Here is a 41,965-nt window from a genome sequence, read left to right on the forward strand (position 1 = left end):
AAACTGAGAAGAATGCGGGAAAACGTGAAACAATTTATCCTGCCTGAGAAAAGAAAACGGCCCAAAGAAAGGACCGTTCGTATCTCAAAAACCCAGTATCCCGTTCACTCAAAGCATCTTAAGTGAACGGTGTTAGCCTTCGGGCGGTTTTTTTATGCCTTGAATTCGTATTTTGCCTGGCGGCACTTCGTTTGCGCAGGCCTACGAGTTGTTGTAGGCCCAGTGAACGAAGCGCCACTGGGCAAAAAAAAAGCCCGCGCCGGGGTGAGTGGCGCGGGCAGAGAGAGCCTGCCCAGTTTCATGACAGGTTCTAAAAGGTTGAGGCTTATTTATTCAACTGGAACAGGGACATTCCCTGCATATCGGTGAATGCTTTATAGGAAGCCTGAAGGGCCGCCTGCTGCATGGTGTAGTTGGAGATGGTTTCGTTCCAGTCCACGTTCACCAGATCACTCATCTGTTGAGTCTGGCTGAGTTTGCGGTCATCGCCCAGCGCATCCAGCTTATCGAGCTCATTCAACTGCGTACCCACTTCAGCACGTACTGTCAGTACGTTGTTGAGGGAGTTACGCAGACCACGGTTGGTTTTATCAATCGCCGCCTGCGCCGTCGCCTGTGCCGCATCATCGCCAGCAACTGGAATATTCAACTGCTTAATGGCGCTATCCAGCATGGCGAAAATGTTAGTTTCTGAGGTCGTCCCATCAGGCTCTTTCACCGCATTGCTGGTGATCGAGTCAAAAATCTTATCACCGGTATGGCCAATAACCATGGTGCGCGAAGAATCCACCTGCTGCTCCACATTAGTGGAACCGCCGACATATTTCCCCGTATCATCAAAAGGCGCAGTATCTGTGTTATAGCCCGCAAACATATAGCGCCCGTTGCCGTCCTGACTGTTCGCCAGGTTCAGCAACTGGTCGCGGATACCCTGAAGATCCGTCGCCAGTGAAGCGCGGTCATCGTCGCTCAGCGTGCCATTGCCCGCATAGACGATTTTTTCCTGTGCAGACTGAATCGCCGTCGTCACCTGCGACAGCGTGTTCTCTTCCTGAGAGATACGCTGCGTCGCAAAGCTGCGTGCGGAAGCAAACTGGGCGGTTTGCGCCTGGGCCTGTGAAAGCACAACGGCCTGAGAAGCGGCAATCGGATCATCAGAAGGACGGTTCACGCGCAGCCCGGTGGACATCTGCTCGCCGTATTTCATCCAGGTGGACTGAGAGTCAGTGATACCACGCATGTTCTGCTGGTACATCATTAAGGTGGTCACACGCATCGTTCACTTCTCCTTAGCGAATGTTGATGATGGCATCGAACAGAGTACTGGCGGTCTGCAAAACCTGAGCATTCGCCAGATAATATTGCTGGAACAGCTGCAGGTTGCCGTATTCCTCATCGAGGCTAACGCCAGAAATGGACTGCTGCTGTTTCGTCAGCTGCGTGACCACATTGCCCTGCGTGGTGCTGCTGGTTTCGAGGTTCGCGGTTTTGTTCCCCACGTCGCTCACCAGCGCCGCATACGCATCGTTGAAGGATTTATTGCCGCCGACCAGCTTGCTGTTTTGCAGATCCAGCATCGCCTGACCGTTACGGTTATCACTTTCGCCGCTGTTGCCATCCGGCAGCCCCATCGCAATGGTGCTCGGGTCGGAGATCGCCACGCTCATGTTGACGATAGCGTTCGCCACTGGCTTCACGGTGAAGCTGTCATTTTTGGCGGCAGCGCCGCTGATGCTGACATTGAGTCCGTCAAAGCTAAGACTGCCATCACTTTCAACGGTAGGCGTGACGCTGGTGTTATCCGACAGACGCGTTACCTGCCAGTTACTCCCGTCAAAGCTGACTTTATAGTCGGTTGCCTGAACTTTGGTGCTGTTGGCAGGATCGACGGTTGCCGTCAGCTGCGCTGTGCCGGTATTACGGGTATTGCTCAGGACTGCCGGCGAGCCAATCGTAAAGAAGTCACCGCCTTTCTGAGTGTCACCATTGGCGTCAATGTACGTCCCCTGCGCGTTTTGCGCGTTGAACGCGTTAGCAAACGACAGCGCCATCTGGTTCAGGCTGTTGCGGGTCTGGTCGAGATCCTGAGAACGGAACGTAATCAGACCGCCCAGCGAACCGGTGGTCAGCTGTTTTTCCGGAATTTCGATGTTCCCGGCAACGTTATCTACATAAGCAACCGTGGTACGAGAAGGATCGGCGCTGCTTGGCACCGCCGCCAGCTTGTGCGACGTACTGCCCTGGACCAGGCTATAGCCGTTGGCCATGGTGATGTTATACGTGCCGCCGTCCTGGACGTTCACTTCCACGCCGACCAGTTGGTTTAACTGGCTGACGAGCTGATCGCGCTGGTCGAGCAAATCGTTTGGCGATGCGCCCGCGCCCACACCGGTGAGCTTGGAAATCTTGTCGTTAAGGGAGGCAATCTGCTGCGAGTAGTTGTTAATCTGGTCGACGCTGGAAGCAATCGCGCCGTTAACCTGCTTGTCCTGGTCACGCAGATACTGGTCGGTGGTTTTGAACTGATTGACCAGCCCCTGCGCTTTGCCGATCACCGTCTGGCGAGCCGCCGGATCTTCAGCGTTACTGACCAGCGTTTGCAGGCTGGTGAAAAAGTCCTGCAAGGTCGCTGAAATGGAATTGGTGGTGTCAGACAGCATATCGTCGATTTTCGACATCTGCTGATAGCGCGTGGTCAGGCCGCTGCTCTGGTTTTGCGCGGCGTTCAGCTGGTTGCTGATAAAGGCGTTATATTCACGCTGTACGCCGGTCACCGTCACGCCGTTGCCGACCCAGCCGCCCATCCCCAGCGTACTGTTTGTCGCCGACAGGACCGTGGTCTGGCGGGTATAGCCCGCCACGTTATAACTGGCAATGTTGTTACTGACCGTATTCAGCGCCGCCTGTGCTGCGCCAAGGCCGCTCATTGCACTATTAAATAAACTGGACATGGAGGTTCCTTTATTCTTTTGAGACACGGGTCCTGACGAAGATTATCGGCACGGTTCAGGTGAACTTGAGCGGTTTCAGAACAGATTTTCAATATCGCTGCTGTACGCCTTACTGACCTTCTCACTCATTCCTTTTAGCTGCTGGATCATGCTGGTGAGCTTGCGCGCATAGTTTGGGTCCGTCGCGTAACCGGCGTTCTGCAACGCCTGTGCGCCCTGCTCTGGCGTCGCCGCTTTGGTGACGGCGGCATAGCGAGGGTTGCGGGTTAACAGGCCAACGTAATCCGAGAGCGCATCCAGATAAGAGCTGTAGACGCGGAAGCGGGCCTTCACCTTTTTCATCTCACCGTTTTCATATTCGGTGGTGGTGATTTCGGTGACTTTGCCCTTCCAGTCTGAAGAGGCCTTCACGCCAAAGAGGTTGAAGCTTGGCTCGCCGTTTTCACGACGGATTTGCCGTTGTCCCCAGCCTGATTCCAGCGCCGCCTGGGCAAGGATCAGGTGATGAGGAATACCGCTTTGTTCGCTGGCGAGTTTCGCCGGCAGCGATAGCTGCGCGAGGAAGTCCTGGCTGTCGCCCGACAAATCCGCAGCGTCGGTTGCCGTAGGTGCTTTCGGCATCGCTTTGCGCACCATTTGCGTCAGCGCCGAGTTCTGATAGCTGGTCACCGTTTCGAGGTCAAACTTCAGCGGCACCTGCGCAGGCTGGTCTTTCACTTCCCCTTGCGCCGCCGCCATCTGTTTCACCATCTCATCAGCCAGCCCCAGCCCTTTGCCTGCCGTCAGCTGCTGGGCAATTTGCTGATCGTACATACTGGTGTAAAGCCGTGTCTGGTCACTGCTGAACAGGCCGTCTTTCGGCAGCGCATCACGCATGCTTTTCAGCATCATTTGCACGAACATGCCTTCCACCTGACGGGCCACGGGCTTGAGATTCGCCCGTGGATCCTGTCCGGCTTTCATTTTCAGTTCGTTGAGCGACTGCGCGTCCCAGGCCGCGCTCGCCATCAGCTTGCTGTCGCCCAGCATCAGATGATTTCCACTTTGGCACGCAGACAACCTGCGGTCTGCATGGATTGCAGAATCGACATCAGTTCCAGCGGCGATGCCCCCAGCGCATTAAGCGCCCGCACAACGTTGTTCAGATTGGCACTCGAACGCACGCTCTGAATCGCGCCACCGCTCTGACGCAGGTCGATTTGCGTCTGCGGTGTCACCACCGTCGAGCCGCCAGCAAACGGCGTATCCGGTTGGCTGACCTGAGCAGAACGGTTCACCGTGACAGACAAGTTGCCTTGCGCCACCGCACAGTTATCCAGCGTGACTTCGCGGTTCATCACCACCGATCCGGTACGCGAGTTGATGATCACTTTCGCATCCTGAGGGGTGACGTTCACTTCCAGATTCTGAATATCCGCCAGCATGCGCACCTGATTACTGTTGCCGCTCGAACCCTGGATCTGCACGGTACGGGCATCCAGCGCGGTCGCCATCCCAAACCCGCCGCGGCGGTTGATGGTATCGGCAATCTGCTGCGCCATGCCGAAGTCGTCTTCGTTAAGTTGAAGGTTGATGGTGTTACCCGCGCCAAACTGGCTTGGCAGTTCGCGCTCGATGGTTGCCCCCCCGGTAATGCGACCGCCGTTCAGCTGGTTAACCTGCACGCTGCTGCCACCCGCAGAGGCACCGGCACCGCCAACAAGAATATTGCCCTGCGCAAGCGCATAAATCTGGCTATCCACCCCTTTTAAAGGCGTCATCAGCAGCGTACCGCCACGCAGGCTTTTGGCGTTCCCCATGGAGGACACCACCACATCGATGGTTTGTCCCTGACGACCAAACGCCGGAAGCTGTGCGGTGACCATCACCGCCGCCACGTTTTTCAACTGCATGTTGGTGCCAGCCGGAACCGTGATCCCAAGCTGCGACAGCATGTTGTTCAGACTTTGGGTGGTGAACGGCGTTTGCGTCGTCTGGTCACCGGTGCCGTCAAGCCCCACCACCAGCCCGTAGCCGATCAGCGAGTTTTGACGTACGCCCTGTACGCTGGTGAGGTCACGAATGCGATCGGCCTGGGCGAATCCCGCCACCAGAACCAGAGCAATGCCAACCAGGGTTTTAAACATAAGCCACCTCGTTACATCGGCGAGAGATTAAGGAAGAAACGCTGCAGCCAGCCCATGTTCTGCGCTTCATTGATATAGCCGTTACCCACGTATTCGATACGCGCGTCCGCCACCTGGGTGGACGGTACGGTGTTACTGCCGCTGATCGTGCGAGGGTTAACCACGCCCGAGAAGCGAATAAATTCTGTGCCCTGGTTGATGGCGATTTGTTTTTCACCCACCACGTGCAGGTTGCCGTTAGCCAGAACCTGATCCACGGTCACCGTCAGCGTGCCGCTGAAGGTGTTGCTGGCGTTAGCGCCGCCTTTTCCGTTAAAGGAGTTGCCGCCGGAAGCTTCCACATCGGCACGTGCATTGCCAAACAGGCCTTGCAGATAACGCGGCACGGTGTCGAAGCCGAAATTCGTTTTGCCGTCGCGGCTGGCATTCGCGGAAGAGCTCTTCGACGCGCTGACGTTTTCCTGCAGCTGGATGGTCAGAGTATCGCCAATATTGCGCGGACGACGGTCCTCAAACAGCGGTTGATAGCCGTAATTAATCGGCTGGGCGCTCTGAAAAATAGACCCATTGACCACCGGCACGGGGCCTGGCACAGGCTGTGCCGTGGTCGCCCCTTCCACCAACGGTTTAGAAGGGATCCATGCGCAACCTGCCTGCGTCAGAGCAAGAAGCACGAAGAACGGATAACGAAGCGCTGAGGATTTGTGCATGGCCTTTATCTTCTGAATCAAAAAAATCCGGTGCGGGAAATCCGCACCGGAGACAACTTACAGCTGAGTGAGTTTCTGCAGCATCTGGTCGGTGGTTGAGACCGCCTTGCTGTTGATCTCATACGCGCGCTGAACCTGAATCATGTTGACCAGCTCTTCCGCCACGTTGACGTTCGAGGTTTCCACATAACCCTGATACAGCAGACCCGCGCCGTTCAGGCCTGGCGTGGTGTCGTTTGGCGCACCGGAGGCCTGGGTTTCGGTGTAGAGATTCTCACCGATACTCTCCAGCCCGGCATCGTTCATAAAGGTGGTCAGGTTGAGCTGCCCCACCTGCACCGGGTTGGTTTGCCCCTGCTGGGTCACGCTCACCACGCCGTCACGCCCGATGGTAATACTCAGGGTGTTTGAAGGAATGGTGATCGCAGGCTGAACCTGATAGCCACCCGCCGTTACCAGTTGACCGTTCTGATCCACCTGGAAAGAGCCGTCGCGGGTATAAGCGGAGGTGCCATCCGGCAGCAGAACCTGGAAGAAACCTTCCCCTTTAATCGCCACATCTTTGCTGTTGTCGGTCTGCGACAGGTTGCCCTGAGTGTGAATACGCTCAGTGGCGACCGGACGAACACCGGTACCAATTTGCAGGCCGGAAGGCAGCGTGGTTTGTTCAGAAGACTGGGCACCTGGCTGGCGCACGGTCTGGTAAAGCAGATCTTCAAACACGGCACGTTGACGCTTAAACCCATTGGTACTGACGTTCGCCAGGTTGTTGGCGATAACGTCCATGTTGGTTTGCTGCGCGTCGAGACCGGTTTTGGCGATCCATAATGAACTGATCATAATTTTTCCTGTGTCTAGCTCATCGATAACAGCTGATTGGCTTTCGAAGCGTTATCGTCAACGCTGCTGATGACCTTCATCTGCATTTCAAAACGGCGTGAGCTGGCAATCATTTCGGCCATCGCCGCCACGGGTTTGACGTTACTGCCCTCTAACACGCCGGACTGCAGACGCACGCTCGGATCAGATTGCAAGGTCTGCCCACGAGTCGCCTGAGCCGCTGCGGTCAGGCGGAACATGCCGTCATCGCCGCGAATCACTTCGGTGTTCGCCGCTTTCACCATTTTGAGTTTGCCGACGGGCGCAATGGTGTTGGCCGGGTCACCCGGGTTGAGCGCTGAAATGGTGCCGTCCGCTGCAATGGTGACTTCTGAGCCTTCTGGCACCACCACAGGGCCGCCGCCATCGCCCAGCACCGGATTGCCCTGAATGGTCAACTGCCCCGTTGAGCTCACCTGAATGCTACCGTTGCGGGTATAGCCTTCCGTGCCGTCGGCGGCCTGAACGGCCAGCCAGCCGTCCTGCTGCAACGCCACGTCCAGAGGGCGGGCGGTGTAGTCGAGCTGACCAGGTGTCATGTCGGCGCCAGGCGTCGAGCCCGCCACCAGCGTACGAGTCTGGTAAGTCTCTCCGTTGACCGGCACCGCTCGCAGCGCGGTCAGTTGCGCGCGAAAGCCCGGCGTAGAGGTGTTGGCGAGGTTGCTGGCGGTGACCGCCTGCAGTTCCATCGTCTGACTTGCCGCGCCCATCGCGGTATAGATTGCGTGATCCATGAAGCCGTCCCGTCAGGCGCTTAGCGCAGGTTAACCAGGGTGTTGAGGATCTGATCCTGGGTTTTGATGGTCTGCGCGTTCGACTGGTAGTTACGCTGCGCGACAATCATGTTCACCAGTTCTTTACTCAGGTCGACGTTAGACGCTTCCAGCGCGCCGTTGGTCAGGGTGCCGAAGTTCCCGGTACCCGCGGTTCCCAGCAGCGCCACACCAGAAGACTGGGTGGCTGACCAGACGTTATCGCCTTCCGACTGCAGGCCTTCGTTGTTGGCAAAGTTCGCCATCACGATCTGACCGAGCAGTTGAGTCTGTTCGTTGGAATAGTTGCCGACTACGGTGCCGTCATCGTTAATCTGGTAGCTCACCAGGTTGCCCGGTTTGTAGCCGTTCTGGTTAGTCGCAACGATATCGTTGGAGCCGGTGTTCTGCTGCATGGAGTTGGCGAGGCTGAAGGTGAATTTTCCGCTGGCGGAACCGTTGAGGCCCGTCAACGGGATATCAAATTCGGGTTTGTCGCCTGTTGCAGGAGGTGTCAGAACACCTGCGGTATCGTAAGTCCCGACGCCGGTCAGAGTGCCGTTGTTGTCGAAGTTCATCTGAGCAGCTTTTACTGCCTTCGCACCCGCAACGCTCGAATCCTGGGTATAGATATCCCAGGTGTTATCCGCCGTTTTAACGTAATAGAGGTTTACGTCGTGGGAGTTACCCTGCGAGTCATAGACCGTGACGGTCCCTTTCTTGTTGTAGGTGTCAGAGTTGGTGTAATCAAACGGCGAGGTGGCGGGCTTCGCGTCGGTGGAGTTCAGGTTAATCTGCATCGATGCGGTAGAGGTGGCTTTCGCCGCCATCAACGTATTGGGAATGCTCAGACCAACCGGGTTTGCACCCTGCTGAATGGTTGGCGGCGTGCCGGTAGCCGGATAGCCGGTCAGCTGCAGGCCCTGCATGTTCACCAGGTTGCGGTTTTCATCCAGCTTGAACTGGCCGTTACGGCTGTAATAGACGGAACCGTTGCTGTCCGTCAGACGGAAAAAGCCGTTCTGGCTGATGGCAACGTCCAGCGCGCGTCCGGTGCTGGTGGTGGTGCCGTCGGTAAAGTCCTGGGTTATCCCGGCAACTTTAACGCCCAGCCCGACTTTAGAGCCAGCGAACATATCGGCAAACGAGGCCGTCCCGGATTTAAAGCCGTAGGTGGCGGAGTTGGCGATGTTGTTGCCGATCACGTCGAGGTTGGTGGAGGCCGCGTTCAGGCCGCTGACCGCTTGAGAAAAGGCCATGTCTTTACTCCTGCTAAGGGTTAAATAATCTGACGAACTTCGTCGAGCGTGGTGGTGCCATACGTGCCGAGATCCAGCAGATTACCGCTGCTTCCCTTCGTAATCCCTTGCACAAGCGCGAACTGGAGCGGCTGAGCCACCAGTTGGGTACCGTTTGTGCTGGCGGCAATCGAGACGCTGTATGCGCCATCCGGAACCGTCGTGCCATCAGCGGCAGTCCCGTCCCAGGTAAAGGTGTGTACGCCTGCGGTCTGAGCGCCTAAGTCGAGCGTTCGGATCACTTTGCCGCTGCTGTCGGTGATGGTCGCCGTGGCTTTATCGGCAGCCTGGGTCAATTCAACACCAAACGGCGTGGTGCTGGCGGAACCATCAGAATTGGCACCGGCCAGAACCACAGAGCCCGGGATCATCACGCCGTGACCAATCAGGTTTGAGGCCTGCAGCGACTGGCTGTTATCAATCTGACCGGAGATGGAGCCCAGCGTGGTATTGAGTTTTTCAATCCCGCTGACGGTGCTGATTTGCGCCAGCTGCGAGGTCAGCTGGCTGTTGTCCATCGGGTTAGTCGGGTCCTGGTTTTGCAACTGGGCTACCAGCAGCGTCAGGAAGCTGCTTTGCAGGTCGGACGCGCTGCTGCTGGTTAAGTCACCGCTGGTGGCTTTGGTGGTGCTGACGCCGGTGTTAGTCGGGTCGTTGACATTGACGGCAATAGACATCGGTTTCTCCGTTACTGGCCGAGGGTCAGTGTTTTGAGCATCATGCTCTTGACGGTATTGAGGACTTCAACGTTGGCCTGGTAGCTGCGGGACGCTGACAGGGTGTTGACCATCTCCTCGACCACATCGACGTTAGGCATCTTCACGTAGCCTTTGGCGTCAGCCAGCGGGTTGCCCGGCTGAAAGACCATCTTGAAAGGCGCCTGGCTTTCCTGCACGTCAGCCACTTTTACGCCGCCGGTTGCCGCCCCTGTCGGAGCATCCACCTGAAAGACCACCTGTTTGGCGCGATAGGGCTGACCGTCTGGCCCGGTCACGCTGTCGGCGTTGGCGAGGTTACTGGCCGCGACGTTCAGGCGTTTGGACTGGGCCGTCAGCGCGGAGCCCGCCACATCAAAAATATTCAGTAAAGCCATGGCTTAGTTCCCCTGTAGCACGGTCATCATGCTTCTGATTTGCCCGCCCAGTACGGTCAGGCCGGTCTGGTATTGCAGGCTGTTGTCGGCGAATTGCGTGCGCTCCCGATCCATATCGACGGTGTTACCGTCCATGGAAGGCTGGTCGGGGACCCGATACATCAGGTCAACAGAGGGGGCAGACATCGCCTGGGCCGGAATGTGGCGCTCGGAGGTCAGCGTCAACGACACGCTGCTGGTTTGCGCGCGCCCGCGATCCATCACTTTTTTGAGTTCTGAAGCAAAATCGACATCACGCGCCTGATACCCTGGGGTGTCGGCGTTAGCGATGTTAGAGGCCAGTATTTCCTGACGCTGAGCGCGCAGGTTTAACGCTTCCTGTTGAAAACGTAGCGCGGCATCGAGTTTATCGAGCATGTCTCCTCCGCTGAGGGCAAAGTTCATTCAGCGTTCAGATTAATCCCAATCTCAGGGCGCCATCGCCGGAATAAACACAAAATGCATCGCTATTTGTTGCGTTGATGTTCTGGCGGTAAAGGTAAAATTCTGGCATTCCCGACAGACTGGAGTTGGCAATGCGAAACCTGAAACGCACGCTCGCGATGATGCTGGCGCTCCTGAGCCCGACAGCGATGGCGCAGGATATGACCCCGCAGCTCACTGACTTTTTTACCCAGCGCCTCGCCGGTTTTAGCGACAGTGTGGTCGTGACGGTGCGAAGCGCAGGCAACCTTATGCCGCAGTGCGAACAACCGGCACTGAGCGTGATGGGCAATGCTCGTCTGTGGGGAAACCAGACCGTGCTGGCTCAGTGTGGAACTGATAAACGTTATATTCAGGTGATGGTTGCCGCGACGGGCAACTACGTTGTGGCGGCCCAGCCCATTGCGCGCGGCACCACGCTGACGCCGGGCAGCGTGACGCTCAAACGGGGTCGTTTAGATCAACTGCCGCCGCGCACAATGCTGGATATCAACCAGGCGCAGGATGCTGTCATGTTGCGCGATCTTGCGCCGGGGCAACCGGTTCAGTTGTCGATGTTACGCCAGTCCTGGCGTGTTAAAGCCGGGCAAAAAGTGCAGGTTATCGCCAGCGGTGACGGCTTTAGTGTGAACGGTGAAGGCCAGGCGTTAAACAATGCCGCCGTGGCGCAAAACGCCCGGGTGAGGATGCCTTCAGGCCAGGTGGTGAGCGGTCAGGTTGATTCGGATGGGAATATTCTGATTAACCTATAATGTTTTTAAAGATTCCGTGATACCTGCCGATAAATAATCAACAACTGATGATGGCAGGCAGTCGCGCCACGAAACCTCGATGAGGACAGGACAATGAGCATTGATCGTACATCGCCCCTGAAGCCCGTTAACGCCGTTCAGCCGCGTGAGCCGAATGAAGCCCAGGCGCAGAAAACCCGTCTGGATAAATCGTCCACCGCCAACAGCACCAATGTGACGTTGAGCGAAGCGCAATCCAGCCTGATGCAGCCTCGCACCAGCGACATCAATATGGAACGTGTGGAAACCCTGAAAAACGCCATCCGTAACGGCGACCTGAAAATGGATACCGGCAAAATCGCCGACGCCCTGATTGCGGATACCCAGAGCTGGCTGCAGAGTAAATAAAAGCATGAGTCGTCTGTCAGAAATACTGGATCACATGACAGTCATCCTGAACTCGCTCAAAGAAGTGATGGATGCCGAGCAACAACAGCTTTCCGCGGGCAGCGTGAACGGCAGCACTTTGCAGCGTATCACCGAAGAAAAAAGCTCGTTGCTGGCGACCCTGGATTATCTGGAAAAACAGCGTCGGCTTGAACAGGAAGCGATGCGCTGCGCTAACGATGACGTTGCCGAGCGCTGGCAAAATATTACCGAAAAAACCCAGCATCTGCGTGACCTTAACCAGCACAATGGCTGGTTGCTGGAAGGTCAGCTTGAGCGAAATCAGCAAGCCATCGAGGTGCTGAAACCCCATCAGGAACCCGGGCTGTATGGCAAAAACGGTCAAACATCCAGTACGCCTCGCGGCGGGAAGAAGTTCTCCGTTTAATCCACAATATTAAAAGCAGCAGGTCGCCGGGCGCTGGCATTCAGCCCTTGGTCCTGCCGTTTTGCTTTACCCCTTCCCTGCTTGTTTTAGCCAGGTCTTTACGGCCGGGTTGCTTTGTTCTTTTCGGGCGATCATCAGCAAATTGGCCGTAAGCTCCGGTGCATCAAGGTGACGGTAGGTCAGCCCTGGAACGTGTACTTGCTCCAACGGTTCAGGCACCAATGCCACGCCTAATCCCGCGGCCGCTATCGCCAGCACATTCAGGCTGCTGCCCGTACGGTGTGTAACGTTTAATCGGCTCCCAAGTAACTGGCTTAGCTTCACCGTCAGATGCTCTTCCTCATCATGCGCGTCGTAAAGCACCAACGGCTGGTCTGCCAGACTGTCGAGCGTAAGGGTCTTTTCAAGCGTCAGAGGATGATTATCCGCAACGGCAATCAGCATGTTCCATTCACCCAGGCGCTGCACTTCAAGGTTCGCGCAGTTCAGCGCGCTGTGATCCGGGGAATAGCCGATATCCAGCAGGCCGTCGAGAATATCTTCCACCTGCTGCTGCGGCCCTCGTTCCTGAAGCACAATCTCAACGTCGGGAAAGTGTTGATGAAACGCCCGAAGATCCTGCATCAGCCTGCCGCTAAAAATGGCATTCCCTGCATAGCCGATACGGATACTGCCCGTTTCACCACGCAGCGCTCGCTCCGCGCTATGGCGTGCAAATTCGGCCTGGTCCAGCGTTCTCTGAGCTTCAACCTGAAGCACTTTCCCCGCCGGGGTCAGTTCAACCCGGCGACTGCTGCGATGGAATAGCGCCCCGCCAAGCTCTTCTTCAAGCGCGCGTATTTGCATACTGAGCGCAGGCTGGACGATATTTAACGTTTCTGCCGCGCGACCAAAGTGCTTCTCTTTCGCCACGGCCAGAAAGTAACGGAGCTGGCGGAGATCCATATTTCATCCATCATTATTAATGATTAATTGGTCAATATTGAATATTGGATGTTATCAATGGGAAGCGCAATACTCAGGCCCATCAAAACGACATTGCGAGTTAACCGGAGCCAAAAATATGAACAACAAAGTTGAAGACCGTCTGCAAATCAGTGACCTGATGACAGGGTGGATCCACCGTGATTTGGGTGAGTGGGACGCGATGCGTTCGCTTTTTCACGCTGACGCTACGATTGAAATCACCTGGTTTGAAGGGCTGGCAAGCGACTTCATCGATGCGTCTGCAAGGATGGGCGAATCGGATTTGAAAACCAAGCACATGATTGGCGCGCCGGTGATCGCTTTTAACGGTGACAAGGCGATTGTCGAAACCAACGCCATGATCATTGGCGAAAACATCGAACTGAACCTTGGCTGCTGCGTCCACAACCGCTTCTATGATCGTGTAGAAAAACGCAACGGCAGCTGGAAGATTACCCATCGCCAGAGCGTGTATGACATGGGCAGCTTCAGCTTCCCGCTTGGTCTGGTTGACATCGATATGGCCGTTTGCCAGAAGTACCCGCGCGAATATGCGGCACTGGCTTATGTGCTGGAGAAAAGCGGCTTTCCGGTAAATCGCGTGTTTGCGACGCGTGGCAGTGAGTTAGAAAGGAAAATGAAAGCGGAAGGTCTGGCGTGGCTGGCTCAGTGAGTTGAGCCTTAATGCCGGGCGGCGGCTTCGCCTGACCCGGCAAGTTCTGTAGGCCGGGCAAACAACGTGCCGCCCGGCAATACATCAGGCGGTACGGCGTGCAAATTCCTTCACACGGAAACCTAACAGCATCAGCGTGGCGAAGTAAGCCACAATCCCCGCTACGACGACCGCCATTAAACGCATCAGGCGGAACGGCATTGTGCCCTGCGACCATTCAGGCATGATGTGCATCATTCCGAGCAGCACCGCCGACATCACCAATACCGCCGCAATCATACGTGCAAGGAATTTGCCCCAGCCCGGCTGCGGGGTGAAAATTTTCTGCTTACGCAACTGCCAGTAAAGCAGGCTCGCATTAAGACAAGCCGCCAGACCAATCGAGAGCGACAGCCCGGCATGTTTCAGCGGGCCGATAAACGCCAGGTTCATCAACTGCGTCATGATAAGCGTGATGATGGCGATTTTGACTGGCGTTTTGATGTCCTGACGCGAATAGAAGCCCGGAGCCAGCACCTTCACCACAATCAGCCCCATCAGGCCCACGGAATAGGCTACCAGCGCACGCTGCGTCATCGCGGCATCGAACGCGGTGAATTTACCGTACTGGAACAGCGAAACCGTCAGCGGTTTTGCCAGAATCCCCAATGCCACTGCACTTGGCAAAGCCAGCAGGAAGCACAGACGCAGACCCCAGTCCATCAGGCGGCAATATTCATCGTGGTTGCCGCTGGCGAAACTTTTGGACAGCGACGGCAGCAGAATGGTCCCTAGCGCCACGCCCAATACGCCGGAAGGAAACTCCATCAGGCGGTCTGCGTAATACATCCACGAGACAGAGCCCGACACCAGAAACGACGCGAAAATGGTGTTGATGATAAGGGAAATCTGGCTAACGGAAACCCCGAGGATCGCCGGACCCATCTGTTTCACTACGCGAAGAGAACCCGCATCTTTCAGGTTGATGCGCGGCAGCACCAGCATGCCGATTTTTTTCAGGTGCGGCAGTTGGTAAAACAGCTGTAGCACGCCGCCTACGGTCACCGCCCACGCCAGCGCCAGCACCGGAGGATTGAAGTAAGGCGCGGCAAACAGCGCAAAACCAATCATGCTGATGTTGAGGAACGTTGGCGCAAACGCGGGCACCGAGAAGCGATTCCAGGTGTTGAGAATGGCCCCCACCAGCGAAGCCAGTGAGATAAGCAAAATATAAGGGAACGTGATCCGCAGCAGCTGGCTGGTCAGCGCAAATTTATCGGCGGTATCCGCAAAGCCGGGGGCTGTAATGGTAATCACCCAGGGCGCTGCCAGCATCCCAACAATCGTGACGACAGCCAGTGCCAGCGTTAACAGACCCGAGACGTAGGAGACAAAAACACGCGTTGCGTCTTCGCCCTGTTTACTTTTGTATTCTGCCAGAATAGGCACGAACGCCTGAGAGAATGCGCCTTCCGCAAAAATACGGCGCAGCAGGTTTGGCAATTTAAAGGCTACGAAAAAGGCGTCGGTTGCCATCCCTGCCCCAAAAACCCTCGCCACAATGGCATCGCGCGCAAATCCGAGCACGCGGGAAAACATGGTCATCGAGCTGACGGCAGCCAGCGATTTTAATAGATTCATTAACGTGAGATTCCACACTCGGGAACAAAAACGCCTGTCAGCAAACAGGCGTTGGAAAGTGGCGATAGTCTACCTGGATTAGCGGTAAATACTACTGGCAGATGTTACAGGGCCTTACTCGCTCATGGCCTCCTGCCACAGTTTTTCGACCACACGCTGGGCGGCAATCGCCTGTTCTCCTGCGGTTTCCGGAACTGTCTGATTTTCCACGCATTCAATGAAATGGCGGGCGCAGCCTGCAAAGCCACGCTGTTCGAGCGTGCTCTGCCAGCCCGGTACCGGGCGTTCGACCACGCCTGCGCCCCGCTCTTCACGCCAGTCGCGCATATCGGTGATATCAATCAGTGCACCATCGGTCACAGCCTGTACCCATTCACGCTGGCTGCCAGCCCGACGATGCATGCTGGTGGTGATTTGCATCTGCGGCAGGCTGAAATGGTGCTCGGCATAGAGCATTTCCCCCTGCTCCGTCGTCTGCAATGTTCCACTGCTTAACTGGGGTTTCCCGCCCGCCAGCCATAACGCCGTATCAACCACGTGGAGATAGTCATCAAGCAACGTGAAACGCAGATCGTGTGGCCCGACGCTGTTGGCGCGGTGTTTATCCATCCGCAGCGAAGCGCCATCAGAGAGATGCGTTTTCAGCTCGCGATAAAGCGGCGCGAAGCGGCGGTTAAAGCCGACCATCAGGGTGAGCTTTTTCTTTTCGGCCAGTTCCAGCAGGCGAATGGCGTCGCTGAGTTTATCCGCCAGGGGCTTATCCACGCAGACGTGAACACCGGCATTCAATAGTTCACTGACGACGCTGTAATGCGTGGCGGTGGCGCTGTGCACGAATACCGCATCGCACTGGGAAGCCAGATGCTGCAGGGAATCAGCCAGCGGGACACGATAGGTTTCGCAGATGCGTAGCGCTTTTTCACGCCCGGGTGACCAGGCTGCCTGTAGCGTCCAGTCATTGGCAGCGCTCAGCACCGGCAGCCACGCTTTCTGCGCGATGCCGCCGAGCCCTACGACGCCGATTCGAAGTTTCGCGGTCACGTTCAGTCTCCTAAATGAGCCAGCAATGAATCCAGGCGTTGTTTGAGATCGGCCACTTCTGCTTCAAGGGCTTCCACTCGCTCGGACAGATCGTTGGTGACGGGTAAAGCGCTTGCAGTCGAGATGGCTGACATGTCCACCTCGCCGCTGAACAGATGCATATAGCGCTGCTCACGTTTGCCCGGCTCACGCGGCAGGCGCACCACGAACGGGCCATCTTCGCGAGCAGCCAGATGCTCAAGCGCATTTTCCACTTCCGCTGTGTCACCAAACTCATGCATACGCTGAGCTCTGGTCCGCAGTTCACCCGGCGTTTGCGGGCCTCGCAGCAACAGCGTGGTGATCAGCGCCACTTCTCCAGCCGTCAGCTTCAAATCGCCAAATTCTGAATTGCAAAAACGCTGTTCGTATTTGGTGACGCGATTGCCAAAACCACTGACGGTTCGCAGATAATGGCGCTTCACCAGCTGATCCAGCTGGTCCTGTACTTCGCTCTCAGAGAGTGACATTACCGGTTCACGGTTGGTTTTCTGGTTGCAGGCCAGAGTCACGGCATTGACCGATAAAGGGTACTGTTCCGGCGTCGTCACCTGCTTTTCCAGCAGACAGCCAATCACTCGCGCTTCATGCGCCGTTAACTGATACTTCATGATTTCTCCTTAGCGACCTGCCGTCCACTCGCGGGTGGTCAGCGCCGTCAGAACGTGGTCACGCCACTGCCCGTCAATCAGCAGATAATCTTTGGCATAACCTTCTTTTTCAAAGCCGAGCTTCGCCAGCAGAGCGCCACTGCGCTGATTGTGCGGCATGTAGTTGGCCATAATGCGGTGAATATGCTGGGTGCGCTGCATATAGCGGATCGCCGAGGTCAGCGCTTCATACATCAGCCCCTGCCCCTGCCACTTCTGACCGATGGAGTAGCCCAGATAGCACGCATGGAACGAGCCACGGACAACGTTCGAGAAATTAGCCACGCCAATAATCTCTTTCTCTTCCGGGTCGAGAAGGGCGAAGTAAAACGCGGAGCCCTGTTTGTGAAATTCGCCGATCATCGATAAACGCGCCTGCCAGCCTGAAGGGTAGCAATGGCTATCGTCACGGACGGGTTCCCAGGGTTTTAAGAACGCTTTATTTTCGGCGTAATAGTCAGCCAGCCGCCAGGCATCACGGTCATGAACCAGACGCACCACCAGCCGGTCTGTTGTTAAGCGCACTTTCGGCACGTTACTGCGGTAGCCAAACATCTTACCCCACTCCTTAACATCGCAATGATCTTCACTATACCTGTCCGCTGGCACCTTGTGAAAACAGCACCCTACGATTTTCTGCGTCACTTCTGCTTTTCGATAAATTAACTCTATCAAAAATGTCTTTTGATAAAAAAATATTGTCGCAACTGGCCGCCAGAATCCCGCATTTGTCACGCCAGAATGGAAGCCTCACCGTTTTGTTTCCCTGGAGGGGAAATGCCGTCCCGCATCTCGCAGGCGCGAAGCCTGGGTAAATATTTCCTGCTAGTCGACAACATGCTGGTTGTGCTCGGCTTTTTTGTCGTGTTCCCGCTGATCTCCATCCGATTTGTCGATCAAATGGGCTGGGCCGCGCTGATGGTTGGCATCGCGCCAGGCTTACGCCAGTTTGTACAGCAGGGCCTTGGGATTTTTGGTGGCACGATAGCCGACCGTTTCGGCGCCAAACCCATGATTGTCACCGGCATGCTTATGCGAGCTGCGGATTTTGCCACCATGGCGGTGGCGCATGAACCGTGGATGCTTTGGCTTTCCTGCATTCTTTCCGGGATAAGCGTTTTGTTACCTATGTGCTGACGCTCACCGGCTATTACATGCTGGCGGTGCAGGTGATGTTGATGCTGCCGATCATGGTTAACGATATCGCCGGTTCAGCGGCGGCAGGGCTACGCCGGAGGCGGCTGGTTGTTTGATGCAGGTAAAGCGATGTCGCAGCCGGAACTTCCGTGGGCAATGCTGGGTGCCATTGGCATCATAACTTTCCTTGCGCTGTGGTGGCAGTTTAGCCAGAAAAGAGCCGCAGCCGGCATGGTACCGCGAGTATAATGTCAACCATGGTAACAATTCAGCGCATTCTGCTGGTGTGCATTGTACTGACAGGGCATGCTGCTTTGTGTCAGGATGAGACAAAGGCAATATATTGAGGACTTCCATGAAGAAGATGTTGTTTGTGGCTGTGATGATGGCCAGTGCCGTGCTGTCTGGCTGTAACAAGCTGACGCAATACTCCGTGAGTGAACAGGAAATTAATCAGGCGCTGCAAAAGCACAATAATTTCTCAAAAGATATTGGCCTGCCTGGCGTGGCGGATGCGCATATTGTGCTCAGCAATCTCTCCAGCGCTATCGGACGCGAAGAACCCAATAAAATCACGCTAAACGGTGTGGCAAATCTGGACATGACTTCGCTGTTTGGCAACCAGAAAGCGACCATTGACCTGAAACTGAAAGCATTGCCGGTCTTCAACAAAGAGAAAGGCGCCATCTTCCTGCAGGAAATGGAAGTGGTTGATGCCAAAGTTCAGCCAGAAAAAATGCAATCCGTGGTGCAGACCATGATGCCTTATCTGAACCAGTCTCTGCGGAGTTACTTCAACAAACAGCCTGCCTACGTGCTGCGTGACGATGCCAGCGAAGGTGAAGCGATGGCGAAGAAATTAGCCAAAGGCATTGAAGTGAAACCAGGCGAAATCGTGATCCCCTTTACCGATTGATGACGGATTCATTCAGTAAGGGCGCTTCGGCGCCCTTTTTTTTCGCGCTGACCTTTTTCAAACAAAAGAGTGCAAAGGAAAACGTTTCCGCTTATCCTTAGTGCCCGGCAAAAATAGCCCTTATTAACCAGCCGGAGTCCACCATGACAGCACAATCCAATCGCCTGAAAATCCGCCGCCCCGACGACTGGCATATCCATCTGCGTGATGGCGATATGCTCAAAACCGTCGTGCCTTATACCAGTGAAGTGTATGGACGTGCGATTGTGATGCCAAACCTGGTGCCACCGGTCACCACCGTCGATGCCGCCATCAGCTATCGCCAGCGCATTCTGGATGCGGTGCCTGCTGGTCATGATTTTACGCCGCTGATGACCTGCTACCTGACCGATACCCTCGACCCGAACGAGCTTGAGCGTGGATTCAAAGAAGGCGTCTTCACCGCCGCGAAGCTTTATCCAGCGAATGCCACCACCAACTCCAGCCACGGCGTGACCAGCATTGATGCCATCATGCCGGTGCTTGAGCGCATGGAGAAACTTGGCATGCCGCTGCTGGTTCACGGGGAAGTCACTCACGCTGACATCGATATTTTTGACCGCGAAGCGCGTTTTATTGAATCCGTGATGGAGCCAATGCGTCAGCGCTTGCCGGGCCTCAAAGTCGTGTTCGAGCACATCACTACCAAAGATGCCGCGGAATATGTGCGTGATGGTAACGAGCTGATTGCCGCCACCATTACGCCTCAGCACCTGATGTTCAACCGCAACCACATGCTGGTGGGGGGCGTGCGCCCTCACCTTTATTGCCTGCCGATCCTTAAGCGCAACATCCACCAGCAAGCGCTGCGTGAACTGGTTGCCAGTGGCTTTACGCGTGCTTTCCTCGGTACCGACTCAGCCCCTCACGCACGCCATCGTAAAGAAGCCAGCTGCGGCTGCGCGGGTTGTTTTAACGCCCCAACAGCACTTGCCAGTTACGCGACTGTGTTTGAAGAGATGAATGCGTTGCAGCATTTCGAAGCGTTCTGCTCACTCAACGGCCCACAGTTCTATGGCCTGCCAGTGAATGAAAGCTTTATCGAACTGGAGCGCAAAGAGAGTCAGGTTGTCGACAGTATCGCACTCACAGACGACACGCTGATCCCATTCCTGGCGGGTGAAACCGTTAACTGGAGCGTAGTACGCTAAAAAAGTGTCAGTCCCCTGTTGTAAGTTGCCAAAACTAACTGTATAAATATCCAGTATACTCAACAGGGGGCAAACCATGCGTATTGAAGTGACCATTGCCAAAACAACCGTTTTACCTGCTGGCGCTATTGATGCGCTGACCAGCGAGCTTTCCCGCCGTATTCTCAGCCAGTTTCCCGACCGTGACGGTCAGGTCAGCGTGCGCTATGCCGCCGCCAACAACCTTTCCGTTATCGGCGCGCCGAAAGAAGATAAAGACCGCATCAGCGAAATTCTCCAGGAAACCTGGGAAAGCGCAGATGACTGGTTCATCACTGATTAAAAAACGCTCCATCATTATGTTAATGTTTGCCGGGTCGCCCCGGCTTTTTTTTATTTTTTTTGTGCCTTTTTTAACCCTTTTCTTATTGCATCGTTAATCTTTTAAAAAATAACGAACTAACTGCCGTTTTATTGTTCAAAAAAACGAACTACGCAGAAAAAAATCTTGCTGTTCAGTTAAAAATTCGAATATTTTCATAGTTGTTGATATAATTAATTTGCTTCAGAAAACATGCATTGAACCTCGAACCGTTGTCTTTAAACACGCTAATAAGGGGTTATGATGGAAAAGAATAATGAAGTCATCCAGACCCACCCACTCGTTGGATGGGACATCAGCACCGTAGACAGCTACGATGCGCTGATGCTGCGCCTGCACTACCAGAACCCCACAGAGCCAAGTCACAACGAAGCAGAAATCGGCCAGACGTTATGGTTAACGACCGATGTCGCCCGCCAGTTTATTTCCATTTTAGAAGCGGGTATCGCAAAAATAGAATCGGGCGAATTCCAGGAAAACGAGTATCGCAGGCATTAGTGCATAATGCTGAAAATTCAAGCAACAGGCACCCTATGGGTGCCTTAATTATTTGTGCCCTTGTCACGCTGAATCAGATTAATTACTCTGCTAATAAAGAAAAGAGCTGAGAGAAACGTATGAGTTACGACTTAATTATTATCGGCAGTGGCTCTGTCGGTGCCGCTGCAGGTTACTACGCTGCTCGCGCAGGATTGTCCGTCCTGATGACGGATGCTCATCTTCCCCCACACGCTGACGGCAGCCACCATGGAGATACGCGCCTGATTCGTCACGCCTATGGTGAAGGTGAAAAATACGTGCCGATGGTGCTGCGCGCTCAAGCGCTCTGGGACGAACTGGCGAAAATCAGCGGCGAAGAGATTTTTGAGCAAACCGGCGTGGTCAATCTTGGCCCTGCCCATTCGCCTTTTCTCAGTAATGTGGCGCAAAGCGCTCAGCAGTTTGGTCTGAATGTTGAAAAGCTGGATGCGCAGGCTGTCATGAAGCGCTGGCCTGAGATTCGTGTTCCGGACGATTACATCGCGCTATTTGAGCCCGCTTCCGGCGTGCTCAAAAGTGAACTTGCCGTGAAGGCATGGATTGAGTTAGCCCGTGAATCCGGTTGTGCGCAGCTTTTCAATTGCCCGGTCACTGCTATCGAACACCATGCCGATGGCGTCACTGTAAAAACAGCCGAAGGCGAATATCAGGGCAAACGCCTGCTGGTTAGCGCAGGAACCTGGGTCACAAAACTTCTGCCAGACTTGCCCATCCAGCCCGTGCGGAAAGTATTTGCCTGGTTCCAGGCCGACGGTCGCTACAGCCGCAAAAATAACTTCCCGGCTTTCACCGGCGAGCTGCCAAATGGCGATCAATACTATGGTTTCCCGGCGGAAGATAACGAGCTGAAGATTGGCAAGCACAACGGTGGTCAGGTGATTAGCTCGCCTGAGGAACGCAAACCGTTTGGCACCGTGGCAACGGATGGCTCAGAAGCGTTTAATTTCCTGCGTAATGTCCTGCCGGGTATTGGTGGCTGTCTGCACGGTGCGGCCTGTACCTACGACAACTCCCCGGATGAAGATTTCATTATCGACACGCTTCCCGGACAGGAAAATACGCTGCTGATTACCGGCCTGAGCGGTCATGGGTTTAAGTTCGCCTCAGTATTAGGTGAAATCGCGGCAGAGTTTGCCCAAGGGAAACCTTCTGCGTTTGATCTGTCGCCCTTCCGTCTGTCGCGCTTCAACGTATAACAGAGACAAAAAGCCCGGCACAGGCCGGGCTCCAATCACGAGACTTTCATGCGACGCGTTTATGACTTTCTGCTGAACAACATCCGCGAACACTTCGTGGTCTGGCTGGTACTTTGGCTGCTGTTAGCCGCCATTGACCTCATCTACCTTTACTTCTTTTGAGGCTGGCTTCGGGTCGGGAATGCCTAAACGTGTGTTGAGATGGCCACGAGATTTATTGAAAATCTTATTGCCGTTTTCACGCCCGGCCCGACGACGACGCTGCTCTTCTTCCGGCAACTGGCTCTCTTCCTGACACAGCTCGCTGCAACAGCCCTGGAATTTTTCCGCACAGGACGGGCACTGGATAAACAGCAGGTGACAGCCGTCATTCAGGCAGTTGGTGTGCGTGTCGCACAGCACGCCACACTGGTGACAATGGGCAATCACGTCTTCGGAAATACGCTCGCCCATACGCTCATCGAAGACAAAGTTTTTACCGATAAAGCGAACTGGCAGCCCCTGCTCACGAGCACGGCGGGCATATTCGATAATCCCGCCTTCGATGTGCCACACCTTGTTGAAGCCTTTGTGCTTCATAAAAGCACTGGCTTTCTCACAGCGAATACCGCCGGTACAGTACATCACGATTTTTTTATCGCGGTACTCTTCCATCATTTCGACCGCTTTGGGTAACTGGTCGCGGAAAGTATCAGCCGGAATTTCCAGCGCGTTTTCGAAATGCCCGACTTCGTATTCGTAATGGTTGCGCATGTCGATAAACACGGCATCCGGATCGTCGAGCATGGCGTTGACTTCTGCCGCTTTCAGATACTCGCCCACGTCACTGGCATCAAATGTCGGATCATCGATACCGTCCGCCACGATGCGATCACGCACTTTCATGCGCAGCACCCAGAACGATTTACCATCGTCATCTAAGGCAATATTGAGACGCAGATTATTGAGCGCTGGATCAAAGCCGTACAGCAGCTCACGAAAAGCTTCAACTTTGCTTTCCGGCACGCTGATTTGGGCGTTGACGCCTTCGTGGGCAAGATAGACACGCCCGAACACGCTTAGCTTAGAAAACGCCTGATACAGTGCGTCACGGGTGGCTTTAGGGTCGGCAATGGTGAAGTACTTATAGAATGAGATCGTCGTGCGCGGCTCGGTTTCGGCCATCAGCTGCGCTTTCAGTTCCTCATTCGAGATGCGGTTGTGTAACACTGGCATGGTGTTGGTTCCTGCATTCATCAATGAAAAATTCGCGGTGCGCATCATATAGCATGTGCTGCGAATTTACATCCCCACATTTTGCGCTACATTTCTCTCACTTGATACCGCTACACTGATCAACATTTGCCGCAATAAGCACCGTTCCGTCGGCCTGAATTTGGGCGAGGGATGAAAAAGTGCGATAATAGAACCAGTTGTCAGAAAGAACAGGAAAGAGATGACGCATTTACCTAAATTCACCTCCGCATTACTCCATCCACGTTATTGGTTAACCTGGCTTGGCGTTGGCGTGTTATGGCTGGTGGTTCAACTTCCCTACCCTCTCCTTTACCGTCTTGGCACCTCTGTAGGTCGTCTTTCTCTGCGTTTTATGAAGCGGCGCGCCAGCATCGCTTACCGTAATCTGGAACTTTGCTTTCCAGATATGAGTGCAGAAGAACGCCATCAGTGGGTCGTTAAAAACTTCGAGTCCGTTGGCATGGGGCTGATGGAAACCGGCATGGCGTGGTTCTGGTCTGACAAACGTATGGCCAAATGGAGCGATGCAAGCGGCGTCGATCAAATCCGTCTGGTGCAGGAACAACACCGCGGCATTCTGCTGATTGGCATCCACTTTCTGACCCTGGAAATTGGCGCCCGCATGTTCGGCCTGCACGCCTCTCCTGGCATTGGCGTTTATCGTCCCAATGACAATCCGGTGATTGACCTGATACAGACGTGGGGCCGCATGCGTTCCAATAAAGACATGCTCGACCGTAAAGATCTGAAAGGCATGATCCGCGCCCTGAAAAACGGGGAAGTGATCTGGTATGCCCCAGATCATGATTATGGCCCACAGGGCAGCGTCTTCGTGCCGCTTTTTGCCGTTGACCAGGCTGCGACCACCTCTGGCACGTACACTCTTGCACGTATGTCGAAGGCCTGCATCGTGCCTTTCGTGCCGCGTCGCAAACCGGATGGCAAAGGTTATGAGCTGGTGATCCTTGATGCCGAATGCTCTCCACCGCTTAAAGATGCCGAAAGCACCGCGACGTGGATGAACAAGGTGGTTGAGAAATGCATTCTGATGGCGCCAGAGCAATACATGTGGCTGCATCGCCGTTTCAAGACTCGCCCGGAAGGCGTGCCCTCCCGCTACAAGTTTTAAGCTCCTGTCTAAGCCCCTTTCGGGGCTTTTTTTCTCTTCTGTTTGCTTACCGTTGATTGCACTCATGGTTTAGCGAGCGCATAATTAGCCTGCTTATTACTTCTTTTTTGAATTGCTTGCGTCATTACGCGGACCCCTATGCTCTCCTCAGATGCCCCCATAAGCTGGAAACGGAATCTTACTATTGCCTGGATTGGCTGTTTCTTAACTGGCGCAGCCTTTAGCCTGGTGATGCCTTTCCTGCCGCTGTATGTCGAACAGCTTGGGGTAACGGGGCACAGCGCGCTCAATATGTGGTCCGGGCTGGTTTTCAGCATCACCTTTCTGTTTTCCGCTATTGCCTCCCCTTTCTGGGGTGGACTGGCTGATCGCAAAGGGCGCAAAATCATGCTGCTGCGCTCTGCTCTTGGCATGGGCATTGTGATGGTACTGATGGGCTTCGCGCAGAACATTTGGCAATTTTTGATTCTGCGCGCGCTGCTGGGGCTGCTCGGCGGTTTTATTCCCAATGCCAATGCGCTTATTGCGACTCAAATACCACGCCATAAAAGCGGCTGGGTGCTGGGCACACTGTCGACAGGCGGCGTGAGCGGTGCCCTGCTTGGCCCGCTTGCAGGTGGATTGCTGGCGGACAACTACGGCTTACGTCCTGTCTTTTTCATGACCGCCAGCGTGCTGTTTTTGTGCTTTGTGCTGACGCTTCTGTTTATCCGTGAGCAGTTTGTCCCCGTCGCGCGGAAGGAAATGCTCCACGCCCGCGACGTCCTCACCTCCCTGAAAAGCCCTAAGCTCGTCCTGAGCCTGTTTGTCACCACGATGATTATTCAGGTTGCTACCGGGTCTATTGCCCCGATTCTGACGCTGTATGTTCGCGAACTTGCCGGCAACGTCAGCAACATCGCGTTTATCAGCGGGATGATTGCGTCTGTCCCCGGTGTTGCGGCACTACTGAGTGCGCCCCGGCTGGGTAAGCTTGGTGATAAAATCGGCCCTGAAAAGATCCTGATTGCCGCCCTGATCGTTTCGGTCTTGCTGCTTATCCCTATGTCGTTCGTGCAAACCCCGTGGCAGCTTGGCATTCTGCGTTTTCTCCTCGGTGCGGCAGATGGTGCACTCTTACCCGCCGTGCAGACACTACTGGTGTACAACTCAACCAACCAGATTGCCGGGCGTATTTTCAGCTATAACCAGTCGTTTCGTGATATCGGCAATGTCACCGGCCCGTTGATTGGCGCTTCCGTTTCAGCCAGTTACGGCTTCCGTTACGTCTTTCTGGTGACCGCAGCTGTGGTGCTGTTCAATGCCATTTATACCGGGTTAAGCATGCGACGGGCTACTCAGCGTGACATTGCAGCCGCTGAGAGCAACAAGGAAGACCCGACCGTCGCCAGTTAATCCATCTGGATGATTTTTGGTTCAACTTTCTTGCTAAACGCAAACTTCGTCTATTCTTTTCCTGAAAACCACGTCAAACCGCAGGGAGAATGAGATGACCATGTATGCCACGCTCGATGAAGCTATTGATGCGGCTCGCGAAGAGTTCATCGCCAACACCCCGGATGCCGGTGAGAAAGACGCCAGCGTTCAGCAATTCAACCTCCAGAAATACGTGCTACAGGATGGCGATATCATGTGGCAGGCCGAGTTCTTTGCTGACGAAGGAGATGAAGGCGAATGTCTTCCCATGCTCAGCGGGGAAGCGGCGCAAAGCGTCTTTGACGGTGATTTCGATGAGATTGAATTAACTCAGGAGTGGATTGAGGAAAATACGCTGCATGAATGGGATGAGGGTGAGTATCAGCTGGAGCCGCCGCTGGACACCGAAGAGGGTCAGACGGCTGCCGATGAGTGGGATGAGCGCTGATTACTCGTAAGGGCCGTGGTGTGCATCTATTGGTAACAGCAGCGTATCGAAGACCAGTGAAAAAGGCAGGTCGAGGATAGTGATATAGCGCCACGCGCTGTCTCGCACATCCCACTGCACACCGGGATAATACTGATTGCCATGCCCCTGCCCGGGAATAGTACGGCTGATGATGCTGCCACACCCACTCAGTAAATACGCCATCAGGCACACTGCAATCACTCTCATCACACACCTCATCGTAAAAAAATACCGGCCAACTGACCGGTATTTTAATTTTAAGGACAAACCCGCAGGATTATTTCGTTTTCAACGCCAGCGGATTAAGCGCTATCTCAGAGTAATGGTTTACCCAGGAAGAGTAACGCTCCGGCGACGACCACACGCGGTAGTGCATGCGAGCCATGGTCACCGGGTCGCTCAGCAACACCAGACGACGGTCACGGGTGAGCTTGTCTGGCGTTTCGTTCAGCGCCTGTTCAACGTGGCGATCGCGGGCAATCTCCAGCACCTTACTTTTACGGTGACGGGCTGTTGCCATCGCAGTGGCCAGGGCATTAAACGACGGATTGAAGACCGCGTGCATAAAACCATCATCCAGCGAACGGGCGCGGTTCAGCTCGACAAACCGGTCGGTATCCTTCAGAACCTGCGGCGGAGAATATTCCTCTGGAATGAGGAACAGCTTCCAGCGCTTGGTGCGCAGACCCACGGTTGAACGGCTGGAAATCACCGACACAAACGGAGAAAGGATCAGCGAGAATACGATAGGCGCCAGCCAGAAGAGGAAACGCAGATCCAGCCACGCCATACCCGCCGCCCACACCAGGCCTAACAGCAGCTGAGAGCCATGACGCATGAACGCTTCGCCCCACGGAGTGGAGTCATCATCACGCTGCGGTGAGTTCCAGACCACTTCCCAGCCGAGGAACGCACTGACCACAAACACGGTGTGGAACAGCATACGAACCGGCGCCAGCAGCACGGAGAACAGCACTTCCAGCAGCAGAGAAGCGGTCACACGGAAGAAGCCGCCAAACTCTTTCGAGCCTTTGCACCAGATCAGAATGATACTGAGCAGCTTAGGCAGGAACAGCAGCACCATGGTCGAGGCAAACAGCGCAATGGCCAGTTCCGGACGCCACTGCGGCCAGACCGGGAACAGCTGACGCGGTTGCAGGAAGTATTGCGGTTCTGTCAGCGCGTGCACGACCTGAAGCGCGGTAGAAAGCGCAAGGAACATAAACCATAGCGGCGCAGAAAGATAAGACATGACGCCCGTCAGGAACACCGCACGGTGAACCGGGTGCATGCCTTTCACCAGGAACAGGCGGAAGTTCATCAGGTTTCCGTGGCACCAGCGACGGTCACGCTTCAGCTCATCCAGCAGGTTCGGTGGCAGTTCTTCATAGGAGCCAGGAAGGTCATAGGCAATCCACACGCCCCACCCTGCCCGGCGCATTAACGCGGCTTCTACGAAGTCGTGAGAAAGGATAGATCCAGCAAATGACCCTTCGCCCGGCAGCGGCGCAAGCGCACAGTGTTCGATGAACGGCTTCACACGGATTATCGCATTGTGACCCCAGTAGTGGGATTCCCCCAACTGCCAGAAGTGCAAGCCCGCGGTAAACAGCGGCCCGTAAACACGTGTCGCAAACTGCTGGCAGCGTGCATACAGCGTGTCCATGCCAGATGCTTTTGGTGAAGACTGGATGATACCGGCGTTCGGGTTGGCTTCCATCAGACGCACCAGACCACACAGGCAGTCGCCGGTCATGACGGAGTCCGCATCCAGAACGACCATATAGCTGTACTGGTTGCCCCAGCGACGGCAGAAGTCATCGATGTTGCCGCTTTTACGCTTCACACGACGACGGCGGCGACGGTAGAAAATCTGCCCTTCGCCCTGCACTTCCGCAATCAGCTCCATCCAGGCTTTCTGTTCACGCATGCAGATATCAGGATCGTAACTGTCACTCAGCACATAGACATCGAAATGCTTATGGTTGCCGGTGGCTTTTACGGATTCCCACGTCGCACGCAGACCCGCAAATACGCGGTCCACGTCTTCGTTACAGATAGGCATGATGAGCGCTGTGCGATGCTCAGGATTCAGCGCTTCGTCACCGACGGTGGAGGCTGAAATACTGTATTTATCGCGGCCAATCAGCAGTTGCAGGAAGCCCATTAAGGCTGTCCAGAACCCCGCAGAAACCCAACAGAACAGGATGGCGAACAGGATGAGGATGCCGGTTTGCAGCACATACGGCAGAAGCTGCATAAAGGAAACCCACAGATCCTGACCACGCATGTCCAGCGGGTTCACCAACGCCCAGCCCTGGTAAGGCAGGATGGTTTTCATGTACCAGGTGGCGACAACCGTCTGCGCCAGCGTCAGCACCAGCAGAATGTAGCGCCGGATCGTTCCGACGGTACGCCATTTGGCTTCATGCTCACGCTCTTCCTGAGTCAGACGTGACAGGTAGCGAGGCTGAACCTCACGCCCCAGCATTCTGTCCCAGAAGCGCCCAATCGGGTTGGTGCGCCACGGGTCCGGAAACATGGAGGAACGCGTGGCTTTCGGCATGGCTTCCAGCTGCGCGCGACCTTCATCGTCTTTAATTAACTGACCGTCGGCCAGTGAATCGGGCCAGGCTTGTTTCAGACGGCTTTCCACCGAAGCCAGCGGTGAATCATCTTCACGCGCGATGGCCGTATGTTCGGTGTCCAGCGCCTGATGCAGAGCACGAAAATCCGTGGTCGGCAATGCCGCTTTCTCAGTCTCTGAGAGCGGCATGGCATCGATGTAGTCGTTTATCTTATTCATTGGCAGGTAGCTGATAACTCCAGGTTTCACTCAGCGTCTGATCGCCATTGACCAGCGCAGCACGCATGTCTGTCGTTTTCTTCGCGTCTTTCACTTTCACGCGCAGCGTCAGACGCCAGCCTTTGCTCACCGGGTTATAACGAACATTGCTGTCCACGATTTCCCCGTTGTCGCCAATGCTGGTCTGAGCGGTAACTGGCGTCTCCTGCGGCAGCTTTTTCATGTCTGCGCCAGTGAAGTCGACAACAAACGCCGTGGTGCCGTCCGGCTGACGGATCAGGTTCGACTGCTTGACATCACCCGTTGAACGACGAGTCTGCATGACGTAGGCGTTATCCGGCGCATGCAGCTTGTCTTCGTCACGGCTGAAGGTGATGGTGTACTTGAAGTTCATCTCTTTACCGGCTTCCGGCAGCTGATCCGGAGTCCAGTACGCCACGATGTTATCGTTGGTTTCGTCGTTGGTTGGAATTTCAACTAACTCAACCTTCCCTTTACCCCAGTCGCCTTTCGGGGTGATCCACGCGCTTGGGCGCTGATCGTAACGATCGTCGAGGTCTTCATAACGCGAGAACTGGCGACCGCGTTGCAGCAGGCCAAAGCCCTGAGGATTTTCGGTCGCATAGCTGCTGACAGCCAGGTGTTTCGGGTTGTTCAGCGGACGCCAGATCCACTCACCATTGCCGGCATGAATCGACAGACCGTTGGAGTCGTGCAGTTCAGGACGGAAGTTGGTGGTTGGAGACGGTTGGTTCGGCCCGAACAGGAACATGCTGGTCAGTGGTGCAACGCCCAGTTTGCCCACTTTATCGCGCAGGTAAACTTTAGACTGCACGTCCACCACGGTATCGCGGCCCGGCATAATCACGAAACGGTATGCCCCGGTCGCACGCGGCGAATCCAGCAGCGCATAAATCGTCAGGCGTTTATCGGTTGGCTTTGGACGCTCAACCCAGAACTCGCGAAAACGCGGGAACTCTTCGCCAGACGGCAGCGCGGTATCAATCGCAAGACCACGGGCAGACAGACCATAAACCTGGCCCTGGCCGAGTACACGGAAATAGCTGGCTCCGAGCATGCTGACGATTTCGTCGTTTTTATCTTTGCTGTTGATCGGATACAGCACTTTGAAGCCGGCAAAGCCTAAATCCTTCACGGTGTCTTTATCGTGCTGGACGCTGCCAAAATTGAAGTAATCCGGGCTGTATTTGATTTTCTTCACGGACGTGGCGGTCACTTCGTTGATGGCGACCGGCGTGTCGAAATACATCCCCTGATGGTAGAATTCGAGCTTGAACGGAGTCTTAACGTTGCTCCAGTAAGCTTTGTCGTGGTTGAACTGAATTTGCTGATAGTCCGCGTATTTCATGTCGCGGAAAACAGAGGGCAGGTTACTTTTTGGTGCTTCGTAGCCCTTACCGGCAAGCGACTGAGCCTGCTTTGCTACATCGTCAATGCTAAAAGCCCATGCAGATGAAGTACACAGGGACAACATTACGGCTGCGCCTAACCAACGCAGTTTCATCATCTGTGGTTTATTTTTCATAATTAGTAAGCACTTCCCCCTTTGTGTGCTTAAATCGATCCGATCCATTTTACTGGAAACTCAAGCAATCCGACAACATAATCCCCATTTTGTTCGGCTCAGTAGCCTGTTGCGTAAACAACTCGTTACCACTGATTGCACTTTGCGTGCTTATCCTGGAGACAGGTTCCCGGACTTCGTGTAGGGTTGCTTCGAATGTAACCTTTGTCGCATTTTGCGATAAGACGAATAGTCTGAGAATTCCTTGAATTTATGAATAAAGTACCCGCACAACGTGAATATTTCCTCGACTCCATTCGCGCCTGGCTGATGCTGTTGGGGATCCCTTTTCACATTTCGCTTATCTATTCCAGTCATACCTGGCATGTCAACAGCGCGGAGCCTTCCTGGTGGCTGACGCTGTTTAACGATTTTATTCACTCCTTCCGCATGCAGGTGTTTTTCGTTATTTCTGGCTATTTTTCCTACATGCTTTTTTTGCGTTACCCGATGAAGAAGTGGTGGAAGGTTCGCGTTGAGCGTGTGGGCATTCCCATGCTGACAGCCATTCCTCTGCTCACGGTGCCGCAATTTTTGATGCTGCAGCATGTGAAAGGCAAAACCGAAACCTGGCACTCGCTCTCTTTCTACGATAAGTACAATACGCTGGCCTGGGAGCTCATTTCCCATCTGTGGTTCCTGCTGGTGCTGGTTGTGCTGACGACGGTCGGTCTGGCGCTGTTTCGCTGGATCAAGAAGCGCCAGCAGGCCTCAATTATCGCGTTCTTCGATAACGTGAACATGGGCAAACTGACCGTGCTGTTTTTGGCGCTCGGTGTTAGCTATGCCATGATTCGCCGCACCTTGTTTATTGTCTATCCGCCGATCCTTAGCGATGGCCTGTTCAATTTCGTGGTGATGCAAACGCTGTTCTACCTGCCCTTCTTTATTCTGGGCGCGCAGGCCTTTGTGAACCCTCGCCTGAAAGACTTGTTTACTACCCCGTCGCCGTGGTGCATGGCAGGCGCGGTGCTGGGCTTTATCGCTTACCGTCTGAATCAGCAATATGGCTCTGGCGATGCCTGGATGTATGAAACGGAATACGTGATCACCATGGTGCTTGGCCTGTGGATGGTCAATGTGGTGTTTGCCTTCGGCCACAAAATGCTGAATTTCAAATCCAGCCGCGTGACCTATTTTGTCAACGCCTCGTTGTTTATCTATCTGGTACACCACCCGCTGACGCTGCTTTATGGCGCGTGGATCACACCTGCAATCCATTCCAACACGCTGGGCTTTATCACCGGCCTGGTGTTTGTGGTCGGCATTGCCGTTGTGCTGTATGAACTGCATCTTCGCGTGCCGCTCTTACGCTTCCTTTTCTCCGGTAAACCCCAACATCCGGAACCAAAAGCACAGCCTTCTGCATAATTAACACGGCCGGGTTGCGCAGGCAGCCCGGTTACAGCAACCACTCGACCGGCAGCAAATAAGCAAGTTGAACCAGAAGACGTCGCCAGAGCTTCACGTCCGGTTCTTTCTTCAGCACTTTCTCGCCACCTTCTTCCCGGTCAATCCAGCGAATTTTTCCCCAACGTGATAAGCGCAACTGCCACGCGGCGTTTCGCTGGCTGCGCAAAAAACGGTGATGGATGCGCTGGGCAAGGTGTTCACTGTCGATAACCAGCCCCATCTCGGTATTCAGCAATGCCGAGCGCGGATCAAAATTGAACGAGCCAATAAACACTTTCTGGCCGTCAATACTGAACGTTTTGGCATGCAGGCTGGAGCCTGAATTCCCCGTCAGCCCGCGATCGTGCAAGCCGGGTCGGGTAGTGTTAGTCGGTTTGAGTTCGTACAGTTCAACCCCGTGACGCAGCAGCTTTTTACGCCAGCGAGCATACCCGGAGTGCACCACCGCCACATCGTTTGCCGCCAGAGAGTTAGTCAAAATAGCGACCTTCACGCCCTTGCGAACCAGCTGCAGGATAAGCGCCACGCCCGCCCGTCCAGGAACAAAATAAGCGGAAATGATATCGATGTGTGAGTGAGGCGTGCCCATCACGCTTCGCAAACGTTCCGGCAAAAGCATGCGCGGCGTAGCTTTCCCCTCTCCTTTTCGCGGATCGTCACTCAGCATTTTTGTTCTGGCGTGGATAAACGGCAACTCCCCTTGCGCCATCCTTTGCACCACTTTTGTCGTAGCCACTCGTTGCAGATACGCTTCGGCGGCCGCCTTTTGCTCAGGCGAATCAGCAAGCGAATCATTGTTGCCACTCTCTTCATCAGACAGCACATGTTTCAGCGGAGAAACCGAGTCACACTGCCAGTAGCGCTCAAAATCCTCCACCACTTCATCGACCACCGCCCCGACAGCCAGCACGTCAAGATCGGTAAACAAGGGCTCCTCGCCAATGCCAAAATAGGCATCACCTACATTTCGACCGCCAACAATGGTCGCCTCAGCATCGGCGGTGAAACTTTTATTGTGCATACGGCGGTTCAGCCGAGCGAAATCGGTCAGATACCCCAACATGCGCAGCGTGCGAAATGAAAAAGGATTGAAAAGACGAACATCAATCCGCGGATGCGAATCGAGCCGTTGCAGAATGTCATCCAGCCCGGAGGTGTTGTTGTCATCTAACAGCAATCGCACCTGTACGCCGCGATCTGCCGCCGCCAGCAAGGCCTGAAACAGCAGCCGGCCGGAAATATCGTTTTCCCAGATGTAGTACTGAACATCGAGCGTATGCGCCGCCAATCGGGCAAGCTCGTAGCGTGCGGCAAATGCTTCCAGGCTGTCTTCAAGCGTATGGATCCCGCACACATCTGCGGAAAGAAGATCGGCGGACCCTAATGAATCCGCAAGGAGCTTCTCTGGCGCCGGGCTGTCATAACGACCGTGCAATGTCTCCATCCTCCTGCCAAAGCGCCACTGTTACTCAAGCTTAGCTAATAGCAGGAGGAAACGGAGAAAAGTGAAGGGGTTATTTGTAGGCTACCGTGACAATCCCCAGCGTTTTCTCCGGGTTGAGATAATGCATGGAGACGGTGGCCATATCGTTGTTGACGGCTTTACCGTAGCTGGCTTGCTGGTAAGAAATGGTAGAGGTCTGGACTTGTCCGGCGCGATAGCAACTCATCGCAATGTGCCGGGTATTCGTGGCGATGTTACAGGGATCTTCGACGATGGCCCCAACAAAATGAATCACACCTCCCTGTGCCGTTGAAGAAGCCGCCAGCGCATTGCCTGAAAGGAAGGCCGTGGTAAGACAAACGAGGGATAACGCCTGTTTAGCTAAGGTTTTCATCGCGTAACTCCGTGGAATAGGTTCATCCCTGAGAGAAAGTGAGACACACGTTGCCCTGCACCGTGCGGTCTTTCACGACACTGCAAACCCTTAATCTAAAAGTAATCACAAGGATGAAATCTCGCCAGTCATCCTGATGACCTGCTAAGTCCTTTCCGCAGATGGCCACTGTGCAGACAGGTGAAGCGCTTGCCCGTCTGTTAACGTCACCACCACTTTCACTGTGTCGCTCGGGGAAATAGTTAACTGCATACGTGATACTTCTATCGGTTGATTAGCGGGTAACTTTAAAGATTTACTCTGTTGGATATTGCTGGTGCCGCCAGAGCCTTCGCGAACCGTCTGAATACTGACCTGGCACTGGCAAGGTTGTGTGACCGTGACCTGCGGCGTGATGGTGTACATGTCGCCCTGGTGCGTCACATTAAAAGCGATGCTATTGGTCAGCGCGGCGGCAATAAGTAAGGTGTTCATCTCTTTCTCCCATAAAAAAAACAGGGCACAGGCCCTGTTTTTTTATAGTTCAAGAACGGTTAATCAGTACTGATTAACGTTTGCCCAGTTAGCGTTACCGTATTGGGTCACGTTAACGGCTGAGTTATCAGCACTCTGGCTCACGTTGGAGTAGTTGCCTGCCCCACCGAAGTTAGCCTGAGTCACGTTGATTTTTGAACTGTCGCCAGACTGTGCGTTATAAGAAGCGTTGTTTGTACCAAACTGGTTAACGTTAATCTCACTACCCGCGCCCAAACCAAAGAGAGTTGGATTAGCGCCGATTTGGTTGGCTCCCGCCAGGTTATTGGCCCCATTTTGGGTAATATTGACCTTACCTTTATAAGAGTCGCCCTGAAGCACATTGGTGCCGTTACCATAACCGTTCTGATAAATATTCGTCGTTTCGGAATTACCCGGGAATTGGAGTCCAGTAGCAAATGCACTGCCGGAAACAATCACCATTGCAAGAACAGATAATTTAATCAGTTTCATAAAACCCCCATTGGCTTGATAGTGTTCGTTCGCATTTTCTTAGTGCGTAATAACACGCACAGACATTTGCGACGAGTTCTGCACAATAACTGTTTTACTACCTACGGACTGCTGTTGAGAAATACTGGCATGATTACCTGAACCTCGTTGGATAATTATGCCTGCATTACCATAGCCAGATTGGCTAATATCTGCATCATTACTATTTCCGGCCTGATCTACATAAGCCAGATTGTACCCACCGGATTGCGAAACATCAGACTGATTACCGTTACCTCGTTGAGAAACAACGGCTATTTGACTATCGCCCCCCTGCAGAACATTCGTGCCATTCCCGTATCCTCGCTGATTAACAATAGCGTTTTCATTTGAGGTATTCAGGTTTAGCCCGTTGGCAACCAGATTATATTCTGAACCGGCCAGATCATAACCCGATGCAGCTGCAAATCCAGGTATCGCCAGCAGTGATAACGAAAGAAAAATGGCTTTCTTGTTCATGTTCCACCCGCTTGAATCCTGGTGACTTCAGTTCCTGTTAAATAACGCCGCGGTTCTTGTTAATGCGACGTTACGATGAACAGTATGTTGCTGACCAAAATTAAAAGGTGTCACCCGCAAGGTTGATTTTATTTTTTTCGGATCATTCCTAAGTATGAGTTTTACCGTATGTCTCAGTCTTTAAATAAAAATAAAGCTGTTTCTATTATCAGAACATAAGATGAAATCTGGATAAGCTTATAAATCAACGCGTTTAACGCCAAAAGAAAAAGACAAACGTAAAGATGGGGATCGCGATCTCATTTGCTTAACTTTTTCCAGAGAAAAAACCGTTACAGAGATGAGTATTATATGCAAGATTTAGATGCCCGAAGCGCCAATAATATATCCCTTAAATATTATGACGATAGTTCATTTGTGTGATTAATTAAATTGATGCATATTTATTAGGATGTACAACTTTATCATCATTTCTAATTGTTCAATCCAGCCAGTTATTACATTTTAAAATTCTGAGTTACATTCTGTTACAGTGTTTGATCTTGCTTAAAGATTGGTAATGACTAGATTGAAATCAGAAGTAGCAAGTATTGTCTTATTGATTTTTTCCCCTTTTGGGGCTTTGACTTTCACGTATACACAGCAATGCAGCCTCTCAGTACTTCTGGAACCCCTTATTAGGGGAAACTGTTAGCTGCCAGAAATCAGTGGAGTTTCATCATGTTAAATGAAGTCCATAGTTTAGGCAGTACGCTCGTCCTTGTCACTAAACCATCATTACAAGCCAGCGCGCTTTTACAATATTTAAAATCGACGCTGGATATATCAGGGAAAGTCCAAAATATTCATCGCGTTAGCGAAGAAGCGTTACCTGATAGCATTATGATCTTCGATATGATGGAAGCAGATAAAAGGCTGATCGGACACTGGCAAGAAAATCTTGGCCGTAAAAACAATGGGATGAAACTGGTGTTGCTCAATACACCGGAAGAGTACCCTTTCAAGGATATCGAAAACTGGCCACACATTAACGGTGTTTTTTATAACAATGAAACGGAAACTCGCCTGATTGAAGGATTAAACATGATTATGCATGGCGAGTGCTATTTTTCGCATAAACTCGCCAGCTATTTGATTACTCACTCAGGAAATTACCGTTACAACAATGCGGAAAGCGCAATGCTCACGCAGCGAGAACGGGAAATCCTGAATAAATTGCGGGTCGGGGCATCGAATATTGAAATTGCCCGCTCGTTATTTATCAGCGAAAACACCGTCAAAACCCATCTTTATAATCTTTTCAAAAAGCTAGCCGTAAAAAACAGGACCCAGGCTGTCTCATGGGCCAATGATAATCTCAGGCGTTAGTTAACAGGCGTACCAAAATGAAACGTTCCCTGTGTTGGCTTGCATTAGCAAACCTGCTACTGCTTGCGCCTTCTGTGCATGCTGGCCCAGAAGTCGAAATACCGGGTATCGTGGCCGACCACACCGTATCGTCGGTGGGGCATGATTTCTATCGTGCCTTTACCGACAAATGGGCCAGTACTACCCGAGAAAATTTATCGATAAATGAAAGACCCAGCGCTCGCTGGGGAAGCTGGATAACCATTACCGTTAATCAGGATATTATGTTTCAAACATTTTTATTCCCGATTAAGCGGGATTTTGACAAGACCGTAGACGCAGCACTACAGATTACGCAAGAGAATATCAACAAACGCCAAATCGACCAGTCGCTATTAAAAACGGACGATCTGGCACACGATGAATTTTAAACATAGAAGGTGGAGGCAATCATGCGCATCGCCTGTACTGTTGTTTTGCTCGCATTTATTACACCAGCAAGTTGGGCCGGTAATATGGTTTTCCAGTTTGTTAACCCTAATTTCGGCGGAAACCCGAATAACGGTTCTTTTTTGCTAAATGAAGCTCAGGCGCAGAATTCCTACAAGGCGCCTGGCGGGAGTGATGGTTTTACACAGACCTCCGCTCTGGATAATTTCACCTCTGCCATCCAGTCGCAGCTTTTAAGCGGATTGCTGGGTAACGTGGCAACGGGCAAGCCGGGCCGTCTGGTGACCAATGACTTTATTGTGGACATTCAGAACACCAATGGTCAGCTCACCTTAAATGTAACCGACAGAAGCACCGGTAAAACGTCAACCATCCAGGTCTCCGGTTTGCAGACCACGGGTGGCGACCAATAGTCACTGACCTAACAGGAAGATAATCATGAAACGTTTATTTGTACTTCTGGTGGTCATCTTACTCAGTGGCTGTCTGACCGCCCCGCCGAAAGAGGCTGCAAAACCGACGTTGATGCCGAGGGCACAAAGCTACCGTGATCTGACTCATTTGCCGACCCCTGCCGGTAAGCTTTATGTCTCCGTCTACAATATTCAGGACGAAACCGGGCAATTTAAACCTTACCCGGCGAGTAACTTCTCAACGGCCGTTCCACAAAGTGCCACCGCCATGCTGGTGACCGCGTTAAAAGATTCGAAATGGTTTATTCCGCTGGAACGCCAGGGATTACAGAATCTGCTCAACGAACGCAAAATTATTCGTGCGGCTCAGGAGAATGGCAATGTCGGTGAAAATAACCGGGCACCGTTGCAGGCACTGAGCTCCGCCAACGTCATTATTGAAGGGTCAATCATTGGCTATGAAAGTAATGTGAAATCGGGGGGGATTGGCGCCCGTTATTTCGGCATCGGTGCCGATACCCAATACCAGCTTGATCAAATAGCCGTGAACCTGCGCGTCATTAATGTTGCTACGGGTGAAGTCCTTTCTTCAGTCAATACCAGCAAAACCATCCTGTCTTATGAAGTTCAGGCCGGGGTCTTCCGCTTTATCGATTATCAGCGTCTGCTGGAAGGCGAAGTGGGTTATACCTCGAACGAACCTGTCATGCTTTGCCTGATGTCCGCCATTGAAACGGGCGTGATATACCTGGTCAACGATGGTATTGAACGCGGCCTGTGGGATTTGAAAAACAAATCCGACGTAAACAGTCCGGTTCTCGCGAAATACCGCGATATGGCTTCCCCTCCGGAATCCTGATTCTGAAGCAAAAAAAAGCGTAGCTCACGAGCTACGCTTTTTTTATTTGCGGCCAATTACTGTTTAACAGCATCGCCAGCAGACTCTCTTCGGGCACTTCTCGCCGCCAGCCACAGCCCGCTATTTTTCATCGCGTAGCCAAACACCAGCCCCAGGGCTAACGACGGTACCACGACTTTCCAGTCACCCTGCCCTGCAAACGTGGCACAGGCACCGATAAACGTGCCCGGCACAAACGACAGCAGCAATTGCTTTGCCTGCAAACACATCAGGAAAGCCACAATCCCGGTCATCACATAACCGAAGATCTCAAGGTGCGGAGCCAGCGCGCTACCGTGAATGATGACCAGCGCCCAAATCACGCCGCTCATCACGGTCGCAGACGCGATTACCAGCCCTTTCAGGCCACCTTGCGGACAGGCAAAGTAAGCTGTGCAGCCCAAAAAACCGGCCCAGCTGAGCAGGCCGAGAGACACGGCAACCCATCCCCATAATCCGGAGAGAATGCCTGTTGTCAGTGCGAGAGAGAGAAGTAGGTTCATGGCGCGCATCATAGCAGATGCGCGGCCATTGAATGAGATCACAAGCACAGTATTTGCAACACATACTGCATCGTTACATTTACAGCGTGATGCAAATCACGCTATTCGTCTGATTCTTCTTGAAGATCATCCCACATCGCCTGCAGGGCTTCGCGGGTTAAGGTCGCCATCGTGCGCCAGAACGCAGAAGTTGCATGGGCTTCGACTTTACCGAGGAAAGTGCCAACCCATGGCAGCAGGTAGTCTGCAAACAAGGTGTCGACGGCTTCTGTTTCATCTTCCGCCGAGTTGTCTTCCAGCCAGGAAGCCGCCAGCAGCAAAGTGCCGATGTGATCCGCAGGCGTATCGCTCAATGGCATCCCTCTTGAGGAAAGGAAGCTGCGGACTTCAGCTTCCGTTGCGCCTTCAACCCAGGCGCTGCGGTAAGGCGACACGCTGCACTCCTCACCAACAAACAGCGCATTGTAATCTGCCGCCAGCTGCTGTCCATCGTAGTTCTTTTGCAGACGCTCCAGCAGCTCGTCCTGCTCCAGCGGCCAGCTTGCCGCGAGCTTACCTTCGCGAATCAGGGTAAACAACGGCACCAGCAGCGGGTCCTGCGGCTGACGATAATAAAGCGAACCCAGCACGCGGCAGAGAATTGAAAACTCGTTCATTCATTTATTCCATCAAGACAATTAAAGTTCAGCAAATTCAGCGATAGGTGGCACACCGCGAGATTCAAGGAAATTCAGGAAACGGCGTGGCGTCACGTTGAGAATGCGGTCTTCCGGGAAACCGACCGCATCCAGAATTTTTTGGCACTCGGTAAACTCGCCAAGCGTAAAGGCGGTATGCGAATCAGAGCCAAGCGCTACCCAGCCGCCCGCTTCCTTCACGGCAGCCGCAACGGCCCGGCAATTATCTTCACTGCCAGGACGTGACGAAACAAATGAGGAGTTGTTGATTTCAAGCGCCACCTGATGTTTAGCGGCAGCCTGCGCCACAGCCTGAATATCAATCGGGAATTTCGGGTTACCCGGATGGCTAATCATATGCACATTGCCGCTGGCGATAGCCGCGATCATCGCTTCAGTATGCGTGGCTTTATCCTGAGGCGGAAAAACAGGCTCATGGAAACCGGCAATGATGAAATCCAGGGCCGTCAGCATTGGGCCGGTACAATCAATCTCACCCTGCGTATTTTTAATATTGGCCTCGATACCGCGCAGAATGCCCACACCCTCCACCATTCGCGGCCAGATACGCATATTGACGAAGTGCCAGTAATGCGGCGCATCCGCCATATCCGGGCCATGATCGGTAATGGCAAACAGCTTGATCCCTTTGCGTTTTGCTTCGGCGATATAGTCATGAAGGGTGCTGTAGGCGTGGGTGCTGGCGACGGTATGCATATGCAGGTCAACAGGATACATCACAATCTCCTCTCTGGGTTTAAGCCCAAGCATAGCAGGAATGCCGGGCCTTTATTAGCAAAAACCCGGCTCAGCCGGGTTTGAATCAGTAGCCGCGGCTCCTGTCTACCTGCCCGGTGACGGCCTCGCCTTGCTCGAGGCGGTTAATCGTTTTGGTAATGTACTCGATAGCCTCCTGAGGGCGAGTAACGGCCGCAACGTGCGGTGTCATTGCCACCCGAGGATGACGCCACAGTGGGCTTTCAACGGGTAAAGGTTCGCGACTGAACACATCCAGCATCGCGCCTTTGAGCTTGCCGTTTTCCAGCGCACGCAATAAATCGTCTTCATTGACATGGATGCCACGTGCCAGATTCAGTAAATAGCTCTCGTCCTGTAACTGCTCAAGCAGGGAATGGTTGATGATGCCCGCGGTTTCCGCCGTATTCGGCAGCAGGTTGATCAGCACGCGTGTCTCAGACAGAAACTCACTCAGCTGTTCCTGCCCGGCAAAACTCGTCACGCCTGGCCAGGCTTTATGGCTGCGGCTCCAGACACGTACCGGGAATCCCCACTGTAACAGGCTTTCCGCCACTTTCCCGCCCAGCACGCCCGCGCCCATAATCCCAATAGTGAAGTCTTCACGTTGATATTCCGGCAGAGGCTGCCAGCGAGTTTCCAGCTTCTGAGCCTGATAATCGTCAAAACGGCGGAACCAATGCAGCACCTGGCTCACTGCATATTCCTGCATTTGCAGCCCCATCCCCGTATCTTCGAGGCGGAACAGAGGGATCGACAACGGCAGCATTTCCGGGTGAGCCTTAAGCTTGCTGAGAATGGAGTCCACACCCGCCCCCAATGCGAATACCGCTTTCAGGTCGCGCCCCTGAAGCATCTCCACCGGTGGATGCCAAACGAGGGCGTAATCCGCGTGCTTATTATCGCCAGGTTTCCACTCACGAACTTTCGCCCCGGGAAGCTGTTTCTCGAGCGTGTTGACCCACCATGGGGTGTCGAAAGTCGGGTGGTAAAAGATAATCTCCATGACAAACTCCTCTTAATAGCGCCTCTCAGTGCAGGTACCGGACGCATTTTTCTGATTGTTTTGTAGTGGGTTATCAGCATAGCAAATTTTCAAGCGTCTTCGGGAAACAAGCCGCTGATCACAAAAAAAGCGAAGGGCGATTAATCTGAAAGCAAATTGGTTGAAGTTTGTCTTATTGAACCCTTTTTTAAAAAAGATGATTGACGCAAGTTACGCTTTTTCCTACATTAGCGCCCGTTCCAGCGATGCTGGAAAGACAATATGGTGAGGTGTCCGAGTGGCTGAAGGAGCACGCCTGGAAAGTGTGTATACGGCAACGTATCGGGGGTTCGAATCCCCCCCTCACCGCCA

At 53.7% G+C, this 41,965-nt stretch carries 47 protein-coding genes, 1 tRNA gene and 1 pseudogene; 20 read left to right on the top strand and 29 right to left on the bottom strand.

What is annotated here, in order from left to right; all coding sequences use genetic code 11:
• Positions 1 to 325: 325 nt before the first annotated feature.
• From flgL to flgB, 11 genes are all read right to left on the bottom strand, one after another.
• Positions 326 to 1,276 (bottom strand): flagellar hook-associated protein FlgL, encoded by a 951-nt coding sequence (flgL, locus tag ACRCWW_RS03325; RefSeq protein WP_438681128.1) that lies wholly within the window; start codon positions 1,274 to 1,276, stop codon positions 326 to 328.
• Between the two features lie 13 nt (positions 1,277 to 1,289).
• Positions 1,290 to 2,951, bottom strand: a complete 1,662-nt coding sequence (gene flgK / locus ACRCWW_RS03330) for a flagellar hook-associated protein FlgK (protein ID WP_438681129.1) — start codon at positions 2,949 to 2,951, stop codon at positions 1,290 to 1,292.
• A gap of 75 nt (positions 2,952 to 3,026) precedes the next feature.
• Positions 3,027 to 3,980: a flagellar assembly peptidoglycan hydrolase FlgJ gene (gene flgJ, locus ACRCWW_RS03335; RefSeq protein WP_438681130.1), complete on the bottom strand. Its 954-nt coding sequence runs from the start codon at positions 3,978 to 3,980 to the stop codon at positions 3,027 to 3,029.
• Entirely contained in the window at positions 3,980 to 5,077 is a 1,098-nt protein-coding gene (locus tag ACRCWW_RS03340) for a flagellar basal body P-ring protein FlgI (RefSeq protein ID WP_438681131.1), read from the bottom strand. Before ACRCWW_RS03340 ends, flgJ begins: the two co-directional genes overlap by 1 nt.
• Before the next feature lie 11 nt (positions 5,078 to 5,088).
• Complete coding sequence (gene flgH, locus ACRCWW_RS03345) at positions 5,089 to 5,787, bottom strand: flagellar basal body L-ring protein FlgH (protein ID WP_438681132.1); 699 nt, start codon at positions 5,785 to 5,787, stop codon at positions 5,089 to 5,091.
• A gap of 57 nt (positions 5,788 to 5,844) precedes the next feature.
• Positions 5,845 to 6,627 (bottom strand): flagellar basal-body rod protein FlgG, encoded by a 783-nt coding sequence (gene flgG / locus ACRCWW_RS03350; RefSeq protein WP_438681133.1) that lies wholly within the window; start codon positions 6,625 to 6,627, stop codon positions 5,845 to 5,847.
• A gap of 14 nt (positions 6,628 to 6,641) precedes the next feature.
• On the bottom strand, positions 6,642 to 7,400 hold the full coding sequence (locus ACRCWW_RS03355; RefSeq protein ID WP_438681134.1) for a flagellar basal body rod protein FlgF: 759 nt from the start codon (positions 7,398 to 7,400) through the stop codon (positions 6,642 to 6,644).
• A gap of 20 nt (positions 7,401 to 7,420) precedes the next feature.
• Positions 7,421 to 8,677, bottom strand: a complete 1,257-nt coding sequence (gene flgE, locus ACRCWW_RS03360; protein ID WP_438681135.1) for a flagellar hook protein FlgE — start codon at positions 8,675 to 8,677, stop codon at positions 7,421 to 7,423.
• A gap of 20 nt (positions 8,678 to 8,697) precedes the next feature.
• Positions 8,698 to 9,393: a flagellar hook assembly protein FlgD gene (gene flgD, locus ACRCWW_RS03365; RefSeq protein ID WP_330982051.1), complete on the bottom strand. Its 696-nt coding sequence runs from the start codon at positions 9,391 to 9,393 to the stop codon at positions 8,698 to 8,700.
• Positions 9,394 to 9,404: 11 nt separating this feature from the next.
• Positions 9,405 to 9,809 carry a flagellar basal body rod protein FlgC gene (flgC, locus tag ACRCWW_RS03370; protein ID WP_438681136.1) on the bottom strand — a complete coding sequence of 135 codons (405 nt, stop codon included), beginning with the start codon at positions 9,807 to 9,809 and terminating at the stop codon, positions 9,405 to 9,407.
• A gap of 3 nt (positions 9,810 to 9,812) precedes the next feature.
• The gene (gene flgB / locus ACRCWW_RS03375) at positions 9,813 to 10,226 is read right to left on the bottom strand and encodes a flagellar basal body rod protein FlgB (RefSeq protein WP_438681137.1); all 414 of its coding nucleotides are present in this window, start codon (positions 10,224 to 10,226) and stop codon (positions 9,813 to 9,815) included.
• Between the two features lie 158 nt (positions 10,227 to 10,384).
• Here flgB and flgA point away from each other — a divergent pair, with 158 nt between their 5' ends.
• From flgA to flgN, 3 genes are all read left to right on the top strand, one after another.
• Positions 10,385 to 11,044 (top strand): flagellar basal body P-ring formation chaperone FlgA, encoded by a 660-nt coding sequence (gene flgA / locus ACRCWW_RS03380; protein WP_438681138.1) that lies wholly within the window; start codon positions 10,385 to 10,387, stop codon positions 11,042 to 11,044.
• Positions 11,045 to 11,137: 93 nt separating this feature from the next.
• Positions 11,138 to 11,431, top strand: coding sequence for a flagellar biosynthesis anti-sigma factor FlgM (gene flgM / locus ACRCWW_RS03385; protein WP_330982055.1), 294 nt, complete (start codon positions 11,138 to 11,140; stop codon positions 11,429 to 11,431).
• 4 nt (positions 11,432 to 11,435) lie between these two features.
• Positions 11,436 to 11,858, top strand: coding sequence for a flagella biosynthesis chaperone FlgN (gene flgN / locus ACRCWW_RS03390; protein ID WP_330982056.1), 423 nt, complete (start codon positions 11,436 to 11,438; stop codon positions 11,856 to 11,858).
• Positions 11,859 to 11,924: 66 nt separating this feature from the next.
• Here flgN and ACRCWW_RS03395 read toward each other — a convergent pair whose 3' ends face one another.
• Positions 11,925 to 12,803 carry a LysR substrate-binding domain-containing protein gene (locus tag ACRCWW_RS03395; protein WP_438681139.1) on the bottom strand — a complete coding sequence of 293 codons (879 nt, stop codon included), beginning with the start codon at positions 12,801 to 12,803 and terminating at the stop codon, positions 11,925 to 11,927.
• Positions 12,804 to 12,921: 118 nt separating this feature from the next.
• Between ACRCWW_RS03395 and ACRCWW_RS03400 the strand changes: the two genes are divergently transcribed.
• Positions 12,922 to 13,497, top strand: coding sequence for a nuclear transport factor 2 family protein (locus ACRCWW_RS03400; protein WP_438681140.1), 576 nt, complete (start codon positions 12,922 to 12,924; stop codon positions 13,495 to 13,497).
• Positions 13,498 to 13,581: 84 nt separating this feature from the next.
• Here the strand turns inward: ACRCWW_RS03400 and murJ are convergent, their stop codons facing one another.
• The 4 genes from murJ to rimJ all read right to left on the bottom strand — a co-directional run bounded on the left by murJ (position 13,582) and on the right by rimJ (position 17,402).
• Positions 13,582 to 15,117 (bottom strand): murein biosynthesis integral membrane protein MurJ, encoded by a 1,536-nt coding sequence (gene murJ, locus ACRCWW_RS03405; RefSeq protein ID WP_438681141.1) that lies wholly within the window; start codon positions 15,115 to 15,117, stop codon positions 13,582 to 13,584.
• Between the two features lie 114 nt (positions 15,118 to 15,231).
• Positions 15,232 to 16,158, bottom strand: a complete 927-nt coding sequence (locus ACRCWW_RS03410; protein ID WP_438681142.1) for a Gfo/Idh/MocA family protein — start codon at positions 16,156 to 16,158, stop codon at positions 15,232 to 15,234.
• Between the two features lie 2 nt (positions 16,159 to 16,160).
• Positions 16,161 to 16,808 carry a YceH family protein gene (locus tag ACRCWW_RS03415; RefSeq protein ID WP_438681143.1) on the bottom strand — a complete coding sequence of 216 codons (648 nt, stop codon included), beginning with the start codon at positions 16,806 to 16,808 and terminating at the stop codon, positions 16,161 to 16,163.
• A gap of 9 nt (positions 16,809 to 16,817) precedes the next feature.
• Positions 16,818 to 17,402, bottom strand: coding sequence for a ribosomal protein S5-alanine N-acetyltransferase (rimJ, locus tag ACRCWW_RS03420; RefSeq protein ID WP_438681144.1), 585 nt, complete (start codon positions 17,400 to 17,402; stop codon positions 16,818 to 16,820).
• A 222-nt stretch (positions 17,403 to 17,624) separates the two neighbouring features.
• Between rimJ and ACRCWW_RS03425 the strand changes: the two are divergent.
• The 7 genes and pseudogenes from ACRCWW_RS03425 to ACRCWW_RS03455 all read left to right on the top strand — a co-directional run bounded on the left by ACRCWW_RS03425 (position 17,625) and on the right by ACRCWW_RS03455 (position 22,349).
• Positions 17,625 to 18,233: pseudogene (locus ACRCWW_RS03425) on the top strand (hypothetical protein).
• 106 nt (positions 18,234 to 18,339) lie between these two features.
• Positions 18,340 to 18,900 (top strand): lipoprotein, encoded by a 561-nt coding sequence (locus ACRCWW_RS03430; protein WP_404658658.1) that lies wholly within the window; start codon positions 18,340 to 18,342, stop codon positions 18,898 to 18,900.
• A gap of 143 nt (positions 18,901 to 19,043) precedes the next feature.
• On the top strand, positions 19,044 to 20,090 hold the full coding sequence (gene pyrC / locus ACRCWW_RS03435; protein WP_438681145.1) for a dihydroorotase: 1,047 nt from the start codon (positions 19,044 to 19,046) through the stop codon (positions 20,088 to 20,090).
• A gap of 76 nt (positions 20,091 to 20,166) precedes the next feature.
• The gene (dinI, locus tag ACRCWW_RS03440) at positions 20,167 to 20,412 is read left to right on the top strand and encodes a DNA damage-inducible protein I (RefSeq protein ID WP_438681146.1); all 246 of its coding nucleotides are present in this window, start codon (positions 20,167 to 20,169) and stop codon (positions 20,410 to 20,412) included.
• 282 nt (positions 20,413 to 20,694) lie between these two features.
• A complete protein-coding gene (gene bssS / locus ACRCWW_RS03445) occupies positions 20,695 to 20,949 on the top strand; it encodes a biofilm formation regulator BssS (protein WP_330982066.1) in 255 nt (84 codons plus the stop codon).
• 119 nt (positions 20,950 to 21,068) lie between these two features.
• Positions 21,069 to 22,187 carry an N-methyl-L-tryptophan oxidase gene (gene solA / locus ACRCWW_RS03450; RefSeq protein WP_438681147.1) on the top strand — a complete coding sequence of 373 codons (1,119 nt, stop codon included), beginning with the start codon at positions 21,069 to 21,071 and terminating at the stop codon, positions 22,185 to 22,187.
• A gap of 48 nt (positions 22,188 to 22,235) precedes the next feature.
• On the top strand, positions 22,236 to 22,349 hold the full coding sequence (locus tag ACRCWW_RS03455) for a DUF2770 family protein (RefSeq protein ID WP_438681148.1): 114 nt from the start codon (positions 22,236 to 22,238) through the stop codon (positions 22,347 to 22,349).
• Here ACRCWW_RS03455 and trhO read toward each other — a convergent pair.
• Positions 22,311 to 23,402 (bottom strand): oxygen-dependent tRNA uridine(34) hydroxylase TrhO, encoded by a 1,092-nt coding sequence (gene trhO / locus ACRCWW_RS03460; protein ID WP_438681149.1) that lies wholly within the window; start codon positions 23,400 to 23,402, stop codon positions 22,311 to 22,313. The two genes, ACRCWW_RS03455 and trhO, sit on opposite strands and share 39 nt — an antisense overlap.
• 220 nt (positions 23,403 to 23,622) lie before the next feature.
• Here trhO and ACRCWW_RS03465 point away from each other — a divergent pair, with 220 nt between their 5' ends.
• The 3 genes from ACRCWW_RS03465 (at position 23,623) to ACRCWW_RS03475 (ending at position 26,416) form a co-directional block, all read left to right on the top strand.
• Positions 23,623 to 24,552 (top strand): Kdo(2)-lipid IV(A) acyltransferase, encoded by a 930-nt coding sequence (locus ACRCWW_RS03465; protein WP_438681150.1) that lies wholly within the window; start codon positions 23,623 to 23,625, stop codon positions 24,550 to 24,552.
• A gap of 138 nt (positions 24,553 to 24,690) precedes the next feature.
• Positions 24,691 to 25,947, top strand: coding sequence for a multidrug efflux MFS transporter MdtG (gene mdtG / locus ACRCWW_RS03470; protein WP_438681151.1), 1,257 nt, complete (start codon positions 24,691 to 24,693; stop codon positions 25,945 to 25,947).
• A gap of 94 nt (positions 25,948 to 26,041) precedes the next feature.
• The gene (locus ACRCWW_RS03475; protein WP_438681152.1) at positions 26,042 to 26,416 is read left to right on the top strand and encodes a MysB family protein; all 375 of its coding nucleotides are present in this window, start codon (positions 26,042 to 26,044) and stop codon (positions 26,414 to 26,416) included.
• On the opposite strand, the gene ACRCWW_RS03480 is transcribed toward ACRCWW_RS03475, so the two are convergent.
• The 3 genes from ACRCWW_RS03480 to mdoG form a co-directional block, all read right to left on the bottom strand.
• Complete coding sequence (locus ACRCWW_RS03480; protein ID WP_330982077.1) at positions 26,417 to 26,644, bottom strand: YceK/YidQ family lipoprotein; 228 nt, start codon at positions 26,642 to 26,644, stop codon at positions 26,417 to 26,419.
• 70 nt (positions 26,645 to 26,714) lie between these two features.
• Entirely contained in the window at positions 26,715 to 29,243 is a 2,529-nt protein-coding gene (mdoH, locus tag ACRCWW_RS03485; protein ID WP_438681153.1) for a glucans biosynthesis glucosyltransferase MdoH, read from the bottom strand.
• Positions 29,236 to 30,789: a glucans biosynthesis protein MdoG gene (gene mdoG / locus ACRCWW_RS03490; RefSeq protein WP_438681154.1), complete on the bottom strand. Its 1,554-nt coding sequence runs from the start codon at positions 30,787 to 30,789 to the stop codon at positions 29,236 to 29,238. The genes mdoH and mdoG overlap by 8 nt, the downstream gene beginning before the upstream one ends.
• 252 nt (positions 30,790 to 31,041) lie before the next feature.
• Here mdoG and mdoC point away from each other — a divergent pair, with 252 nt between their 5' ends.
• Complete coding sequence (gene mdoC, locus ACRCWW_RS03495; RefSeq protein WP_438681155.1) at positions 31,042 to 32,199, top strand: glucans biosynthesis protein MdoC; 1,158 nt, start codon at positions 31,042 to 31,044, stop codon at positions 32,197 to 32,199.
• 31 nt (positions 32,200 to 32,230) lie between these two features.
• Here the strand turns inward: mdoC and ACRCWW_RS03500 are convergent, their stop codons facing one another.
• The 5 genes from ACRCWW_RS03500 to csgB all read right to left on the bottom strand — a co-directional run bounded on the left by ACRCWW_RS03500 (position 32,231) and on the right by csgB (position 35,564).
• Positions 32,231 to 33,685 carry a phospholipase D family protein gene (locus tag ACRCWW_RS03500; protein ID WP_438681156.1) on the bottom strand — a complete coding sequence of 485 codons (1,455 nt, stop codon included), beginning with the start codon at positions 33,683 to 33,685 and terminating at the stop codon, positions 32,231 to 32,233.
• Between the two features lie 70 nt (positions 33,686 to 33,755).
• A complete protein-coding gene (locus tag ACRCWW_RS03505; RefSeq protein WP_438681157.1) occupies positions 33,756 to 34,079 on the bottom strand; it encodes a type 1 fimbrial protein in 324 nt (107 codons plus the stop codon).
• 144 nt (positions 34,080 to 34,223) lie between these two features.
• On the bottom strand, positions 34,224 to 34,553 hold the full coding sequence (gene csgC / locus ACRCWW_RS03510; protein WP_438681158.1) for a curli assembly chaperone CsgC: 330 nt from the start codon (positions 34,551 to 34,553) through the stop codon (positions 34,224 to 34,226).
• A 63-nt stretch (positions 34,554 to 34,616) separates the two neighbouring features.
• Positions 34,617 to 35,066 (bottom strand): hypothetical protein, encoded by a 450-nt coding sequence (locus ACRCWW_RS03515; protein WP_438681159.1) that lies wholly within the window; start codon positions 35,064 to 35,066, stop codon positions 34,617 to 34,619.
• A gap of 39 nt (positions 35,067 to 35,105) precedes the next feature.
• Positions 35,106 to 35,564, bottom strand: coding sequence for a curli minor subunit CsgB (csgB, locus tag ACRCWW_RS03520; protein WP_438681160.1), 459 nt, complete (start codon positions 35,562 to 35,564; stop codon positions 35,106 to 35,108).
• A 720-nt stretch (positions 35,565 to 36,284) separates the two neighbouring features.
• On the opposite strand from csgB, the gene csgD reads away from it, so the two are divergent.
• From csgD to csgG, 4 genes are read left to right on the top strand one after another with little or no spacing between them, the layout of a single operon-like run.
• Complete coding sequence (csgD, locus tag ACRCWW_RS03525) at positions 36,285 to 36,932, top strand: biofilm master transcriptional regulator CsgD (RefSeq protein ID WP_438681161.1); 648 nt, start codon at positions 36,285 to 36,287, stop codon at positions 36,930 to 36,932.
• A gap of 17 nt (positions 36,933 to 36,949) precedes the next feature.
• The gene (gene csgE, locus ACRCWW_RS03530; RefSeq protein WP_404658641.1) at positions 36,950 to 37,342 is read left to right on the top strand and encodes a curli production assembly/transport protein CsgE; all 393 of its coding nucleotides are present in this window, start codon (positions 36,950 to 36,952) and stop codon (positions 37,340 to 37,342) included.
• Between the two features lie 21 nt (positions 37,343 to 37,363).
• The gene (gene csgF / locus ACRCWW_RS03535; RefSeq protein ID WP_438681162.1) at positions 37,364 to 37,774 is read left to right on the top strand and encodes a curli production assembly/transport protein CsgF; all 411 of its coding nucleotides are present in this window, start codon (positions 37,364 to 37,366) and stop codon (positions 37,772 to 37,774) included.
• 25 nt (positions 37,775 to 37,799) lie between these two features.
• On the top strand, positions 37,800 to 38,633 hold the full coding sequence (csgG, locus tag ACRCWW_RS03540) for a curli production assembly/transport protein CsgG (RefSeq protein WP_438681163.1): 834 nt from the start codon (positions 37,800 to 37,802) through the stop codon (positions 38,631 to 38,633).
• Positions 38,634 to 38,689: 56 nt separating this feature from the next.
• Here csgG and ACRCWW_RS03545 read toward each other — a convergent pair whose 3' ends face one another.
• The 4 genes from ACRCWW_RS03545 to ghrA all read right to left on the bottom strand — a co-directional run bounded on the left by ACRCWW_RS03545 (position 38,690) and on the right by ghrA (position 41,614).
• The gene (locus ACRCWW_RS03545) at positions 38,690 to 39,175 is read right to left on the bottom strand and encodes a DUF1097 domain-containing protein (RefSeq protein WP_438681164.1); all 486 of its coding nucleotides are present in this window, start codon (positions 39,173 to 39,175) and stop codon (positions 38,690 to 38,692) included.
• 101 nt (positions 39,176 to 39,276) lie between these two features.
• The gene (locus tag ACRCWW_RS03550; RefSeq protein ID WP_438681165.1) at positions 39,277 to 39,831 is read right to left on the bottom strand and encodes a TorD/DmsD family molecular chaperone; all 555 of its coding nucleotides are present in this window, start codon (positions 39,829 to 39,831) and stop codon (positions 39,277 to 39,279) included.
• A 21-nt stretch (positions 39,832 to 39,852) separates the two neighbouring features.
• Positions 39,853 to 40,590 carry a phosphatase gene (locus tag ACRCWW_RS03555; protein WP_438681166.1) on the bottom strand — a complete coding sequence of 246 codons (738 nt, stop codon included), beginning with the start codon at positions 40,588 to 40,590 and terminating at the stop codon, positions 39,853 to 39,855.
• 85 nt (positions 40,591 to 40,675) lie between these two features.
• A complete protein-coding gene (ghrA, locus tag ACRCWW_RS03560; protein ID WP_438681167.1) occupies positions 40,676 to 41,614 on the bottom strand; it encodes a glyoxylate/hydroxypyruvate reductase GhrA in 939 nt (312 codons plus the stop codon).
• Positions 41,615 to 41,877: 263 nt separating this feature from the next.
• Between ghrA and ACRCWW_RS03565 the strand changes: the two genes are divergently transcribed.
• Positions 41,878 to 41,965: transfer RNA gene (locus ACRCWW_RS03565), tRNA-Ser, on the top strand.

Source organism: Scandinavium sp., assembly GCF_051650185.1.
Classification (GTDB): domain Bacteria; phylum Pseudomonadota; class Gammaproteobacteria; order Enterobacterales; family Enterobacteriaceae; genus Scandinavium.

Coding starts and splice junctions, on each gene's coding strand:
- flgL (WP_438681128.1), bottom strand. CDS start 1,276: ATGCGTGTGACCACCTTAATGATGTACCAGCAGAACATGCGTGGTATC.
- flgK (WP_438681129.1), bottom strand. CDS start 2,951: ATGTCCAGTTTATTTAATAGTGCAATGAGCGGCCTTGGCGCAGCACAG.
- flgJ (WP_438681130.1), bottom strand. CDS start 3,980: ATGCTGGGCGACAGCAAGCTGATGGCGAGCGCGGCCTGGGACGCGCAG.
- ACRCWW_RS03340 (WP_438681131.1), bottom strand. CDS start 5,077: ATGTTTAAAACCCTGGTTGGCATTGCTCTGGTTCTGGTGGCGGGATTC.
- flgH (WP_438681132.1), bottom strand. CDS start 5,787: ATGCACAAATCCTCAGCGCTTCGTTATCCGTTCTTCGTGCTTCTTGCT.
- flgG (WP_438681133.1), bottom strand. CDS start 6,627: ATGATCAGTTCATTATGGATCGCCAAAACCGGTCTCGACGCGCAGCAA.
- ACRCWW_RS03355 (WP_438681134.1), bottom strand. CDS start 7,400: ATGGATCACGCAATCTATACCGCGATGGGCGCGGCAAGTCAGACGATG.
- flgE (WP_438681135.1), bottom strand. CDS start 8,677: ATGGCCTTTTCTCAAGCGGTCAGCGGCCTGAACGCGGCCTCCACCAAC.
- flgD (WP_330982051.1), bottom strand. CDS start 9,393: ATGTCTATTGCCGTCAATGTCAACGACCCGACTAACACCGGCGTCAGC.
- flgC (WP_438681136.1), bottom strand. CDS start 9,809: ATGGCTTTACTGAATATTTTTGATGTGGCGGGCTCCGCGCTGACGGCC.
- flgB (WP_438681137.1), bottom strand. CDS start 10,226: ATGCTCGATAAACTCGATGCCGCGCTACGTTTTCAACAGGAAGCGTTA.
- flgA (WP_438681138.1), top strand. CDS start 10,385: ATGCGAAACCTGAAACGCACGCTCGCGATGATGCTGGCGCTCCTGAGC.
- flgM (WP_330982055.1), top strand. CDS start 11,138: ATGAGCATTGATCGTACATCGCCCCTGAAGCCCGTTAACGCCGTTCAG.
- flgN (WP_330982056.1), top strand. CDS start 11,436: ATGAGTCGTCTGTCAGAAATACTGGATCACATGACAGTCATCCTGAAC.
- ACRCWW_RS03395 (WP_438681139.1), bottom strand. CDS start 12,803: ATGGATCTCCGCCAGCTCCGTTACTTTCTGGCCGTGGCGAAAGAGAAG.
- ACRCWW_RS03400 (WP_438681140.1), top strand. CDS start 12,922: ATGAACAACAAAGTTGAAGACCGTCTGCAAATCAGTGACCTGATGACA.
- murJ (WP_438681141.1), bottom strand. CDS start 15,117: ATGAATCTATTAAAATCGCTGGCTGCCGTCAGCTCGATGACCATGTTT.
- ACRCWW_RS03415 (WP_438681143.1), bottom strand. CDS start 16,808: ATGAAGTATCAGTTAACGGCGCATGAAGCGCGAGTGATTGGCTGTCTG.
- rimJ (WP_438681144.1), bottom strand. CDS start 17,402: ATGTTTGGCTACCGCAGTAACGTGCCGAAAGTGCGCTTAACAACAGAC.
- ACRCWW_RS03430 (WP_404658658.1), top strand. CDS start 18,340: ATGAAGAAGATGTTGTTTGTGGCTGTGATGATGGCCAGTGCCGTGCTG.
- pyrC (WP_438681145.1), top strand. CDS start 19,044: ATGACAGCACAATCCAATCGCCTGAAAATCCGCCGCCCCGACGACTGG.
- dinI (WP_438681146.1), top strand. CDS start 20,167: ATGCGTATTGAAGTGACCATTGCCAAAACAACCGTTTTACCTGCTGGC.
- bssS (WP_330982066.1), top strand. CDS start 20,695: ATGGAAAAGAATAATGAAGTCATCCAGACCCACCCACTCGTTGGATGG.
- solA (WP_438681147.1), top strand. CDS start 21,069: ATGAGTTACGACTTAATTATTATCGGCAGTGGCTCTGTCGGTGCCGCT.
- ACRCWW_RS03455 (WP_438681148.1), top strand. CDS start 22,236: ATGCGACGCGTTTATGACTTTCTGCTGAACAACATCCGCGAACACTTC.
- trhO (WP_438681149.1), bottom strand. CDS start 23,402: ATGCCAGTGTTACACAACCGCATCTCGAATGAGGAACTGAAAGCGCAG.
- ACRCWW_RS03465 (WP_438681150.1), top strand. CDS start 23,623: ATGACGCATTTACCTAAATTCACCTCCGCATTACTCCATCCACGTTAT.
- mdtG (WP_438681151.1), top strand. CDS start 24,691: ATGCTCTCCTCAGATGCCCCCATAAGCTGGAAACGGAATCTTACTATT.
- ACRCWW_RS03475 (WP_438681152.1), top strand. CDS start 26,042: ATGACCATGTATGCCACGCTCGATGAAGCTATTGATGCGGCTCGCGAA.
- ACRCWW_RS03480 (WP_330982077.1), bottom strand. CDS start 26,644: ATGAGAGTGATTGCAGTGTGCCTGATGGCGTATTTACTGAGTGGGTGT.
- mdoH (WP_438681153.1), bottom strand. CDS start 29,243: ATGAATAAGATAAACGACTACATCGATGCCATGCCGCTCTCAGAGACT.
- mdoG (WP_438681154.1), bottom strand. CDS start 30,789: ATGAAAAATAAACCACAGATGATGAAACTGCGTTGGTTAGGCGCAGCC.
- mdoC (WP_438681155.1), top strand. CDS start 31,042: ATGAATAAAGTACCCGCACAACGTGAATATTTCCTCGACTCCATTCGC.
- ACRCWW_RS03500 (WP_438681156.1), bottom strand. CDS start 33,685: ATGGAGACATTGCACGGTCGTTATGACAGCCCGGCGCCAGAGAAGCTC.
- ACRCWW_RS03505 (WP_438681157.1), bottom strand. CDS start 34,079: ATGAAAACCTTAGCTAAACAGGCGTTATCCCTCGTTTGTCTTACCACG.
- csgC (WP_438681158.1), bottom strand. CDS start 34,553: ATGAACACCTTACTTATTGCCGCCGCGCTGACCAATAGCATCGCTTTT.
- ACRCWW_RS03515 (WP_438681159.1), bottom strand. CDS start 35,066: ATGAAACTGATTAAATTATCTGTTCTTGCAATGGTGATTGTTTCCGGC.
- csgB (WP_438681160.1), bottom strand. CDS start 35,564: ATGAACAAGAAAGCCATTTTTCTTTCGTTATCACTGCTGGCGATACCT.
- csgD (WP_438681161.1), top strand. CDS start 36,285: ATGTTAAATGAAGTCCATAGTTTAGGCAGTACGCTCGTCCTTGTCACT.
- csgE (WP_404658641.1), top strand. CDS start 36,950: ATGAAACGTTCCCTGTGTTGGCTTGCATTAGCAAACCTGCTACTGCTT.
- csgF (WP_438681162.1), top strand. CDS start 37,364: ATGCGCATCGCCTGTACTGTTGTTTTGCTCGCATTTATTACACCAGCA.
- csgG (WP_438681163.1), top strand. CDS start 37,800: ATGAAACGTTTATTTGTACTTCTGGTGGTCATCTTACTCAGTGGCTGT.
- ACRCWW_RS03545 (WP_438681164.1), bottom strand. CDS start 39,175: ATGAACCTACTTCTCTCTCTCGCACTGACAACAGGCATTCTCTCCGGA.
- ACRCWW_RS03550 (WP_438681165.1), bottom strand. CDS start 39,831: ATGAACGAGTTTTCAATTCTCTGCCGCGTGCTGGGTTCGCTTTATTAT.
- ACRCWW_RS03555 (WP_438681166.1), bottom strand. CDS start 40,590: ATGTATCCTGTTGACCTGCATATGCATACCGTCGCCAGCACCCACGCC.
- ghrA (WP_438681167.1), bottom strand. CDS start 41,614: ATGGAGATTATCTTTTACCACCCGACTTTCGACACCCCATGGTGGGTC.